Genomic DNA, 56,202 nt, shown 5'->3' with positions numbered 1-56,202 from the left:
CAGCTTGAATCATCTGCGCCGGAATCGAGCCCGCCGCGCCCGGTGCTCCATGCGTGCAACGTCCCGGTCCGCGTGGCACAGTCCTGACCGTTGACCTCCGCGACACCAAACTTGGGTGATTCGTTTTCTTGAATCATTAGTGTTTGTGCCGGTAGGTTGGCGCCATGACCGCATCCCAGCCTCCGACCACCGCAGACGAGCTGCGCGGTGCCGGCCTGCGGGTGACGGCCGCTCGCGTCGCGCTGCTCGAGACCGTCCGGGGCGGTGATCACCTCGGGGTCGAGGCGATCGCGTCCGGGGTGCGCGAGCGCGTGGGCCACATTTCCGTACAAGCCGTGTACGACGCACTCCACGCGCTCACCTCGGCGGGACTCATACGCCGTATCGAACCGGCCGGCAGCCCCGCCCGGTTCGAGGGACGCGTGGGAGACAACCACCACCACGTGCTGTGCCGGTCCTGCGGCGCCGTCGCCGATGTCGACTGCGCCGTCGGCGACGCCCCCTGCCTGACCGCCTCCGACGACCACGGCTTCTCGATCGACGAGGCCGAGGTCATCTACTGGGGCCTGTGCCCCGCCTGTAGCAACGCCCCCAGCTCCTGAGCAACGTGATTCACCCAGTTCGGAAGGATTCCCATGTCTGAGAACCACGACGCAATCGTCACGGACGCGAAGTCGGAGGACGCCGGGGGCTGCCCCGTCGCGCACGGGCGCGCCCCGCACCCGACCCAGGGCGGCGGCAACCGTCAGTGGTGGCCGGAGCGGCTCAACCTGAAGATCCTTGCCAAGGACCCGGTGGTCGCGAACCCGCTCGGTGCGGAGTTCGACTACGCCGCGGCGTTCCAGGGTCTCGACCTCGCGGCCGTCAAACAGGACATCGCCGAGGTACTGACCACCTCGCAGGACTGGTGGCCGGCGGACTTCGGCAACTACGGCCCGCTGATGATCCGGATGGCCTGGCACAGCGCCGGCACCTACCGCATCAGCGACGGCCGTGGCGGTGGCGGCCGCGGTCAGCAGCGCTTCGCGCCGCTGAACAGCTGGCCGGACAACGGCAACCTGGACAAGGCCCGCCGACTGCTGTGGCCGGTCAAGAAGAAGTACGGCCAGTCCATCTCCTGGGCCGACCTGCTGATCCTCACGGGCAACGTGGCGCTGGAGACGATGGGCTTCGAGACCTTCGGCTTCGGCGGCGGCCGTGCCGACGTCTGGGAGGCCGACGAGGACGTCTACTGGGGTCCCGAGACCACCTGGCTCGACGACCAGCGCTACACCGGCGACCGCGAGCTGGAGAACCCGCTCGGCGCCGTCCAGATGGGCCTCATCTACGTCAACCCCGAGGGCCCCAACGGCAACCCGGACCCGCTGGCCGCGGCCCGCGACATCCGTGAGACCTTCCGCCGCATGGCGATGAACGACGAGGAGACCGTCGCCCTCATCGCCGGTGGCCACACCTTCGGCAAGACCCACGGCGCCGGTCCGGCCGAGTCGGTCGGCGACGACCCCGAGGCCGCCTCCATCGAGCAGCAGGGCCTGGGCTGGAAGTCCACCTACGGCACCGGCAAGGGCGGCGACGCCATCACCTCCGGTCTCGAGGTCACCTGGACCACCAAGCCCACCCAGTGGAGCAACGACTTCTTCGACATCCTCTTCGGCTACGAGTGGGAGCTGACCCAGAGCCCCGCCGGCGCCAACCAGTGGGTGGCCAAGGACGCTCAGGCGATCATCCCGGACGCCCACAGCGACGCCAAGAAGCTCCCCACGATGCTCACCACCGACCTCTCGCTGCGCTTCGACCCGATCTACGGTGAGATCTCCAAGCGCTTCCACGAGAACCCGGCCGAGTTCGCGGACGCCTTCGCCCGCGCCTGGTACAAGCTGACCCACCGCGACCTGGGCCCGAAGTCCCTGTACCTCGGCCCGGAGGTCCCCTCCGAGACCCTGCTGTGGCAGGACCCGCTGCCGCAGGCCGAGGGCGAGACCATCGACGCGGCCGACGTCACGGCCCTCAAGGCGAAGCTCCTCGCCTCCGGCCTGACCGTCTCGCAGCTGGTGTCCACCGCGTGGGCGTCCGCCTCCACCCACCGGGGCAGCGACAAGCGCGGCGGCGCCAACGGTGCCCGCATCCGCCTGGAGCCGCAGCGCGGCTGGGAGGCCAACGACCCCGACCAGCTCGCCCAGGTGCTGCGGGTCCTCGAAGGCATCCAGACGGAGTTCAACTCCGGCGCCAAGAAGGTCTCCCTGGCCGACCTGATCGTCCTCGGCGGTGCCGCCGCGGTCGAGAAGGCCGCCAAGGACGGCGGCGTCGACGTGGAGGTCCCCTTCACGCCGGGCCGTGTCGACGCGACCGAGGAGCACACGGACGTCGAGTCGTTCGCCGCGCTGGAGCCGACCTCCGACGGCTTCCGCAACTACCTCGGCAAGGGCAACCGCCTCCCCGCCGAGTACCTGCTGCTCGACCGGGCGAACCTGCTCACGCTGACCGCCCCCGAGCTGACCGTCCTCGTCGGCGGCCTGCGTGTCCTGGGCGCCAACCAGGGCCAGTCCACGCACGGTGTCCTCACCGACAAGGTCGGCACGCTGACGAACGACTTCTTCGTCAACCTGCTCGACCTGGGCACCACGTGGTCGTCGACGTCCTCGGACCAGCAGACCTTCGAGGGCCGCGACGCCTCCGGTGCCGTCAAGTGGACCGGCACCCGTGCCGACCTGGTCTTCGGCTCGAACTCCGAACTCCGCGCGCTCGCCGAGGTCTACGCGAGCGACGACGCGAAGGAGAAGTTCGTGAAGGACTTCGTCGCCGCCTGGGCCAAGGTCTCCGACCTGGACCGGTTCGACCTCGTCTGATCCATCGCGTCCGATCGCTGCGGCGGTCATGACGAACGACGTCCGGGCCGGCTCCCGTGAGCCGGCCCGGACGTTCGCGTTGCGGAGGTTCCGACGGAGAGCCTGCTACGCCGTCAGCGGTCCAGGACCGACTTCAGCGCCCGCGTCAACTCCGCGCCCGCGTCGGCCGCGTCCGCCGGCGGGGACGTACGCCGCCATGCGATGTACCCGTCCGGGCGCACCAGCAGACAGCCGTCCTCCTCGATCTCGCTGAGCCGGTACCAGTCGCCGTACGCGTCCCGGGCGCCCTCGGCGCCGATGCGGACCAGGCGCAGCGGTACGCCCAGTTCGGCCACGGCCCTGCGCACGGCGTCCTGCCAGATGCCACCGGAGACTCCGGTGACCAGGGAGAAGGCGCCCTTGCCGACCAGGTCGAGGGTGGAGACGCGGTGGCCGGCGGCGTCGATCAGCCAGCTGTGCGGGATCTTCGCCCCGGGCCGGGTGGTGGGCCGGTGGTACAACTCCCGGTCGTGCGGCCAGAGTTCGTCAGGGCCTCCGTCGTCCAGGACGGCGGTGGAGGAGTAGCGCTGGTTGAGTTCGACGCCGTGCGCGTTGAACTCGTAGTTCTTCAGCTCCACCGCCCGCTCCAGCTCGCGTCGGCGTTTCGCGCCCGCCGCGTCCTGGGTGCGGCAGGCCTCCAGTGCGCGCTCGATGCCGTCGGCGTCGCTGCCGCCGCCGATGCCCAACGCCTCGAAGATCGGCCCGAACTGGTCGCGGCTGAGGTTGGCGCGGTCGACGATCTGCTTGCCGATCGGGGCCCGTTCAGCGCTGTAGGTGTCCAGCAGCGCGGGTCCCGCCTCGCCGCGGATCACCATGGCGAGCTTCCAGGCCAGGTTGAAGGAGTCCTGGATCGAGGTGTTGGAGCCGAGACCGTTGGACGGCGGGTGGCGGTGCACGGCGTCCCCGGCGCAGAAGACCCGGCCGGCCGAATAGGCGGTGGCGTAGCTGTGGTTGACCGTCCACAGGGACGTCGACGTGATCTCCACGTCCAGGTCGGGGGCGCCCACGAGGTCGCGCACGATCCGGCGGGCCTCGGCCTCGTCGACCTCCGGCGGCGGCTTCTCGATGTCGTACCCCCACACCAGCAGCCACTCGTCCCACGGGCGGACCATGCGCACCAGGCCCATGCCGATGCCGCCGGTCTCGGCGCCGGGCTGCATCACCCAGTACAGAACGCTGGGGCGGTGCGCGACATGGGCGGAGAGGTCGGCGCGGAACAGGATGTTCATGCTGCCGGCCTTGCCTTCCTGGCCGGCGATCGGCAGCCCGATCTGCTCGGCGACGAGACTGCGGCCGCCGTCCGCGCCGATCAGATAGCGGGCCCGCAGGGTGAACTCGTCGCCGCGCACGCGGTCGCGGAGATACGCGGTGACGCCGTCCTCGTCCTGCTTCAGGCGCAGGAACTCGGTGTCGAAGCGGGCCTTGGCGCCGCGCGCCGCCGCGTTCGAGACCAGGAGCGGCTCCATGTAGGTCTGGGGCAGGTCGATCATGGGGGAGGGGCTGGCGGCCGTGTACTCGCTGAGCCGGTCGTCGCCGGTGCCCCAGGTGCGGATCCGGGCGATCTCCTCGCCCGCGATCGAGGTGCAGAAGACCGTGTCGCCCATGAGGTGCTGGGGAGTTCCGGCGGCCAGCGCCTCCTCCTCGACGCCCTGGTCGCGCAGCACCTCCAGGGTGCGCTGGTTGGTGATGTGGGCGCGGGGGGTGTTGGCCACCCACCCGTACTTGTTGATCATCGTGACGCGTATGCCGTAACTGGCGAGCAGCAGCGCGGCCGTCCCGCCGGCCGGGCCGCTGCCGACGACCAGGACGTCGGTGTCGTAGCTGGTTGCGCGGCTCATGGTGTCTGTCGTCTCCTGCGAGGTCGAGTCCTGCGGGGTCGATACGGGGCTCACGCGCCCGGGGCCAGGCGGAAGGTGTAGGTGAGGCGGTGCCAAGGGCCGTCCACGGCACGGCCGTCGGGGGTCGGGCCCTTCTGCTCGGGGTAGTCCACGACGAGCGCGTCCTTCACGCCGAACACCGTGTCGTCGTCGATGTACCGGCCGCCCGCGACGAAGAGTTGGGTGATCAGGGTCTTGCGGCCGGGGGCGCCGATCATGAAGTGGACGTGCGGTGCGCGGAAGGGGTGCCGGGCCGTGGCGTCCAGGAGCTGACCCACCGGACCGTCGTCGGGGATGGGGTACGGCACCGGCACGAGCGACCAGAAGACGAGCCCGCCGTCGGCGTCGGTGTGGAACCGGGCGCGCAGCACCGGCCCGTCCTGGTCCGGGAGTTGGACGTCGTAGAAACCGTCGGCGTTGGCCTGCCAGACGTCCACGACCGCGTCCGCGATCGGGGCGCCCTCGATGTCCGTGACCCGCACGTCCACGTACAGCGGGGCTCCGTCCAGGCCTGCGGCGATGTCGTCCCCGTGCGCCCGCGGCGGCGGGCCCTCGACGTAGAACGGGCCGAGCACGGCGGACGGAGTGGCCTCGGCGGTACGGGAGTTGGTGAGCACGTCCACCGCGCTGGACACGCCGAGGGTGTCGGAGAGCAGGATGAACTCCTGCCGTGTGGGGCCGCTCAACTGGCCGGTGCGGGTGAGGAATTCGATCGCCAGGTTCCACTCGGCCTGGGTCAGGTCGTTGTCGGCGGCGAAGCCGTGCAGATGGCGGACCAGGTCGGTGAGCAGCTGCCGGGTGCGGGCGTCGGGCGCGCGGTCGAAGCTGCTGGTGACCTCGTCGAGCAGGGTGTGCAGTTGGGCGGCGAGCGGGTCGCCGGGCGGCGGGCGGTGACCGGACCAGGCGTCCTGGAGGAGGGCGGCGATCCCGTCCGCGGTCACCGGGCGCGGGTTGGGGTACGGGGTGGCGGTGGCGAGTTCGACCGCGCGCGGGAGATCCTCGGCCGCCATGCCCAGGTCGCGCAGCGAGGTCGGACCGTTCAGCGCGGCGACGAGGTCGTACACGGCGGTGGGCGCGTCCGGTGCCGGACCCGCGGCAGGGCCTGACAGCGCGCGGGCGATCCGGCGCATCGCGTCCCCGGCGGCGGGCGCGTTGTACGCCATCGCGTGCGGCAGCACCACGGTGTGGGTGTCGGCGTGCGGCAGGCCGAAGGAGCCGCCGAGCGTGTGGCACAGCTTGTGGTGCAGGCCCATGCCGACGGTGCCCAGGCAGGTGCCGGCCAGCCAGGCCGCCTCCAGCGCGTCGGCCCGCGCCTCGCCGTCGGCGGGATCGGCGGCGATCCGGGGCAGCGCCGAGGAGAGCAGCCGGATCGCCCGCAGCGCCAGCTCGTCCGTGACCGGGTCCGGCTGCGGGGCGTACAGCGCCTCCACGGCGTGCGCCATGGCGTTGACGCCGCTGGTCACCGAGGTGCGGACGGGCAGGCCGAGGGTGAGGGAGACGTCGTAGAGGATCGTCCGGGGGCGGATCTCGGGGGCCGAGCGGGTGGTCTTCACGCCGTCGCGTGTCTCGCCCAGGACCGGGGTGGCCTCGGAGCCCGCGTACGTGGTCGGTACGACCACCTGGGGGAGTCCCGTGCGGACGGCGAGGGCCTTGGAGAGGCCGACGGCCGAGCCGCCGCCGAGGGCCACCAGGCAGTCGGCGCCCGTCTGCCGTACGGCTTCCAGGGCGCGTTCGGTGACGTCCACCGGCGTGTGCATCCTGGCCTCGGTGAACTCCCCGGCGGACAGGGAGCCGAGGGCCCGCCTCGCCCGTTCGACCAGGTCCGTGCGCGTCGGTGTGGTCAGGATCAGGGCCCGGGTGCGGCCCAGTGCCTCGACCTCCTCGCGCAGTCGTCCCAGGGTTCCGGTCCCGAAGACGACCTTCACCAAATGGCCGGAGTGGACGAACTCCCGCATGCGGCTCTCCGATGTGCGTGGCTCCGGGTGCGGCGCTGCACCCCTGTTCAGGAGTATGGCCACGCGACGCCGGGCGCGCCTGCACGAAACGTGCCGGGCGCTGCACGAAAGACGCGCCGACCGTCAGCCTTCTCGGCGCAGGGCCGCCGGAGTGGTGCCCAGCTGTGCGCGCAGCACCCGGGTGAGGTGCTCCTGGTGGGAGAAGCCGCAGACGGCCGCGATCTCGGCGATGGGCTGGGTCCCGGTGCGCAGCAGTCGAGCGGCCCGCTCGACGCGCAGCCGCATCAGATAGCGGTGCGGCGGCCGTCCTGCCCGGTCCTTGAAGGCACGCGCGAACCGGCTGACGCCAAGACCGGCCGCCGCGGCCAGCTCCGTGAGTGGCAGGGGCTCCGCGAGCCGCGCCTCCATCAGGTCGCGTACGGCCGAGAACTGACGGTCCGTCAATCCTGTTGCCCTGTCATGTGGTTCACTTCCCGCACGGCGTACGTTGCTGTGTCGCCACGCCAGTTGACCGGCGAGCGTGAGAACCAGTTGGTCCGCGTAGGTGCGGCCGGCCGGGGCGCCCTCGCGGACCACGCCGTCCAGGGCCAGGACCAGCTGCTCCAACAGCGGGTCGGTGACGCCGAGTTCCTCGTTGAGGCGCACCGGACCGTGGTCCTCGCCGACGGCCGCGCGCAGGATGTCGTCCGCGACGTACACGTGCACGGTCTTGAGCGGGCCTCCGAGTTCGACGTCCAGGGTGGTCTCGGCGGGGTGCAGGAACATGCCGCCCGGCGGGACGCGGCTGACCTCGGTGAGGCCGCGGCGCCCGCGGCGGACCGTGACGGGGCCGTCCAGGTGCAGGATCAGCAGGTGGCTCGGCGCTCCGTCGAAGGCCTTGCGGTAGGGGAGCTCGTCCTGGGTGGAGAGGTACAGCCCCTGCCAGCCGAGCCCCGCGCTGGTCCGACGCGGACGCACCCACGGCAGTCCGAGGATGCCCAGGGTGTCGTCCACGCCCAGTTCCCGCATCGGCATCAAGGCCGCTCCCACCTGCCCCTCGGATCCGCCGCCTGGAGCGGACCGGTACATCAATGGTCGCGCAGGCGGGCGGCCGGAGAAAGCGTGAGGAGGGAGGTGGTCACTTCAGGCCGATGTGCGCCCCCGGTCCCAGCGGCAGGTCGAAGCCGTAGAAGATGCCCAGGATCACCAGCCAGACCGCGAGGAACGGCACGACGAACACCGACAGGCGGGCGATGAGTGTGCCGAGGCGGGCGTCCGGTTCGTAGCGGCGCAGCAGGGCCAGGAGCAGGAAGACGTACGGGTTCATCGGCGTGATGATGCCGGTGGCGGAGTCGCCGATGCGGAACGCGGCCTGGGAGAGCGCCGGGCTCATGCCGAGCAGCATGAACGCGGGCACGAAGACCGGTCCGACCAGCGACCACAGGGCCGAGCCGGAGACGATGAAGAGGTTGAGGCAGGACGCCAGGAGTACGAAGGCCACCAGGACCCAGAAGCCGGTCAGGCCGATGGAGTTCAGCCCGGCGGCGGCCTTCACGGCGAGCAGCACGCCCAGGTTGGACCAGTTGAACAGGGCGATGACCTGCGCGGCGACGAACATCAGGACGATGTAGCCCGACATGTTCTTCACCGACTCGGACATGGCGGTGACCACGCCCTCCGCGCCCGACACCGTCTTCACCGTGAAGCCGTAGGTGAGTCCGGCCAGCAGGAACGCGCCGAACAGCACGGGGACGATGCCGGTGAGCAGCGGTGAGGGCACCAGCGCCCCGCCCTCGCCGCGCAGCGGTGCCCCCTCGGGCAGCCACAGGGACAGCACGGCACTCGCGTACAGGACCACGACCAGGCCGGTCACCAGCAGGCCGCGGCGCTGGACCGGGGTGAGGGTCAGGTCCTGCTCCTCGGGCTCGTCGTCCCCGGGCACGTAGGCCGGCAGCCGCGGTTCCAGGACGCGGCTGATGAGGAAGCCGCCGAGCAGGCCGAGGACGATGCTGCTGGACGCGGTGAAGTAGTAGTTGACCAGGATGTTCAGGTCCAGGCCCTTGGCCGCGGGCAGGACCGAGGCCGCCTGCTGGGTGATGCCGATGTACAGGGCGTCCAGCGAGCCGATGGTGAACCCGGCCGCGTAGCCCGCGCCGACACAGGCGAAGCCGCCGATCAGACCCGCCACGGGGTGGCGCCCCGCGGCCTTGAAGACCACGGCCGCCAGCGGCGGGAGCACGATGGCGGCCACGTCGCTCATCATGTGCGCCTGACAGGCGACCAGCGCCACCAGGTACGGCAGCACCCTGCGCGGGGCGCGGGCCAGGGTGGCCCGCATGACCGTCTCCAGGAGCCCGGTCCGCTCCGCGAGGCCTACCGCCATGATCATGATGAGCACGGCGCCGACCGGCGGGAAGGTGGCGAAGTTGATGACCAGGTTCTGCGTCAGCCAGCTGATCCCCGTGCCGGTGAACAGCCCGGTGACCGGCTTGGTCTCGTCGGTGCCGGGGACCGTGACGGTGACGTCCGCCAGCGAGAGGGCGGTCGAGACGAGGGCCAGGACCAGGAAGAGACAGGTGAACAGGACGATCGGGTTGGGCAGCGCGTTGCCGACCCGCTCGATCAGCCCCAGCACCCGGTCGATGCCGCGTCGGCTTCCGGTCTCCGGGGACTTGCTGTCCGGAGCGGGCAGTTCGGTCAGTGAGGACATCGGCGCTACCGCCTTCCGGTGGTGCCCGCGGCGGGCAGCAGATCTTTGCGTACGACGCCGTCCTGGACGACGCAGACCACGTTCGCCGGATCGCCCAGGACGCCGATGTCCCGCAAGGGGTCGCCGTCGCAGAGGATCAGGTCGGCGGTGCGGCCGGCGGTCAGCGTGCCCAACCGGTCGGCGACACCGAGGAGCTCGGCGGAGGTGCGGGTCCCGGCGACGATGGCCGCCATCGGATCCATGCCGAGATCGACGAGGTAGCTGAGTTCCATCAGGTTCACGCCGTGCGGGCCGACGGCGGCGTCGGTGCCGAGCGCGATCCGGGCACCGTACTCGATGGCCCGGGCGATGTTCTCCTTCGTGATGCCCGACCAGCGGGTCTTCTTCTGGTAATGGAAGTCGGGCATCGTGTCCTTGTCGATCCCCGCGTACACGGTGGACAGCGTCGGGACGACGAACACCTCCCGCTCGCCCGCCAGGTCCAGGGCCCGCTCGTCGAGCCCGTAGCCGTGCTCGATGCTGGTGACACCGCCGCGCAGGGCGTTGAGGATGCCCGCGTTGCCCTGGGCGTGCGCGGCGACGGGCTTGCCGCCGTGGCGTCGGGCCTCGTCGACCACGGCCCGGATCTCCTCCTCCAGGAGGCCCTCGTCGTCGGGCTGGTCGTATGGGCTGCCCATGCCGCCGGTGGCGCAGATCTTCACCAGGTCCGCGCCCTCGCGCAGCACCCGGCGCACCGCGAGCCGGGCCTCGTCGGCGGTGTCGGCGATCTCCGACATCCCGGCGCTGAGGTCGGTGCCGTCGGGCAGGCGTACGTCGGCGTGTCCGCCGGTGTGGCTGATGATCCGTACCGCCGTGTGCAGGCGAGGGCCCACCACCCGGCCGCTCTCCACGGCCGTGCGGAACCCCGCCGACAGGCCGCCCAGGTCGCGGGCGCTGGTGACGCCGGCGTCCAGGGTCTGCCGCAGCCGGGTGACGGTGTCCAGGGTGACCAGGACGGGATCGAGTTCGGCCCGGCGTCCGGGCGCCGAGCCGTGCGCGTAGGCGAGGTGCACGTGGCAGTCGAAGAAGCCGGGCAGGACGGTCAGGCCGGCGGCGTCGATCACACGCGCGTCCGCGGGCCGGTCGGCCGTCGTAGGCTCGGTCGCGGCGGGGCCGGCGTAGGTGATCGTGCCCTGGGCATCGACGGTGATGACGGCGTCGTCGACCGGCGGCGAACCGGTCCCGTCGACGAGCCTGGCGCCGTGTATCCGCAGAGCGGTCCGGGCTTCCCGAATGGTGGGGTGGGTCATGGGGCGCGGTCACTCCTCCGTGGTCGTGGACAGGGAACGGAGTGTGGAGTGCACGGGTCAACCGGATGTCACCATGCAGAATTCGCGCCGGATCCGTGCGACGCGTGCAGAGAAGTGCCGCCCCTGGACGTGCAGGATCGTGCCGCGTTCGAGCTGGACGAACTCGACCGCGCCGTCGTGCACGCGTTGCAGATCCACCCCCGGGCGCCGTGGACGCTGGTCGGCGAGGTGCTCGGGGTGAATTCGGTGACGGTCGCCCGGCGCTGGCAGCGACTGCGGGAGGCGGGCCTGGCCTGGGTGACCGCGTACCCCCGGCTCTCCGACGCGCGGTTCGTCGTGACCGCGGTGGTCGAGGTGGACACCGAGCCGGGGCGCGCCGAGGACGTGGCCGGCATCCTCGCCCGCGAGCCCGCGGTGGCGAACATCAAGCTCACGGCCGGCGGACGCGATCTCGTCCTGTCCGTGCAGACCACAGGCCTGACCGAGCTGGCCCGACTGACCACGCGGCTGTTCCAGAGCACACCGGGCGTACGGGCGAGCCGTACGAACGTGTCGACCGGACTGCCCGCAGAGGGCAGCCGATGGCGGCTGCGGAGCCTGGACGACGTGCAGTGCGCGCGCCTCGAGGCGGCGATCCCGCCGGCCGTCGTCCCCACACCGGCCGCCGAGGCGCGCTGGGACGACCTGGACGCGCACCTGCTTCAGCTGCTCAGCCAGGACGGGCGGATGTCGCTGCGCGACCTGTCGGCGGCGGCCGACACGAGCATCACCACCGTGCGCCGCAGGGTGCAGTCGCTGCTTGCGGCCCGGCTGTCCCTGCGCTGCGACCTGGCCCGGCCGCTGTCGGGGTGGCCGCTGTCCGCCGTGTACTTCGCCTCCGTGCCCGGGCAGCACGTGGAGGAGACCTGCCGGGTCCTGGCCGGGATGCGGGAGGTGCGGGCGTGTGCGATCACCGCCGGGCCGCACAACCTGGTGATCGACGTCTGGCTGCGCGACCTGCGGGACGTGCACTCCTTCGAGGCCCATCTGGCACGCCGGATTCCCCGCCTCGCGGTCGACGACCGCTCGGTGGTGCTGCGCACGGTCAAGCACATGGGGCGGCTGCTGGACGAGGACGGCCGCTGTGTGGGCGTCGTACCGCTGCGGCACCCGCAAGGCCCCCGGGCGGTCGCCGCCGGGGAGGAGAGGATCCCGGCGCTGTAGCCCTCAGGGCTCGCGGTGCGCGTGCGCGGACCGCTCCAGTTCCTCGGCCTCCGCCTCCGCCAGCCGGGTCTCGGCGGCCACGTCGATCGACCGGGTCAGGAACCAGTACAGGATCGCGGAGACGGGCAGCCCGACGAACAGGGAGATGTCGGCGCCGTCGAGCGCGTCGGCGATCGGCCCGGTGTAGAGCGTGCCCACGGAGAAGAACGGGATCATGACCACGAAGCCCACCAGGTACGAGATGATCCCGTGCCAGCCCCAACGCCCGTAGATCCCACGGGGGTTGAAGATCTCGGCGATGGCGTAGTGGCCGCGCCGCACGATGTAGTAGTCCATGAGGTTCACCGCGGTCCAGGGGATGAAGAGGTAGAGGACCAGCAGCAGGAAGTTGTTGAAGTTGGTCAGGAAGTCGGAGGTCGCGGCCATGGCTCCGATCAGCGAGAGGCCCGCGGTGAGGCCGATGGTGAGCAGGCGGACGCCGACGGTCGGGCGGACCCGCTTGAAGGAGTCGATGGCGCTGATCAGGGTCAGCGAACCGCCGTACATGTTGAGCGCGGTGACGGAGATCAGGCCGAGGGCCGCAAACAGCAGCACGATCGCGCCGAAGCCGCTGAACACCTTGTCGCCGGCCGCGTTGATCGAGGCGACCGTGTCGAAGTCCTTGCCCGCCCAGGCGGCGAGCAGGGTGCCCAGGACCATCAGCCAGATGCCGCCGAGGGCCGAGCCGAAGTAGGTCCAGTAGAAGGTCTTGCGGACCGTCACACCCGGCGGGAGGTAGCGCGAGTAGTCGGACACGTAGATCGCCCAGCTGATCTGGTAGCCGGCGACCACGCCGAACTGGGCCAGGAACGGCGTCCACTGGAAGCCGCCGAGGTCGAAGGAGCCCGCCGGGTAGTGCAGGGTGACCAGGACGCCCACGGTGAAGACGCCGAAGACGACGAGGAAGGTGTACGTCAGGAACTGCTCGGCCTTGTGGATGACGTCGTAGCCGACCAGCGCAATGACCAGGGCGACGACGGTCACCACGGCCACCCACGGCTTCACGCCGCCGTGCACCGTGGTGTGCAGGGCCTCGCCCGCCAGGATCGTGTTGAAGACGTTGAAGCCCGCGTACTGGACGTAGGCGAACAGCCACACCAACAGCGCGCCGACGTAACCGAATTGGGGCCGCGACTGGATCATCTGCGGCAGGCCCAACTGAGGGCCCTGGGCCGAGTGGAAGGCCATGAAGAAGGTGCCGATCACGGTGCCCGCGACGATCGCGATGAGCGACCAGATCAGGTTGCCGCCTTCGGTGATGCTGATCAGGCCGACGGCGAGGGTGGCGATCTGCGCGTTCGACATGAACCACAGCGGGCCCAGGTGCCACAGCTTGCCGTGGCGTTCGTCGAGCGGGACGTAGTCGATGGAGCGGGTCTCCAGGCCCGACACCCTGGGCTCTGCTGATGTGGTCATGACGCCTCCAGCGTGTGGATCCGCCCCTGAGGCCACATTCATGCCCCGCCCATGTCCGGTCAAGCGGTCATTACCGACCCTTGACCGGACGGGTGCCGAGGGCAGACGCCAAGGTCAGACCGCTGGGCTCGGAAACGTCGGGTACTCGACACCCGAGACGTGCTGGACCACCCGGACGACCTGGCACGAGTAGCCGAACTCGTTGTCGTACCAGAGGTAGAGGATCGCGTTGTCGCCCTCGACCTTGGTGGCGCCGGCGTCCACGATCGAGGCGTGGCGCGAGCCGATGAAGTCGCTGGAGACCGCGTCGGGGGCCGTGGTGAAGTCGATCTGGCGCTTGAGCGGGGAGGTCAGCGAGACCTCGCGGAGATGGTCGAGGACCTCCTCGCGGGACGTCTCGCGGGAGAGCTGGAGATTCAGGATCGCGATCGAGACGTCCGGCACCGGGACCCGGATCGAGCTGCCGGTGATCCGCGCCTTGAGGTCGGGCAGCGCCTTGGTGACCGCGGAGGCGGCGCCGGTCTCGGTGATGACCATGTTGAGCGGCGCGGAGCGGCCCCGGCGGTCGGCCTTGTGGTAATTGTCCAGCAGGTTCTGGTCGTTGGTGAAGGAGTGCACGGTCTCCACATGGCCGCGCTCCACCCCGAACTCGTCGTCCATCGCCTTCAGCGGCGGCACGATCGCGTTGGTGGTGCAGGACGCGCAGGACAGGATCCGCTCGTCCGGCTTGACGGTGTCGTGGTTGACGCCGTGCACGATGTTCGGGACGTCACCCTTGCCGGGCGCGGTCAGCACGACCTTGTCGATGCCGGGGCGCAGATGCTGCGAAAGCCCTTCCCGGTCACGCCACTTGCCGGTGTTGTCGATGAGGATCGCGTTGCTGATCCCGTACGTCGTGTAGTCGACCTCGGACGGGTCGTCGGCGTAGATCACCTTGATCGCGTTGCCGTTGGCGAAGATCGTGCCGCTCGCCTCGTCGACCGTGATCGTGCCCTGGAACTGGCCGTGGATCGAGTCCCGGCGCAGCAGCGAGGCCCGCTTGACGAGATCCTCGCCGGCGCCTCCGCCACTGCCCCGCACCACGATCGCGCGCAGCCGCAGACCGTTGCCGGAGCCGGCCTTCTCGATCAGCAGCCGGGCGACCAGGCGTCCGATGCGGCCGAAGCCGTAGAGGACGACGTCACGCCCCTCGCCGCGCTCGATCTTGTTGGCGCCCGTGGCACCGGCGACGGCCTCGGCGGTGAACTCCTCGACGCTCAGGCCGCGTTCGTCGCCGCGGTAGGTCGCGGCGAGCATGCCGATGTCGATCTGCGAGGGACCGAGGTCGAGTGTGGTCAGGGCGCGCAGGAAGGGCAGCGTCTCGGTGACCGAGAGTTCCGCGCCGGCGATCTGCCGGGCGAAGCGGTGGGTCTTGAGAATGCTCACCACCGACTTGTTCACCAGGGAGCGGCTGTGCAGCAGCACGGTGACGTCCCGCTCGCGGTGCAGCTTCCCGATGATCGGGATCATCGACTCCGCGGTCTCCTCGCGGGTCTTCCAGTTGGTGAACGAGTCGTCGTTGACAGTCACAGGCTTCTCTTTCGAGCTAGGTGGCGCTCATATGCTAAACCCCTGGTCGTCCAGTCGTTCAGGCGGGGGTTCCGGCCGGAATCGAGACGATCCGGCCGCCGCTGCGTACCTGCGGGGGACGGGGCCGCCCGCCCCGAGACCGTCACCGGACCGATCCAAGGGACACAGAGCATGAACGCAAGCGCAGCCATCGGCGTGACCGGCCTCGGTGTGATGGGCCGCAACCTGGCCCGGAACTTCGCCCGCAACGGCTACACCGTCGCCGTCCACAACCGGTCCGCGGGCCGCACGCACGCGCTCATGGAGGAGTTCGGCCACGAGGGCGCCTTCGTCCCCGCCGAGTCGCCCGCGGAGTTCGTGGCCGCCCTGGAGCGCCCCCGGCGACTGGTGATCATGGTGCAGGCGGGCGCCGCCACCGACGCGGTCATCGACGAGTTCGCGCCGCTGCTGGAGGCCGGCGACATGATCATCGACGCCGGCAACGCCCACTTCGCCGACACCCGCCGCCGCGAGGCCGCCCTGCGCGAACGCGGCCTGCACTTCGTCGGCACCGGCGTCTCCGGCGGCGAGGAGGGCGCGCTGCACGGACCGTCGATCATGGTCGGCGGCTCGGCGGAGTCGTACGCCGTCCTCGGGCCGATGTTCGAGAAGATCAGCGCGTACGTCGACGGCGAGCCGTGTGCCGCCTACATCGGCAGCGACGGCGCCGGGCACTTCGTGAAGATGGTCCACAACGGCATCGAGTACGCCGACATGCAGCTCATCGCCGAGGCCTACGATCTGCTGCGCCAGGTCGCCGGGTACACCCCGCGCGAGATCGCGGACGTCTTCCGGCGCTGGAACGAGGGCCGGCTCGGCTCGTACCTGGTCGAGATCACCGCCGAAGTGCTCGCGCACGTGGACGAGGAGACCGGCGCCCCCTTCGTCGACGTGGTCGCCGACGCCGCCGGACAGAAGGGCACCGGCCGCTGGACCGTGCAGACCGCCCTCGACCTGGCCTCACCGGTCACCGCCATCGCCCAGGCCACCTTCGCGCGCGCCGCCTCCGGGCAGAGCGAGCTGCGTGCCGCCTACGCGGGCCTGCCCGGCGGCACCCGTCCCAAGCTCAGCCGCACCGAGGCCGAGCGCTTCGCCTCCCAGGTCGAGCACGCCCTGTACGCGTCGAAGGTCATCGCCTACGACCAGGGCTGGAAGATGATCCAGGACGCCGCCGCCGAGTACGGCTGGAAGATCGACCTCGGCACGGTCGCCCGGATCTGGCGCGGTGGCTGCATCATCCGCGCCTCCTTCCTCGACCGGATCCGGGCCGCGTACGCCGCCGACCGCGACCTGGTCAGCCTGCTGGGCGAGATGGAGTTCGCGATGGAGATCACCGACGCGCAGGTGCCCTGGCGGGAGACCGTCGCCTCGGCCGCCCGGCGCGGGGTCCCGGTCCCGGCCTTCTCCGCCGCGCTCGCCCACTACGACACCCTGCGCGCCGACCGTCTGCCCGCCGCCCTGCTCCAGGGACAGCGCGACTACTTCGGGGCCCACACCTACGGCCGTACCGACCGCCCGGGCGCCTTCCACACCCAGTGGGCCACGCCCGGCCGCCCCGAGACCACGGCCTGAGCGACCTGACCTGACTCCACCTGATCCGACCCGCCCTGCGCGTCGTCATCGGTTCCGGGCGTGACCATCGCCCGGAACCGGTCGTTCTCGCTTGCATGATCCACTTCAAGCGCGGACTCCTCACCGCCGCCCTCGCGCTCGCCGGTCTCGCGGTCCTGACCGCCCCCGCCGCCCACGCCACCGACAACGTCCCCTGTCACAGCCCCACCAAGCGCACCCTCACCGACCCCTCCAGCGGCCGCACTTGGCCGAACACCGAGGTCCGCTACTGCAACCTCACCCGGGGCCACGTGCCCGTGTACGCGACGCGCTCGCCGGGTGCCGCCGTGGTCGGCTACCTCGAACAGGGCGGCGCGGCCAACTGGTTCGTCACCGAGATGAAGGGCCAGACCTTCCGGGACGGGTCCGCCGAGAACTACTGGTGGGGCAGCACCATGGCGGACAACGGCCGTTGGGGCTGGGTGCCCGAGGTCTACTTCGCGGGCGGCGACAACAACGAGGACGACGCGGGGTTGCTCATGCCCGGCTCCTACACCTGCGCCAACGTGTGCCCGCCGCTGCCCTTCTGGGCGCGCTGACGTCCCGCGAGCGGGCGTTCCGGCGCTCGCTCCCGTCTTGACGCCCCCATTCGGCCGACCTAGCCTCGACTCAACACGTCTAGACAGGTAGGTCGACGATGGCCGATTCGCTGGACTCCACCGACAACAGATCCTCCGGCCGACAGCTCCAGGTGGAAACCCACGGGCTCGACGTGATCGGGGACGCCGAGCGCAAAGGCACCCCGAGGACGCTGTTCTGGCCCTGGTTCGGGGCAAATGTCTCCATTCTCGGGTTGAGTTACGGAGCCTTCGCGCTCGGCTTCGGGATCTCCTTCTGGCAGGCGCTGATCGCGGGCGTGATCGGCATCGTCTTCTCCTTCCTGCTCTGCGGGTTCATCGCCGTCTCGGGCAAGCGCGGCTCCGCGCCGACCATGGTGCTCAGCCGCGCCGCCTACGGCGTACGGGGCAACCGGCTGCCGTCGGTCATCTCCTGGGTGCTCACCGTCGGTTGGGAAACCGTCCTGTGCTCGCTGGCCACCATGGCCACCGCCACCGTCTTCGACCGGCTCGGCTGGGGCGGTGGCACCGGGACCAAGGTCGTCGCCCTGATCGTGGTCGGCGCGCTCACCGTCATCGGCGGTGTGATGGGCTTCGACCTCATCATGCGGCTGCAGACCGTGATCACCGTCGTCACGGGTGTGCTCACCGTCGTCTACATCACGCTGGTCGCCGACCACATCCACTGGCACACCGTCAACGCCCTCCCGGCGGGCTCCGCCCAGGAGTTCATCGGCGCGCTCGTCTTCATGATGACCGGCTTCGGGCTCGGCTGGGTCAACGCCGCCGCCGACTACTCCCGCTATCTGCCGAGGAGTTCGTCGAGCCGGGGCGTCATCGGCTGGACCACCTTCGGCGCTTCGGTGGCGCCCCTGTTCCTGCTGGTCTTCGGCCTGCTGCTGGCCGGCTCCTCGACCAAGCTCAACGCGGCCGTCGCCGCCGACCCGATCGGCGCCCTCACGACGATCCTGCCCACCTGGTTCCTGGTCCCCTTCGCCGTGGTCGCCGTCCTCGGCCTGGTCGGCGGAGCGGTCCTCGACATCTACTCCTCCGGGCTCGCGCTGCTCTCCGCGGGCCTGCGGATCCCCCGCTACCTGGCCGCGCTGGTCGACGGCGTCCTGATGATCGCGGGCTCGATCTACATCGTCTTCGTCGCCGACGACTTCCTCGGCCAGTTCATGGGCTTCCTGACGACGCTGGGCGTGCCCATCGCCGCCTGGTGCGGGATCATGCTCGCCGACCTGTTCCTGCGCCGCCGCGACTACGACGAGGGCGACCTCTACCGCCCGGCCGGCCGCTACGGCGACGTGTCCCTCACCGCGCTGCTGCTCACGCTGGTCGCCACGGCGGTCGGCTGGGGCCTGGTCACCAACGCCGCCGCGAGCTGGCTGGACTGGCAGGGCTACCTGCTCGACCCGTTCGGCCTCGGCGGCAAGTCCGGCGCCTGGGCCTACGCCAACCTCGGGGTCCTCGTCGCCCTCGCCGTCGGCTTCCTCGGCACCCTGGCCCTGGGCCGCGCCCGCGTCCACGCACAGGAGGCGCTGGCACCGAGCCCGGCGACGGGGGAAGGGGTGCCGATCGCATGACTGCCGTGGACGGCCTGCTCACCGTCATCGACATGCAACGCGTCTTCGCCGAGCCCGACAGCCCCTGGGCCACCCCGCGTTACACCGAGGCCGCGGCGGGCGTACGACGTCTGCTACCGGCGTTCGGCGACCGCGTGGCCTTCACCCGCTTCGTGGCCCCCGCGAAACCCGAGGGCTCCTGGCGCCCGTACTACGAGCAGTGGCCCTTCGCCCGCCAGCCGCCGGACGCGCGCCTGTGGGATCTGACCGACGACTTCACCGACCGTCCGGGCCACGTCGTCACCGCCACCACCTTCGGCAAGTGGGGTCCCGAACTCGCCCAGCACGTAGGGCAGGACGGCCGCATGGTCCTGGCCGGTGTCAGCACCGACTGCTGCGTCCTGTCCACCGCCCTCGCCGCAGCCGACGCCGGTATCGAGGTGCTGGTCGCCGCCGACGTCTGCGCGGGCGTCGACGACGACTCGCACGCCAAGGCCCTGCACGTGATGGACCTCTACCGCCCCCTGATCCGGGTGACGACCGCCGCTGAACTCCTTGAGGCGGCCGCCCGATGAGCGAAGTCCGCCTCAAGCACCAGCGGATCACCGAGGTCCTGGCCAAGGAGATCCGCAGCGGCCGCCGCCCGCCCGGGGAGCAACTGCCCGGCGAGCACGCCCTGGCCCAGCGGTTCGGGGTCAGCCGTACGACGATCCGCGCGGCCCTCGCCGAACTCAGCGAGGCCGGACTGATCGCCACCCGCACCGGCAAGGGCTCCTACGTCCTCTTCGACGACCGCCCGCTGGACGACCGGCTCGGCTGGGCCCGCGCCCTCGCCACCCAGGGCATCGACACGCGGGTGCGGACGGTGGCGGTGCGGGGCGTGCGCGAGGTGCCGCTCGCCGCCGAACTCGGCCTGCCCGAGCCGGAGTTCGTGTGCGTGGAGCGGACCCGGGAGCTGGTCGCCGATGCCGTGGTGGTGTCGTACGAACGTAGCTTTCTGCCGCCCGTGCCCGGGATCAGGGAACTGCCGGAGCGGGGTCTGGCGGGGGAGACGCTCACCGAGGTGATGGGGCGGGCGGGGCTGCGTCCCGACCACGGGGAGCAGCGGCTGGGCGGGCGGCGGATAGACGCCCGCGAGGCGGAGCTGCTGCGACGGACTCCGGGCGACTGGTTCCTGGACGCGCGTCGCACGAGCCGGGCGGCGGACGACTCCTTCGTGGAACATGTGGTCAGCCTGCTGGATCCCGAACACTTCAGGCTGACCGTCGAGTTCGGCTGAGCACCGCCCTGCGATGCCCGACACCTCTTCCGCTCAGGAGGCGCCTCCGTGGCAACCGTTCCGCCGCACCGCATCGCCCTGCTCGGCGGGGGCTTCACGCTCGACGAGGACGGACTGCTGGACGACTGGCTGCTCGGGCATGCCCGCGGTCCGCACCCCAAGGTGTGTTTCCTGCCCACCGCGAGTGGAGACTCCCCGGGCTACTCGGAGCGGTTCCTCCAGGTGTTCCGGACGCGCGACGACTGCGAGCCGTCCGTACTGCCGCTGTTCGGGAGGGAGTTGGACGACGAGGCGCTGCGGACCTTCGTGCTCGCCCAGGACGTCGTGTACGTGGGCGGCGGCAACACGGCGAACATGCTCGCGGTGTGGCGCGTGCACGGCGTGGACCGGCTCCTGCGCGAGGCCTACGACCGCGGCACCCTGTTGTGCGGCATGAGCGCCGGCGCCAACTGCTGGGCCGAGGCCTCCCACACCGACTCCTTCGGTTCCCTCGCCGCGCTGACGGACGGGCTCGGCCTGCTCCAGGGTTCGGTCTGCCCCCACTACGACAGCGAACCGGGCCGTCGCACCTCCTACCGGGCCGCCGTCGCCGGTCAGGCGCTGCCCGCCGGATGGGCCCTCGACGACGGGGCGGGAGTCCTGTTCACGGAGGGGCGTCCGACGGAGGCGGTGACCCGGGTGGAGAGTGCGCGCGTGTACCGGGTGGAGCCGGACGGGCGCGGAGGTGTGCGGGAGCGCGCGTTGGAGTGTCGGACGGTTCGCTGAGGCGCGTGGGGATTGAGGTGGTCGGGGTCGGGTACGCGTCCAGGACCCTGCCCCGGGCGATCTTGTCCCGGGCAGGCCGTTCGCACGCCCGCTATCAGGGGATCAGCCATGGAGACACCCGCCCACGACCACGCCGAGACACCCGCCCGCAGGGCGCTGGACGCGTTGTCCGTCAACACCGAGGACACGGCGGCGCTGGCCGCGCTCGCGAACAGTGAGGTGCTCGTGCCGGTGCCCGACGACGCGGAACAGGAGGCGGCCGCCGATCCGGCGGCCGTGGCACTGCCCGTGCTGGAGCAGCCCGACGGAGCGCCGGTGGTGCCCGTGTTCACCTCGGAAGGGGAGTTGGCCGAGCTGCTGCCGTACGTCTCGCGCTACCGTCTGGTGCCGCTGGCCGCACTCGCGTCGCAGTGGCCCGCCGAGGATCTTTCGCTCAGCATCGACGCCGGTTCCGCGCACCCGCTGACGCTCACTTCCGAGGGTGTACGGACCCTGCTGGCCCGGCCCTAGGGGTGGTGTTCGGGCCCGGCCACCGTTCGGAGGGGGAGCGGCCGGGCCCCTGGGACGGGCGCGGGCAGTCTCCCGCCCCCACGCCCCGGCTCACGCGCACAGCGGGGATGAACCGCGCCGACACCGTTCATCCCGCCGCCGTCACGGTCGCCGTACGGACGATATGCCGCCGTAGCGGCGCGGTCGCTCCGGAAAACGCGGGGCCTGTCCGTCTCGCGCTGGTTTCGTGTCCTTTCGCGCGAAGCCGGCCTCACATGGTCCGCAGTGTCTGCGACGGCGGCTCCCCGAAACGGCGTCGGTAGCGCTGCGCGAAGCGGCCCAGGTGGGTGAACCCCCACCGATAGGCGACGTCCGCCACGGTGGTCGTGCCCGGCGCGGAGGCCCGTAACTGGTCACGCACGCGTTGGAGGCGTACCTCGGTGACGTACGCCATGGGGGACATGCCCACGTGCTTGCGGAAAGCGTCCTGGAGGGTCCGCAGACCCACCTGGGCGATCGTCGCGAGCCCGGCCGCGTCGTACGGCTCGGCGGGCAGTTCCTGTACGACGTCCATCACCCGTCTGACCGCTGCGGGCCGCATCGGCGGCGGGTAGGCGAGGTGATCGCGGTAGTCGTGGTCCGCGGCCAGCAACAGGCCTTCCAACAGCGTCTGTTCGAAGCGGCCCCGGATCAGCGGGTTCGACAGCAGGCCCTGGGCGACGTCCGCTTCGAGAAGGGTCCAGCGGGCCAGCGCCGCCCAGCTGCGGGCGGGCCCCCGCGTGACGTCGAGGGCGGGCGCGAACTTCGGCGGGCGCCGCAGCGGGGTGCCGAGCAGGGTCTCCAGGCTGCGGTGCAGGGCGAGTTTGTCGACCTTCACGGTCAGCGCGTCGCAGTCGCTCGACCAGGTGTCCATCCGTATGTGGTACTCCGGGTCGAAGAACAGGGCTCGTTGCTCTGTGGCGTACCCGATGGGCCCGCCGCCCTGCTGCACGCTGCACACGCCCTCCAGCGGCACGATCACGTGGTAGCAGCCCGGTTCGCCGAAACCGAACCGCATCTCCGTGCCGAAGGTGATCCGGCCTACGGTGAGCGCGCCGAGGTCGGCCACGTCCAAGCGGTTGGAGAAGTCGGCCCGTTCGCCCATCACGACGAGCCGCGCGTCGTAGTAGTGGGCCGCGATGGAGTCGTGCGTCTCCTCGACGGAGCGCGTCGCGTATCTGCTGAACTCCGCCGCCCGGTGCGCTGTCTCGGTCAACGTGGCCTCTCCCCGGTGCCCTCCTACACGTCCCAGATGAGCATGGCACCAGTGGCGGCCGGATATGCCTCAGAGGCTCTTGCCGGGGTTGAGGATCCCGCGCGGGTCGAACACCTCCTTCAGCCGCCGCTGCAACGCGTGAGCCGCGGGCCCGAGTTCGTCGGCGACCCACTGCCGCTTCAGCACCCCCACCCCGTGCTCGCCGGTGAGCGTGCCGCCGAGCCGCAGGGCCAGCGCGAAGATCTCGCCCGCCGCCTCCCAGGCCGCGTCGGGCAGCCGGTCGAGGGACGGGTCGACCACGATGATCGGGTGCAGGTTGCCGTCCGCCGCGTGCGCGATGGTGAAGACGGGCACGCCGTGCCGGGCGGAGATGTCCCGGATCTCCCGGGCCGCCTCGGCGAGCCGGGACCGCGGCACCGCGATGTCCTCGATCAGCGGCCGGCCAAGCCGCTCAAGGGCGGGCAGCGCGAGCCGCCGGGCGGCCAGCAGCCGCTCGGCCTCGACCGGATCCGCCGTGGCCTCGACCGCCGAGGCCAGCGGCGCCAGGACCCGCTCGACGACCGCCGCCTCGATGGCCGCTCCGGCGCCGTCGCACTGCACCAGCAGCAGCGCCGTGCCCCGCGCCCGAAGCGCCGGGTCGATCGCGTCGAGGACCGGCCCGTCGACCAGCTCGGCCAGCGCGGGCACCACCCCGGCCCGCGCGATGGCGTACGACGCCTCGGCCGCCGCCTCGAACGAGCCGAACCAGGCCGCGAGCGTCGCCGTCGCCACCGGCACCGGACGCAGCCGCAGGGTCGCCGAGGTGATCACGGCGAGGGTGCCCTCGGAGCCGGTGAGCAGCGCGGTGAGGTCGTAGCCGGTGACGCCCTTGACCGTACGGCTGCCGGTGGTGATCACCGTGCCGTCGGCGAGGACGGCCTCCAGGCCGAGCACGCTGTCCCGGGTCACCCCGTACTTCGCGCAGCGCAGCCCGCCCGCGTTGGTGGCGATGTTCCCGCCGATCGTGGAGATCGCCGCGCTCGCCGGATCCGGCGCGTACCGCAGCCCGTGCGCGGCCGCTGCCCGGTCCAACTCGGCCGTGATCACGCCCGGTTCGACGACGGCGAGCTGGTCGTCGGCCGACAGCTCCCGGATCCGGTTCATCCGGGACAGATCCAGGACGAGCGCGCCCTCGCCGGCCGTCGCACCGCCCGACAGCCCGGTGCCCGCGCCGCGCGGCACCACCGGCACGCCCAGCGCGTTCGCGTGCCGCAGGGTGACGGTGACGTCCTCGGTCCGCTCCGCGTGCACGACGGCGACCGGTTCGCCGTGCGGCCGGGTGCCGGAGCGGTCGGTCGCGTGCGCGGCGAGCACGACCGGGTCGGTGGTCAGCCGGTCGGGCGGCAGATCACGGGCGAGGAGGCCCAGGAACTGCGCGGACACGGTCGTTTCCGGTGCTGCTGTCACGGGTTCAGTGCCTTCGTTCCGATCGCGAGCAGGGAGATGTCCTCCTGGGGCGCGTGCACGGGCGCGCACTGGATGTCGCGGAAGTGCCGCTCCAGGGGGTTGCCGCGGGCCAGCCCCGGATTGCCGAGCAGCCGCACGGCCAGTTCCACGGCCCGCACCGCGTGCCGGTCGGCCAACACGCGTGCGCCGAGGGCCTGTTCGGGGGTGTACGAGGTGTAGTCGGCGTCGAGCCGCGCGGCCCCGCCGAACACCAGCTGCTCGGCGCCGGCGAGCAGCACCTCGATCTCACCGGCGGTCCGGCGGAAGCGTTCCGTACGGGCCACCGGATGACCGAGGTTGGCGGGCACGCGCTCGTGGGCGAAGGTGTGGAAGAACGCCTGCGCGGCCCGGGCGACGCCCAAGTAGAGGGCGGCGAGCGGGAGATGGAGAGCCGCGCCCGCCCGGTTGTCCTGCTCGGCGGCCGGTCCGTGCGGGCCGATCCCGATCACGTGCTCGTAGGGGACCGGCACCTCCCGGAACGTCACGTCGTGGCTGCCGCTGGCCCGCAGCCCCAACTGGTCCCAGCGGCCGGTGATCTCGATGCCGGCGGAACCGCCGGGCACCAGGAAGGTGCCCACACGCGGCTCCGGCTCGTCGGTGGTCGCCCACACCAGGAACCAGTCCAGCCCCTCGGCGCCGGTCACGAAGCGTTTCGTCCCGCTCAGCGACCAGCCGTCGGGGGTGCGCCGGGCGAGGGTCGCGGGGAGTCCGCCGCGCGCGGGGGAGCCCAACTCGGGCTCCACGCGTGCGTGGTTGACGAGGACCGGCCGCTCGAAGGACTCCTTGACCATCCGCGCGTACACCTCGTCCGGCCAGTGCGGCTGTACGGCCTGTCGGGCATGCGTGTTGAGGGTCATCGCCGCGATCAGGGCGACGGACGGGTCGCCCCGGCCGAGCGTGTGGAGGATGCGCGCGCTCTCCTCGACCCGGGCGCCCTTGCCGCCGTACCGCTCGCCGATGGTCGCGGTCAGCAGACCCGCCTCGTGGGCGATCCGAAGGGACTCGGCGGGGAACGCGCCCGACCGGTCGTGTCCGGCGGCCAGTTCGGCGATGCGGTCGATCGTGGTCCGGTCGCTCACAGGGCCTTCTTCAGGTCGGTGTTGAGTTCCGTGGTCCAGAACGACTTCACGTCCAAGTGCTCCTTGAGCGCGCCGAGTTCGGTGAAGGCGTCGGCCACCTTCTGCTGGGAGGCGATCGTGTCGTCGCCGACCGTCCTGGCCTGCGTCGGACGCTGCTTCTGCGCGGCCACCAGGTCGGACTTGGCCTGGGTCAGGGGCTGGTGGGTGGCCTTGGCGGTGACCTTCGCGAAGCCGTCCTCGTGGCCGTCGCGGACGTAGGCGTACGCCTTGGTGACCCGGGCGATCAGATCGGCCGCGGCGGCCTTCTGAGCAGGGCTCTTGAGGACGCTGTCGCGCGCGGACCACAGGAAGTTGCCGGACAGGATGTCCGCGCCGGAGCCGACCGTGCGGGCGCCCTGCTGGTGGGCGGTGATGATCGAGGTGCCGTAGGAGGCGAAGGCGTCGATGCTGCCGCCGTTCAGCGCCGCGAGGCCGTCGTTGGGGAGCAGCGGCTTGGCGTCGATGTCCGACCAGGTGAGACCGGCCTGCTTCAGGAGCTCGTAGAGGAAGTAGTGGGCGGTGGTGTTCTGGACGTAGCCGACCTTCTTGCCCTTCAGGCCTGCGATGTCGGTCACCTTCGAGCCCTCGGGGACGACGACCTCCTGGTTGAGCGTGGCACCCCGCTGGACGGCGACGACCTTGAAGTTGGGCTTGCCGTCGGCGGCCGAGAAGATCGGCGGGATCTCGCTGGAGGAGGCGAGGTCCAGGGCTCCGGCGCGCATCGCCTGGAGCTGCTGGTCGCCGCCCTGGAACAGGCTCCACTTCACCTTGTACGGGGTGTCGTCGAGGTGGGCGTACTTCAGGATCGCCTCGTCGACCTTCCAGCCGGTGTCGCCGACCTTCAGGGTGACGGAGGAGACGTCGGACGAGGACTCGGCCTCGGCATCACCTCCGCAGGCGGCCGCGAAGGGCAGCAGCAGGGCGAGCACGGCGGCGGACGTGCGCAGGGAACGGCGGAACAACACGGAGTCTCCATAAGGGGTTCCTGGAAGGGGAGTTGGGGCGGGTGGTTCAGGCGGCCCGGGACGTGGCCGCGCGGTGGGCGAGCTCCTGGCGGACCAGCGGCAGGACGTGCCGGCCGTAGTCGATCGCGTCGTTGAGCGGGTCGTAGCCGCGGATCGACAGCAGGTCGCAGCCGATGTCGACGTAGTCGAGCAGCGCCTGGGCGACGGTCTCGGGCGTGCCGACGAGGGCGGTCGAGGCGCCGGCGGCGTTGGTGGCGACGGCGGGCGCCGTCCACAGGCAGCGGTCCTGGACCTCGCCGCGCTCGGCGATGTCGAGGAGACGCTGGGAGCCGACGTTGGCCGGGCGGCCGGTCGTGCGGTAGTGGCGCAGCAACTCGGTGTTCCTCGCCTGGTCCTTGAGTACGCCGAGGGTGCGGTGGGCCTTCTCCCAGGCCAGTTCCTCGGTGGGCGCGATGATCGGTCGGAACGACACCCAGATACGGGGGTTCGGGCGCCCGGCGGCCTCCGCGACCGCGTTGACGGCGGCGATCTGCTCCGCCGTCTCCTTCAGCGGCTCGCCCCACAGTCCGAAGATGTCGCCCTGCTGGCCGCCCACCCGGTACGCGTCCTGGGAGGAGCCGCCGACCGAGATCGGGACCAGCCCGTTCACCGGCTTCACGTCGGAGTAGTAGCCCTCGAACTTGAAGTACTTGCCTTCGTGCGAGACGGGTCCTTCGGCCTGCCACACCTTCCGCAGGATCTGGATGTACTCGTCCGAACGCTCGTACCGCTCCTCCTTGTTGAGGTAGTCGCCCTCTCTGCGCTGCTCCTCGTCGCTGCCGCCGGAAATGATGTGCAGCGTCAGCCGGCCGTCACTGATCTGATCCAGCGTGGCCAGGGCACGCGCCGCGTGCGTCGGGAAGATCACGCCGGGGCGGTGGGCGAGGATCGGGCGGACGCGCTCGGTGTGGGTGGCGACGTACTGGGCGACCTGGAAAGCGTCCGGCGAGGCCGAGTGGTAGGCGACCAAAGTGTGGTCGAAGCCGCCGTCGTCCAGAGCGCGGGCGTACTTGCGCAGGTGGTCGCGGTCGAAGCCGGTCCGGCTGGAGGCCGCCGGGCCCGAGGCTCCGGAGTCGGTGTGGACGGCGCTGATGAACTCGACAGGCATGAAGGTCTCCGGTCGCTGGGTGAGGGGTGCTGCTTGACGGGCGCCGTTCGGGAGGCGCCTGTCGAGGGCGCTACTTGAGGACGGAGGTGTCGGCCGACTTCGCCACGTCGACGTTCGGGTCCAGGACGCCGATGCCGTTCATGAGGTCGGCCACGCCCTGCACGGTCGTGTCGATGTCCGGGGTGATCGGCAGGACCTGGCTGTACGCGGCCGAGGCAAGGGTCTTGGCCACCGAGGCGTCGGCGCCATTGCGCTCCTCGATCGCCTTGGCGTAGGCGTCCTGGTGGGTGCTGGTCCACTTCAGGGCCGTACCGAGCCGCTTGAGGAAGTCGCCGAGCGCGGCCTTCTTCTTCGCGTCGCCGAGGGCCTTGTCGGAGGCGTTGATGAAGCCGATGCCGCTGACCCGGCCGTCCGCGCCGTCGACGAGCAGCTTGCCGCCCTGCTCCAGGCCGACGGCCTGGTAGACGCCGAAGGTCGACCAGATCTTGACCTTCCCGGAGGCGAACGCGGCCTGCGCGTCGGTCGGCAGCAGGTACTGCACCTTGACGTCCTTGTAGCTCAGGCCGTTCTGCTTGAGCACGTTGGCCAGCAGGTACTCGGAGATGCTGCCCTTGGCCGAGGACACCACGACCTTCTGGCCCTTGAGGTCCTTGACGCTGTCGATGCCGGAGTTCTTGCGGACGACGATGCCGACGTGCGTGCCGTCGTTCTTGAGGGCGGCGACGTTCTTGACCTTCACCCCGCCGCTCAGCGCCTGGAGCGCCGGCAGGTCCGCGGAGTACCCGGTGTCGGCGGCTCCCGCCTGCACGGCCTGGTAGAGCGGGGCCGCGCCCTCGAACTCGGCCCACTTCACCTTGTATCCGGCGCCCTTGAGGGCGTCCGAGGCGGCGACGATCGTCTGGAGGGTCTTGGCCTGGTCGCCGATGGTCAGGGTGACCTGCTTGGCGGAGGCGTCCGCCGAGGAGTCCGCACCGCAGGCGGTCAGCGCCAGCAGGGCGGTGAAGCTCGTCGCGGCGATGGCGAGTCTGCGTGTCACGAGGGGGTTCCTTCCAGGGTGTGGGTCACGCCGAGCCAGTTCAGGAGGCGGGCGCGCAGGGTCACGAACTCGGGGGCGGTCAGATCGCGCGGGCGGGGCAGGTCGACGGTCACCTCGTGGGCGATCCGGCCCTCGTCCATCACCAGCAGGCGGTCGGCGAGCAGCAGCGCCTCCTCCACGTCATGGGTGACCAGGAGGATCGCGCAGCCGTGCAACCGCCACAGCTCGGCGACCAGTTGCTGCACCTTGCCCCGCGTCAGGGCGTCCAGGGCGCCGAACGGCTCGTCCAGGAGCAGCAGTTCGGGCTCGCGCACCAGGGCCCGGGCGAGCGAGACGCGCTGCGCCTGACCGCCGGAGAGGGTCTTGGGCCAGACGGAGGCGCGCTCCGCGATGCCGACCTCGTCCAGAGCCTTCTCGGCGAGGGCCCGGTCCGGGCGCCCCGGCAGACCGAGGACGACGTTGCGCCACACCTTCAACCAGGGCAGCAGGCGCGGCGACTGGAAGGCGGCGCTGCGCCGGGCCGGCACGGTCACCTCGCCGCCGATCTCGTCGTCGAGCCCGGCGAGGATCCGCAGCAACGTCGACTTGCCGCAACCGCTGTGCCCGAGAAGGGCCACGAACTCGCCCTCACGGATGTCCAGATCGAGTTCGTGCAGGACGGTGTTGCCGTCGAAGGCTCGCGAAAGCCCTCGTATTTCAACGGAGTTGGCCATGTCTACGCCTCGCCCTCGAAGTTGGCCCGCCAGGTCAGCAGCCGCCGCGACAGGATCCGGACGGCGAAGTCGCAGGCGAGACCGAGCAGCGCGTACACGACCAGGCACAGCACGATGACGTCCGTGCGGAAGTACTGCTGGGCGTTGCTCATCAGATAACCGAGCCCCGCGTCCGCGTTGATCTGCTCGGCGAAGACCAGCGCGAGCCAGGCGGTGGACAGGGCGTACCGCAGGCCCACAAGGGCACCGGGCAGCGCGCTCGGCAGGATGACGTACTTGATCAGACCGAGCCGGCCGAGCCCCATCATCCGTGCGGCCTCGACGAGTTGGGAGTCGGTGGAGCGGATGCCGCCGTAGATGTTGAAGTACAGCGGGTAGGTCACGCCGAGCGCGACCAGCGCGATCTTCGGTGTCTCCTCGATGCCGAACCAGACGATGAACAGCGGGATCAGGCCCACCCAGGGGATGGCCCGGAACATGCCCATCGAGGAGTCGATGACGTCCTCGCCGAGCCGGAACAGGCCGGCCAGCAGAGACAGGCCGAGTGCGACGGTCGCGCCGATCAGGAAGCCGATGGCGGCCCGGCGGCCCGACGCGGCGATGGCGCTGGGCAGTTCGCCGTTCTTCGTCAGCTCGACGGCCTGGCGTACGACGTCGACGGGTGAGGCCAGGACCGACTCGGGGAGCACTCCGGTGGCCGAGGTCAGGAACCACAGGAGGATCAGGCCCACGGGACCCGCGGCCCGGCGCACCGAGCGGGGAACGGTGAAGCGGCGGCTGGACTTGGTGGTGCCGCGGATGGTGACGCGGGCGGCGGGCGAGGGAGCCTCCGGTCGGTCCTGGTCGGGCAGGATCCCCACGTCCAGCGGTTTCGTCGTCATGGCGGGGTTTCTCCTCAGTCCGGCAGCGGGCCGGTGGCGGCCAGGCGGGCGGGATCGGTGGACCAGGCGGACCAGGAGCCGGGGAAGAGGACGGCCTCGAATCCTGCGATCTCCAGTGCGGCGATCTGATGGGCGGCGGTCACGCCGGAGCCGCAGTAGACGCCGATCCGGTCGGCCGTCCCGGCACCCCGCTTCTCGAAGCGTTCGCGCAGCGCGTCGGCTGGCAGGAAGGTCCCGTCGGCGGCCAGGTTCTCGCCCGTGGGAGCGGAGACGGCGCCCGGGATGTGGCCCGCGCGTGGATCCACCGGCTCCACCTCGCCGCGGTACCGCTCGGCGGCCCGCGCGTCCAACAGCAGTCCGGTGGCGGCGAGTTCGGCGGCGCCGTCGGCGTCGGTGATCGGCAGGCCGCCCGCCGTCAGGACGACGTCCCCGGGCGGCGGGTCGGCCGCGATCCCCGACTCCAGCGGCAGCCCGGCCGACCGCCAGGCGCCCAATGCCCCGTCCAGGAGGGTCACTTGCTCGACGCCCGCGTACCGCAGCAGCCACCAGGCTCGCGCCGCGGCCGTGTTGCCCAGGTCGTCGTGCACGACGACGGCCTGCCCCTGACGCAGGCCCCAACGCCGGGCCGCCGCCTGCAGCTCGGCGAGGTCGGGCAGCGGATGCCGTCCGCCCTCCGGGGTGGCCGGCGCTGCCAGTTCGCGGTCGAGGTCGACGTAGACCGCGCCCGGGATGTGGGCGTCGGCGTAGTGGTCGCGGCCGTGCGGATCGCCCAGCGCCCAGCGGACGTCGAGCACGACCGGCGGGGTGTCGGAGGCCAGCAGGTCGCGCAGTTCGGTGACGGTGGTCGTGACGCTCATGCCTGGTCCTCCGCGATCACGGGCAGCTCGGGGGAGAGCCGCAGTCGCTCCAGGAAGAGCACGACGGTGGCGGCGGAGGTGCGGTGCAGGGCGTCGTTGAGGACGTCGTGCCGACCGGCGTTGAAGGTCACCGCGTGGACGCCGGGGTGCCCCGCGTACGCGCTCAGCGCCTCCTCGACCGGGCTCACCTCGTCGTCCTTGCCGTGCAGGGCGAGGACCGGGACCTGGACGCGGTCCAGCCGGAGTTCGGGCAGGTCAGGGGTCTCGGTCAGGGCTCCGCGCCGGAAGTCCGGGTCGTTCGTGAGCCGGCCCTGGTGCGTGGGGCAGGCGGTCCGGGCGGCTGCCTCCTCCTCCCAACTCCCCTTGTTCCAGGGCGTGGTGGGCAGGCCGACCAGGATCAGCGCGTCCAGGCCCGGGATCTGCTCGGCGGCGAGGTGGGCGGCGTGGCGGGCGCCGGTGTCCGAGCCGACCAGCACCTTCGGGCCCGGCAGAGACTCGTCGGCCAGCAGCTTCGCGGCCTCGTCGAGCACGGACGGATCGGCGGTCGGGTCGCCGAGGGCGCGCACCCGGTAGGCGTCGAAGGCGAGCCGACGGCCGAACCGCTCGTACACACCGCCGTGTTCACCCCGTCCCGCGAGCACGATCAACGTGCCGCGCGCGGCGAGGCCTTCGGGTTCGTCCCAGGAGAAGGATGCGGACATGAGGGGGCAACTCCCGTTGCGTCGGGGGACAGGGTGGGGGTGGGCAGAGAGGCGGGCCGGCAGACGGCGAGGGAAGAGGGCGCGCGAAAGCGGCTGTCACGTGTCAGCGAGGGCTGATGCCTGGGTACGCGGAAGTGATCAGCTCGGACGGTGGCGGGCCACCGAAGGGAAGGTCAGCGACAGAGCGCGCTGCACGCCACGCCGAAGTCAATGACTCGGCGCTGCGTCAGAAGGGCAGCGGAAGCGGTCGCGGGCAACATGTGTTCATCATGACCGGACATGACCGATCGCGTCCAACGATGATTCCGCATCGAAACCGATCAGGAATCGCGATCGATCGCCGAGAGCGGTTACTGTCGCGGGATGTCCCCACCTGTCCTCGACATCGTGGCCCTGCGCAGCCTGTCCGCGATCGCCGACTGCGGCGGCTTCCACCGGGCCGCCCGGACGCTCGCCCTCAGCCAGTCCGCGGTCAGTCAGCACGTGCGCAGACTGGAGAAGGCGCTGGGCAGCCCGGTCGTCGAGCGCGACGGCCGCGGCACCCGGTTCACCCCGGAGGGGCGACGGCTGCTGGAACAGGCCCGGCGGATCCTCGCCGTGCACGACGAAGCCGTACGGACCCTGCTCGGTTCGGAGGGGGACACGGTCACCGTCGGCACCACCGAGCACGCGGCCGACCAGTTCCTGCCCCGGCTGACCGCGGCCGTCCAGGAGGTGCGGCCAGGGTGTCGGGTGCGGTTCCGCATCGACCGGTCGGCCCGGCTTGTGGAGGCCGTGGAGCGGGGGAGCGTGGATGTCGCGGTGTACGTCACCGAGGCCGCCGCGACCGAGGGCACCCGGGTCGGCGGCCTGCCGCTCGGCTGGCACGCCGTCCCCGGCTGGGCACCGCCGCCGACGCCCGCGCCCGTGCCGCTGGTCGCCATCGAGGACCCGTGCGCGATCCGCCGCCGGGCCATCGCCACCCTCGCCGCGCACGGCGTGCCGGCCACGGTCGTGGGTGACGCGGGATATCTCGCGGGCGTCCTCGACATCGCCCGCACCGGCGAGGGCGTGGCCCTGCTCGCCGCCGTGGGACCAGCCCCCGACGGGCTCACCCTCTACGAGGGCCTGCCGGCGGTCACCCCGATCCCGATGAGCGCCCTGGCCCGCCCGGGCGCGGACCCGGCGACGACGGAGGCGGCCTTCGCGGCCGTACGGGATCTGCTGCGTCCGGAGTGACGTTCGGAGCCGCCAGGACCTGCTGAACCGCCCGTTCACGGAGGAGGATCGTCCTCGGGACCCTGCACATCATGCGAAGGGGAGACCGATGACGGACCGTACGTATCTCAAGCCGCCGTGGATGCAGCGGCACGTGGGCAACCGGCTGGCACCGCTGTTCGGGCGCTCGATGGTGTCCAAGCTGTCGGTGCGCGGGCGGAAGAGCGGGCGGTGGCTGACGGTGCCGGTCGCCGTGCTGGAGCACGAGGGCGAGCGCTACCTCGTGTCGTACCGGGGCCTCAGCGACTGGGCGCTGAACCTGCGGGCCGCGCCCGAGTGCCGGGTGACCTCGCGCGGCCGGACCGAGGAGCTCGTCGCCGAGGAGGTCCCCGAGGCGGAGCGGCCGCCGCTGATGGTGGCCTACCGGGAGAAGTACGGCAGCATGCCGACGGTCTCCCAGGTGCTCACGGCGCTGCCCGACCCGGCGGACCATCCGGTGTTCCGGCTGCGGGCGCGGGCCTGACGGCCGTCACGCGGTGGCGGTCGCGGCGGCCGGCTGCGGGAACGTGACGCCGGTCAGTTCCTCGGAAGCGGTCCACAGGCGGCGGGCCGTCGCCGGGTCGCTGGCGGCGGAGGAGCGGCCGACCAGGGCCGGGGCGCCACGCATCTCGGCGAGCCCGTCCGGGCCCAGGTAACTCGCGCCGGGCAGGTCCTGCGTGGCGGCGTACAGGGTCGGCAGCGCGCCGGCCTTGTTGTCCTGGGCCACGAAGCGGTTTCCGATCCGCATGAAGACGCGGCGCAGCACACTGCCGTCATGGCTCTGGAGGTTGGTGGCGGCCCACCCGGGGTGTGCGCTCAGGGCACGTACGGACGAGCCCGACTCGGTGAGGCGGCGCTGGAGTTCGAGGGTGAACAGCAGGTTGGCCAGCTTGGACTGGCTGTAGGCCTTCATCGGCGCGTACTCGCCGGTGAGGTCGAGGTTGTCGAAGTGGATGTACGGGCTGCCCGGCATCCGGTGCGCGCCGGACGCCACCGTCACCACGCGGTCGGTGATGTGCGGCAGCAGCAGATTCGTCAGGGCGAAGTGGCCCAGGTGATTGGTGCCGAACTGCGTCTCGAAGCCGTCCTTGGTGCGCGACTCCGGGATGTTCATGACGCCGGCGTTGTTCACGAGCAGGTCCAGGTCGCCCTGCCAGCCGGCGGCGAACTCGCGTACGGAGGAGAGGTCGGCCAGGTCGAGCCGACGCACCTCCACGCTGCCGCGCAGGCCCGCGGCGGCGGCCTCGCCGCGCTTCGGGTCCCGTACCGCGAGCACCACGTGGGCGCCCGCTTCGGCCAGCGCCGTGACGGTGGCGATGCCGAGACCGCTGTTGGCCCCGGTGACGACGGCCGTGCGGCCGGTCTGGTCGGGGATGTCGGAGACGTTCCACTTGCTGGGTGCAGTAGTCATGCCAGCCAATGTAGGCGCCGCCAACAATGCTGTCAACGACAACAATGGTGACGTCGCCAACAATGATGGCACCGGCAACAATGTAGGCAGCGCGTACGTGGTCGATACACTGGCGCTCATGCAGACCAGTCCTCGCCGTTACCACCACGGAGACCTGCGCGCCGCCCTGCTGGCGCGCGCCGAAGAGACCCTCCGGGAGAAGGGGACCGCCGCGCTGTCGCTGCGCGAGCTGGCCCGGGACATCGGTGTCAGTCATGCCGCGCCGAGCCGCCACTTCAAGGACAAGCAGGCGCTCCTGGACGCGCTCGCGCTGGTCGGCTACGAGCGGATGACCTCGGCGATGGCGGAGTCACAGGCCGACGCCGGGGGGGCGTTCCCGAAGAGGCTGGACGCGATCGTCCGTACATACGTGGGCTTCTGTCTGGACAACGCCGTACTGCTGGACCTGATGTACTCGATCAAGCACGATCCGGAAGCGTCCGCCGCCCTGCGGGAGGCCACCCGGAAATGGTCCGAGATCATCGAGCGGCTGGTGGTCGACGGGCAGCGCGACGGTGAGGTGCGGGAGGGATCCGTCGAGCGCGTCGGCATCCCGATCTTCGCGGCGCTGCACGGCTATGCCGACCTGGCGGCGAACGGCATGCTCCCCCCCGAGGTCACGGAGCACGGGCTGGACGAGGTGATCGCGTTCATGCTGCGGGGCTGCGCGCCGGACGGGCGCGCCTGAACGGACGCGGCGGCGCAATGCCGGGCGGTCCGCCCCGGACTCAGTCCCGCGCCGCGGATCCCTCGTCCAACATGCGGGCCAGCGCGGCCCGTTGGACCGGCAGCACCTGTGCGTGCAGATCGCGACCCTTGCCGGTCAGGGTGACGAACACCCCACGCCGGTCCTCCGCGCAGACGGAACGCTCCAGCAGGCCGTCCTTCTCCAGCCGGCCGATGAGCCGGGACAGTGCGCTCTGGCTGAGATGGACCCGGCCGACGAGGTTCTGCACCCGGCACTGGTCGCCCTCGCGGGGCGCCTCCGACGCGAGGATGTCGAGCACCTCGAAGTCGCTCGCGCCCAGGCCGTGCGGGTGCAGGACCCGGTCGATCTCGCACATCGTGCGGGCGTGCACGGACAGGATGTCCCGCCATCTCTCTTCGAGCCGGGTGTCGACGGTGTTCGCTGCCATACCCGCACGGTAACACCGAATCGGCCATTCGTTGAGTGTGCAACTAGTGCGGGTGCATGCAGTTTTGGATGCGTGCAGTGCGGACGCACGTGGCGCGGGCCCGGCTTCGGACCTCAGGCGGCCGGGTCCTGGAGCAGTCCCACGAGGTTGCCGTCCGCGTCCTTGAGGAAGGCGATCAGCCGGCCGTTGCCCACGTCCTGGGCGTCCTGAAGCACCTCCGCGCCCGCCTCCACGAGCGCCGCGAGCCGCCCCCGGATGTCGGAGACGTGCCAGTACGGCACCGGTCCGGTCATGCCCTTCGCGTGGCCGTTGGGGTCGAGCCCGATGTCCTGCCCGCCGTCCTTGAAGCCGACGTAGTAGGGCTCGTCGGCGTACGGCTCCACTTCGAGCAGGGCGCTGAACAGGGCCTTCGCCTGGGCGATGTCCTTGACGGGGTAGATGATCGTCTGCACTCCGGCAGTCATGGCGTACTCCTTCGCGTGGGTGGTCCGACGTTCCGCGTCGGTGGTTTCACGCTAAGGCGGGGGAGGGGAGGGCCGCTTCTCGGAAACTGACCGGTTGCCCGCGCTTCGTCCGTCAGGTCGACTCGCGCCGGATCAGCTCCGTCGGCAGGATCACCGCCGCCGGGTCCTCGCCGCCGATCTGGGCGAGGAGCACCCGGACCATCTCGGCGCTGATGCGGTCCCAGGGCTGGCGGATGGTGGTGAGTTCCGGCCGGGCCGCCACCGCGGCGGGGGAGTCGTCGAAGCCGCCGACCGAGACGTCCTGCGGGACCCGCCGGCCCGCGTGCTCCAGCGCCGTCAGGACGCCCTGGGCCATCAGGTCGGACGCGACGAAGACCGCGTCCAGGTCCGGTACTTGGGCGAGCAGCCGCTCGGCGCCCGCCTCGCCGCTGGCCCGGCTGTAGTCCCCGGACACGACGAGCCGTTCGTCGAACTCGATGCCCGCCTCGGCGAGCACCTCCTTGTAGCCGGCGAGGCGCTCCACACCGCCGGGGGTGTCGAGCGGGCCGGTGACCACACCCACCCGGCGGCGCCCCAGCGAGAGCAGGTGGTGGACCATGTCCCGGGCGCCGTCCCGGTCGTCGGCGGCCACGTAACTCACCTTCGAGCCGAGCCCGATCGGCTTTCCGCAGGCCACCAGCGGTACGCCCGCCTCCCGCAGTTCCTCGGCGACCGGATTCCCGGAGTGGCTGGAGACCAGCAGCACTCCGTCGACATGACCCGCCGTGATGTACCGCGTGATGCGCCGCCGTTCGTCCTCGGTGCCCGCCAGCATCAGCAGCAGCGGGATGTCGTGGGCGGCCAGTGCCTGGGTGCAGCCGCGCAGCAGGACGTTGAAGTTCGGGTCCTCGAAGAACCGCTCCTGGGGCTCCGTCAGCAGAAAGCCCACCGAGTCCGAACGCCCGGTGATCAGCGACCGCGCGTGCCGGTTCACGACGTACCCGGTCCTGCGGATCGCGGCGTTGACCGCCTCCTGGGCGGCCGGGCTGACGTAGTGCCCGCCGTTGAGCACCCGTGACACGGTCCCGCGCGAGACCCCCGCCTCGCGGGCCACGTCATGGATCGTCGGCGGTCTGCGTCGGCCCCCCGTGTTGCTCATGGTCATGACTTTACGGCCCCGGGGCGCGGATCGAGATGCCGGAACCGCTGGATCGGCGAGGGCTGTGTCCTGTGGCTGGGAACGTGCACAGAACCGAACCCCTCCGGACCCTTGTCAGTGGTCGAGGTGGTGCGGTTATTGTGTGCTCACACCGCCGCCACTCTGTGTGCACGTTCCCAAATTCTTGACCCATCAGGAGAGCCCCATGCCGGAGACCACCCCCAAGGGCCTCACCAGGCTGGCCTTCGGCGGGGACTACAACCCCGAGCAGTGGCCGGAGCGCGTCTGGCCGGAGGACGTGCGGCTGATGCGGGAGGCCGGCGTGACGATGGTGAGCGTCGGGATCTTCTCCTGGGCGCTGCTCGAACCCGCGCCGGGGGAGTACGACTTCGGCTGGCTGGACCGCCTGCTCGACCTGCTGCACGACAACGGCATAGGCGTCGACCTCGGCACCCCGACCGTGGCCCCGCCCGCCTGGTTCTACCGCGCCCACCCCGAGGCGCTGCCGGTCACCCCGGAGGGCGTGCGCCTGGAGTTCGGCTCGCGCGGCGCCATCTGCCACAGCAACGCCGACTACCGCACCGCCGCCGCGACCGTCACCACCCGCCTCGCCGAGCGCTACGCCGCCCACCCGGCCCTGGCGCTGTGGCACGTGCACAACGAGTACGGCGTCCCCGTCTCGGCCTGTTACTGCGACTCCTGCGCGGCCCACTTCCGCCGCTGGCTGGCGACGACGTACGGGACGGTCGAGGCCCTCAACGAGGCCTGGGGGACCGCGTTCTGGGGTCAGCGCTACGCCGGCTTCGACCAGATCAACCCGCCCCGCGCCACCCCGACCGTCGGCAATCCTGGTCAGGCGCTCGACTACAAGCGCTTCGCCGACGCCACCATGCGCGAGAACTTCGTGATGGAGCGGGACATCCTGCACCGCCTGTCGCCTGGCGTCCCGGTGACGACGAACTTCATGGCCGCCCTCAGCCAGTGCGACTCCGTCGACTACTGGGCCTGGGGCCGCGAGGTCGACCTCGTCACCAACGACCACTACCTGATCACCGACGGCCGCCGCACGCACGTCAACCTCGCGATGGCCGCCGACCTCACCCGCTCGGTCGCCGGCGGCGCCCCCTGGCTCCTGCTGGAGCACTCCACCTCGGGCGTCAACTGGCAGCCGCGCAACCCCGCCAAGGCCCCCGGCCAGATGGCCCGCAACTCCCTCGCCCACGTGGCCCGCGGCTCCGACGGCGCCATGTTCTTCCAGTGGCGCCAGTCCCGGCGCGGCGCCGAGAAGTTCCACTCGGCAATGCTGCCGCACGGCGGCACCGAGACCCGCGTCTGGCGCGAGGTCGTCGAACTCGGCGCCACCGTCGACTCGTTGACCCCGGTCCGCGGCACCCGCACCGAGGCCGACGTGGCCGTCCTGTGGGACTGGCACTCCTGGTGGGCGCAGAAACTCCAGTGGCGGCCCAGCGAGGACCACGACGCACGCGAGCGTGCCGACGCCTTCTACGCGGCCCTCTACGACCGGCACCTCACCGTCGACTTCGCCCACCCGGAAGCCGACTTGTCGAGGTATCCCCTTGTCGTCGTGCCCGCCCTGTACCTGATGACGGAGGCGGCCGGGAACAACCTCAAGGAGTACGTCGAGCACGGCGGCACCCTCGTCGTCTCGTACTTCTCCGGCATCGTCGACCAACACGACGCCGTCCACGAGGGTCCCGTCCCGGGCGCGCTCAGGGACGTGCTCGGCCTCACCGTCGAGGAGTTCGCGCCGCTGCCGGCGGGCGAGTCGACGCGCATCACCGGCCCGGACGGCTCCGAACTCAGCGGCGACGTGTGGACCGAGTTCGTCGTCCCGCACGGCGCCGACACGGTCTGGACGTACGCCGACGGACCGGCCGCGGACCACCCCGCCGTCACCCGGCACCGGCTCGGCGAGGGCACCGCGTGGTACGTCTCCACCCGGCTCGGCGCAGAGGGCCTGGACGCCCTGCTCGGCTGGGCGAGCGAGGACGCGCGCCTCGCCCCGCCCGCCGATCTGCCCCCGGACGTCGAAGTGGTGCGCCGCACGGGCGAGTCGGGCCGCTTCGTGTTCGCGATCAACCACACCGTGTCGGACGTCAAGGTGCCGCTGGACGCGTCCGGCACCGAGCTGCTGACCGGTGAACGCGCCGCGGGCCGCCTCGCGGTCCCCGCGGGAGCCGTGCGGGTTCTGCGACTCGACGGCTGAGCCGACTCCCTCCGCCCGCGCGAGCCGCGTGCCACGGGCGGAGGGGATCTCGCACACCGGTTCCTCCCCGAACCCGGGCCGGGCGTGCGGGCACCCCCATCCCCATGCATGTCGAAGGGACGACGGACGACGATGTTCCATCCCAGACGCACTCTCAGGGCCCTGCTGCTGCCGCTCGTGGCCGGGCTCGCCCTCACCGCTCTGCCCGCCCAGACCGCGACGGCGGCGAGCACGCTGACCAACGGCGGGTTCGAGTCCGACGAGGCGGCCACGGCCGCGCCGGCCGGCTGGTCCGAGTACGGCGACACCGGCGCCTCCTACACCGAGTCCGGCGGCCACGGCGGGAGTTACCGCCTGTCCCAGTACTCGGCCGCCGCCTACAAGGTGGAGACGTACCAGTACCTGTCGGGCCTGACCAACGGCAGCTACACACTCACCGCCTGGGTCCGCTCCGGCGGCGGGCAGAACTCCGCCTACATAGCCCTGAAGAACTGCGGCAGTGCGGACCAGCGCACCGATCTGCCGGTGTCCACCAGCAGTTGGGTCCGGATCGTCGCGTCGATCAACGTGACGAACAACCAGTGCACCATCAGCATCAACAGTGACGGGAACGCGGGCAACTGGATCAATGTTGACGACCTGACCTTCGCGTCCGGTTCGACCGGACTGTCGATCAAGGGTTCCGACATCTCCTCCCTCGCCAAGAGCGAGGCCAAGGGCGGTGTCTACAAGACCAGTTCGGGCGCCACCGGCGACGCGGTCACGATCCTCAAGAACGCCGGCATGAACTACGCGCGCCTCAAGGTGTGGGTCAACCCGGCCGACGGATACAACGACAAGGCGCACGTGCTCGCCGTCGCCAAGCGCGTCAAGGCGGCCGGCATGAAACTGCTGGTCGACTTCCACTACTCGGACACCTGGGCCGACCCGGGCAAGCAGACCAAGCCGGCCGCCTGGGCCACGCATTCGTACAGCCAGTTGAAGACCGACGTCTACAACCACACCTACGACGTGCTCAACGCCCTGAAGGCGCAGGGCACCACGGCCGACATGGTGCAGGTCGGCAACGAGATCAACGGCGGCATGCTGTGGTCCGACGGGTCCACCGGCAACTGGTCGCAGCTCGCCGGGCTGATCAACTCCGGCTACAGCGCGGTCAAGGCGGTCTCGTCGAGCACGCAGGTCGCGCTGCATCTCGCCAACGCGGGCGACGACGCGACCGTGCGCTGGTGGTTCGACAGCGCCAAGACGTACGGGATCAACTACGACGTGATCGGGCTGTCCTACTACGGGTACTGGCACGGCTCGCTCGCCGCCGCGCAGACCACCCTCGACGACGTGGCGTCCCGCTATGCCAAGCCGGTGTTCGTCGCCGAGACGGCCTACCCCTTCCGGCTCGACAACGACGACTCGCTCGCCAACCAGATCGACACCACCGGTGAACTGGTCACCGGCTATCCGGCCACCACGGCAGGCCAGTTGGCGTGGATGAACGCGGTGGCCAACATCGTGGAGGCGGTCCCGAACGGCCGTGGCCTCGGCGTCTTCTACTGGGAGGCGACCTGGACCGCGGTCACCGGCAACGGCTGGGACCCGGCTGACTCCACCTCAGGCAACGGCTGGGAGAACCAGGCCCTGTTCGGCTACGACGACAGGGCGCTCCCGGCGATGGCGTGGTTCAGCCACCGCTGAACCACGAGGAGGGGGTCCGGTCGCAGGGGAGCGGCCGGGCCCCCGCCCGCATTTCCGGCGCCGGGAGCGGACGGCTCAGGGCGGTCCCGGCCGCCCGGTCCCGGACAAGGCTCGCCGAGTCCCGGACACGACGGCCTCGACTGCGGGAGAGTGGGAAGAGGCGCGGTACGCGGCGGTCCGTCCGGGAGGAGGACGAGATGTTGAGGACTCCGGTCAGTGAGCAGCGTCTGGGCATCCTGGAGTGGCTGAAGGACCCGGTCGCCAACTTCCCGCCGCAGCCGCACGGCGACCGTGCCGAGGACGGCGTGACCGCACAGGCCGTCGCCGCGAAGCTGGGCGTGCCCCGCAAGGTCGCCGACACCCACCTGGGTCTGCTCGCGGCCCTCGGCCTGGTGCGCACCCGCAGGATCCGCCGGCGCACCTACTACCGGCGCGACGAGATGCGGATCGCCGAGGTCGCGCGCATGTTTGAGAAAGGCTGGTAGCCGCGAACGGGCGCGAAGGCGGAGGCCGTTCGCGAGCCGGCCGGCGAACTCTCCGAAGGGCAGACGCACATGGACCGTCCCACGCCACTCGTCCCGCTCCGCTACGTCGACATCGGCGGCCGGGGCCCCGAGGACGTGGTCGCCGACTCCCGCGGCCGTGTCATCACGGGCGTCGAGGACGGCCGTATTCTGCGCGTCGACGGCCTGGCCGACTCCGCAGGCGCCCGTGTCGAGGTCCTCGCGGAGACCGGCGGCAGACCGCTCGGCCTCGAACTCCTCCCGGACGGCGCGCTGTTGGTGTGCGACGCCGAACTCGGCCTGCTGCGCGTCGACCTGACCGACGGGGTCGTGCGCATCCTCGCCGACTCGGTGCTGGGGGAGCCGCTGCGGTTCTGCAGCAACGTCGTCGCGCTGTCCGACGGGAGCGTCTGCTTCACCGTCTCCAGCCGCCGCTACCCCCTCGACCAGTGGATCGGCGACCTCGTCGAACACACCGGAACCGGCCGCCTGTTGCGCCTGGCGCCGGGCACCGAGACACCCGAAGTGCTGCTGGAGGGGCTGCAGTTCGCCAACGGCCTCGCACTGAGCGCCGACGAGTCCTTCCTGGTCGTCGCCGAGACCGGCGACTGCCGGCTGACCCGCTACTGGCTCACCGGCGCGAAGGCGGGACACGCCGAACCGTTCGTCGAGAACCTCCCGGGCATGCCCGACAACCTCTGGCGCGGCGGCCCCGACGGCCCGATCTGGGTGTCCCTGGCCGGCCCCCGCATCCCGCCCCTCGACCTGCTGCACCGCGCGAACCCCGCCGTGCGTGCCCGGGCCGCCCGCATCGCCGTCCGCGCCCCCTTCCGCCCCACCGGCACGATCGGCGCCCTCGCGGTCGACGACACCGGCGTCACCGTCCACCACCTGGCCCGCCGCCGCTCCGGCTTCCGCATGGTGACCAGCGTGTGCGAGGCCGCCGGGTTCCTGGTCCTGGGCAGCCTCTGGGAGCGCGGTATCGCGGTGTGCGAGCCGCCGGTCCCGAAGTGACCCCGGTCCCGCCCTGGCGTTAACCTGATGCCCGGTCGCGGGCACGTCCCGCGGCGCGGCGGTGGGGCCCGCCGTACCCGAACCGCGGCAGCGCTGCCGCCAACGGTCCCTACTTGCGAACGAGCGGTGCCCGCATGCCCGGGCCCAGGCGAGTAGGAGACGTACGACCATGACAGCCCCCGAAGCCGAGAGCCTCCGCACCCGCCCCGAGACCCGTCGCCGGGCCGACTGGCGGGGCCAGACCCCGATCGTCGCGATGGTCGCCCTCGGCGGCGCGATCGGTGCCACGGCCCGTTACGCACTGGCCCTGTGGTGGCCCGCCCAGCCCGGCGGATTCCCCTGGGCGACCTTCTGGACGAACGTCGTCGGCTGCGCCGTCATAGGCGTGTTCATGGTGCTCGTCACCGAGGTCTGGACCACCCGTCGTCTGCTCCGCCCGTTCTTCGGGACCGGTGTGCTCGGCGGCTTCACCACCTTCTCGACGTACGCCGTCGACATCCAGAAACTCGTCGACGCCGGCCACCCCCGCACGGGTCTGGCCTACCTCGCCGCGACCCTGCTCGCGGCGCTCACGGCGGTGTGGCTCGCCGCGACGGCGGCCCGCCGCGCCCTGAAGTGGAGGCACCGATGACGAGGCTGACCGGCGGCGCCCTGCGCCTGACCGTCTTCGTCGGCGAGAACGACACCTGGCACCGCAAGCCCCTCTACTCGGAGATCGTGCACCGCGCGCACGCGGCCGGACTCGCCGGTGCCAGCGTCTTCCGCGGTATCGAGGGCTTCGGCGCCTCGTCCCGGATCCACACCTCGCGGCTGCTGTCCCTGAGCGAGGACCTGCCCGTCGCGATCATCGTGGTCGACACCGAGGAACGGGTACGGGCCTTCCTTCCGCAGCTCGACGAACTCGTCGACGAAGGGCTCGTCATCCTCGACGACTGCGAGGTCATCAGGTACGTCGGCCGCGACCGCGGGCCCGGCGAATCGGACACGAAGGGTAAGAAGTCGTTGTGAACTGGCTGCTCGTCGTGCTGGGAGCCGTGGTCGGCGCGCCCCTGCGCTATCTCACCGACCGCGCGGTGCAGACCCGGCACGACTCGGTCTTCCCCTGGGGCACCTTCGCGGTGAACGTGTGCGGCTGCCTGATCCTCGGCACGCTCACCGGCGCGGCGACCGCCGGGGTAGCGGGCGCCCACCTCCAACTGCTCCTCGGCACCGGGCTGTGCGGGGCCCTGACGACGTACTCGACCTTCTCCTACGAGACCCTGAGGCTCACCGAGACCGGTGCGGGGCTCTACGCTGCCGCCAACGTCGTGGGCAGTGTGATGGCAGGCCTCGGCGCGGCATTTGTCGGGGTTTCGGTCGCCCAGGCCCTCTGGGGTTAGGTCACCGGCCTCACTCGGGCGTAGTAAGACTGTCTACAGCACTGTCGACCAACACCTCAGAACTGGATTCCATGAGCGTCATCAATGTCGGTCAGGCCGTCGTCCTCGGAGTGGTCGAGGGGGTGACCGAGTTCCTCCCCGTCTCCTCGACCGGGCATCTGAAGATCACCGAGGGGCTGATGAACATCCCCGTCGACGACGACGCCGTCGTCGGGTTCTCGGCCGTCATCCAGGTCGGCGCGATCGCCGCCGTGCTCGTGTACTTCTTCAAGGACATCGTGCGGATCGTCTCCGCGTGGGGCCGTGGACTGGTCAACAAGGAGGAGCGGTACCACCACGACTACAAGTTCGCGTGGTGGGTCATCGCCGCGACGATCCCGATCGTGATCGTGGGTCTCGCCGCGAAGCCGCTGATCGAGGGACCGCTCGCGTCTCTGTGGGTGGTCGCGGGCTCGCTGATCGTCGGCAGTGGCGTGATGTGGGCGGCGGACCAGATGGGCCGGCACAAGCGCGGTGAGGACGACGTCACGTTCAAGGACGCGATGCTGGTGGGCGGTTCGCAGATCCTCGCCCTGCTCTTCCCCGGCTTCTCCCGCTCCGGCGCCACCATGTCCACGGCCCTGATCCTCGACCTGGACCGCGTCGCCGCCACCCGGCTCTCCTTCTTCCTCGGCATCCCCGCCCTGACCGGCGCCGGCATCTACGAGCTCAAGGACGCCCTGGGCGCGGGAGTGGGCGCCGCGCCGCTGATCGTCGGCACGGTCGTCTCCTTCGTCGTCGCCTACGGATCCATCGCCTGGCTGCTCAAGTTCGTCGCCAAGCACTCCTTCAACGCCTTCGTGATCTACCGGATCATCGTCGGCGTCCTGCTGCTGGGGCTGCTGAGCGCGGGCGCGATCAACAGTTGATCCGCGAGGGTTGACCCTCAACAGTTGACCGGCCGCACTTGAGCGGTCGTTCGGTCGGCACTGGGCGTGACGCCGCTTCAAGGCGTCACGCCCCGCGCATGTCACGTCCCGCTTCCCTTGACAGCCCGCACCCGTCACCCGCAGGATCACACCCGTGAACCTGTCAGACAGCCAGACAGCCAGTCAGGGCGGCCCCCGGCGCATCAGCGCCATGGAGGCGGTGCTCGGACACCTGCGCGCGGCCATCGAGCGCGGCGAGTACGGGGTGGGGGACAAGCTGCCCTCCGAGGCGGAGCTGTGTCGCACCCTCGAGGTCAGCAGGCCCGTGCTGCGCGAGGCCCTGCGGGCCCTGCAGACGATGGGCCTGACCGTCTCCAAGACGGGCAAGGGCACCTTCGTCGTCGCCAGCACGGTCGAGGACCCCACCTTCGGCGACTACGCGGCCAGCGACCTGCTGGAGGTGCGCCGGCACGTCGAGATCCCGGTCGCGGGCTACGCGGCCAGGCGCCGCACGCACGAGGACCTCGATCACCTCGCGCACCTGCTGGAGCGGATGGAGCGGGAGACCGACACCACCTCGTGGGTCGCCCTCGACACGCTCTTCCACCTCGCCGTCGCCCAGGCCGCCCAGAACCCGGTCTTCCGCCGGGTGATCGAGGAGATCCGGGACGCGCTGGCCCGCCAGTCGGCCTTCCTGAACGAGCTGGGCGGGCGCCGCGAGCAGTCCAACCGCGAGCACCGGGCCATCGTCGAGGCGCTGGTCGACGGTTCCGAACTCGACGCCGTGGAGGCCATGGCCCACCACCTGGACCGCGTCGAGACGACCCTCACCGACATCGTGCGCGCCACGCGCGCGGACACCCCCACGGAAGGCGGACCCGAGGCGTGAGCGAGCAGTCCTTGAGCGAGCAGTCCCTGCACGACGGCACGCAGAAACGTTCCGGCCATGTCGACGCCGGAGACGAGGGCTACAGCAAGACCCTCAAGTCACGGCACATCAACATGATCGCCATCGGCGGCGCGATCGGCACCGGCCTCTTCCTCGGTGCCGGCGGCCGCCTCGCCGACGCGGGCCCCTCCCTGTTCGTCGCCTACGCGGTGTGCGGCCTCTTCGCCTTCCTGGTGGTGCGCGCACTGGGCGAACTCGTCCTGTACCGCCCCTCGTCCGGCGCCTTCGTGTCGTACGCCCGGGAGTTCCTCGGCGAGAAGGGCGCCTACGTCGCCGGCTGGATGTACTTCCTGAACTGGGCCACCACCGGCATCGCCGACATCACCGCGGTCGCCGTCTACACCCACTACTGGGGCATGTTCTCCGACATCCCGCAGTGGGTGATCGCACTGATCGCGCTCGCCGTCGTCCTCACCGTGAACCTCGTCTCGGTGCGGATGTTCGGCGAGATGGAGTTCTGGTTCGCCATCGTCAAGGTGGGCGCGCTCGTGGCGTTCATGTTGATCGGCATCTTCCTGCTGGTCACCCAGCACCAGGTCGACGGCCACAGCCCGGGCCCGTCGCTGATCACCGACAACGGCGGTGTCTTCCCCAGCGGCGTCCTGCCGATGCTTCTGGTCATCCAGGGCGTCGTCTTCGCCTACGCCTCCGTGGAACTGGTCGGCGTCGCCGCGGGCGAGACCGAGAACCCCGAGGAGATCATGCCGAAGGCGATCAACTCGATCATGTGGCGCGTCGGCCTCTTCTACGTCGGCTCGGTCGTCCTGCTCTCGATGCTGCTGCCGTGGAACAAGTACAGCGCCGGCCAGAGCCCCTTCGTGACCGTGCTCTCCAACATCGGTGTCCCGGCGGCCGGCGGCGTGATGAACCTCGTCGTCCTCACCGCGGCCATGTCCTCGCTCAACTCCGGCCTGTACTCCACGGGTCGCATCCTGCGCTCCATGGCGGTCAACGGCTCAGCCCCCAAGTTCACCGCCCGGATGAGCCGGACCCAGGTCCCGTACGGCGGAATCCTGCTGACCAGCGGTATGTGCGTCCTCGGTGTGGCCCTCAACTTCGTGGTCCCCGCCGACGCGTTCGAGATCGTGCTCAACTTCGCCGCGATCGGCATCCTCTCCACCTGGGGCATGATCATGCTCTGTCACCTGCTCTTCTGGCAGAAGACCGAGAAGGGCGAACTGACCCGCCCCGACTACCGACTTCCGGGCTCCCCCTGGACCGAACTCGTGACGCTGGCCTTCCTCGCCTCCGTCCTGGTCCTCATGTACGCCGACGGAGGCGTGGGCCGCACCACCGTGCTGTGCCTGCCGCTGATCGCTGCCGCGCTGGTCGCCGGATGGTTCGCCGTCCGCCGTCGGCTCGCGCGCATGTCCACCACCGCACCCGACGCGTGAGGCCCACGCCGTCCGAACCCCGACAGGCAGTCATGTACAGCAGTTCCCTCGCGGACCCACCCCTTCTCCGTGAACCCCTCCACGCACCCGTCGCCCACCTCATACGCGGCGGGATCGTGGAGGGCATCCACTACGGCTCCGTCGTCGTCCTCGACACCGACGGCAAGGTCCAGTTCCAGCTCGGCGACATCGAGGCCGCCTGCTATCCGCGTTCGGCGCTCAAGCCCGTCCAGGCGGTCGCCCTGGTCCGGGCCGGGCTGCCGCTCGACGGCGACCTCCTCGCGCTCACCGCGGCGAGCCACTCCGGCGAGGAACGGCATCTCGACGGTGCCCGGCGGATCCTCGAACTCGCCGGGCTCACCGAGGATCACCTGCGCAACGTGCCGGATCTGCCCTACGACCCCGCGGTCCGGGACGCCTGGATCCGTGCGGGTCGGCCGGCCTCCCGGCTCGCCCAGAACTGCTCCGGCAAGCACGCGGCCATGCTCTATGCCTGCCGGCTCAATGGCTGGTCCCTGGACGACTATCTCGACCCGGGGCATCCGCTGCAGCAGGCGATCGCCGAGATCGTCGAGGACCTCACCGGGCAGCGGATCGCTCGGGTGACCGTGGACGGGTGCGGTGCGCCCTTGTTCTCCGTCTCGCTGCACGGGCTCGCCCGTGCGGTCGCCCGGATCACCACGGCGGTGCCGGGTACGCCCGAGGCGCGGGTCGCGGATGCGATGCGCTCGCACGCCGAGATGGTGTCCGGGGAGGGGCGGGACGTGGCTCGGTTGATGCGGGCCGTGCCGGGGCTTGTCGCCAAGGACGGGTTCGAGGGCGTTCAGGTTGCCGCGCTTCCGGATGGGCGGGCCGTTGCGGTGAAGATCGCCGACGGGGCGAATCGGGCGCGGGTGCCTGTCGCGGCAGCGGCGCTTTCCGTGGCCGGGGTTGATCCGGCGCTGCTCACCGAGTTCGCGGGGGAGCCGTTGCTCGGGGGCGGGGAGCCGGTGGGGTGCGTGCGGGTCGTGCGTTCTATGGACCCGGTGTCGCCGTTGTCCGCGTGTGCCTAGATCGGTTGTGGGGATCTGCGGGTTCGTTGTGGCTGGTCGCGCAGTTCCCCGCGCCCCTGAAGACAGGGGCGCTCACACTCACCTCGTCAGAAGGAGGGCCTGCACGCCCATGAACGTCGTCACCCGTCGCGAACACGATCTGCTCGGGGATCGGGACGTTCCCGTCGATGCCTACTGGGGTGTTCATACCTTGCGTGCGACGGAGAATTTCCCTATCACCGGTACGCCCATCTCCGCCTACCCCCATCTCATCGACGCCCTCGCCGCCGTCAAGGAAGCCGCTGCTCTCGCCAATGAGGAGCTCGGGCTGCTGGCGCCCGCGAAGGCCGCCGCGATCGTCGCCGCCTGTCGGGAGATCCGGGACGGGAAACTGCATGAGCAGTTCGTCGTGGACGTCGTCCAGGGTGGGGCCGGGACCTCGACCAACATGAACGCCAACGAGGTGGTCGCGAACCGGGCGTTGGAGTTGCTGGGTCATGCCAAGGGCGAGTATCGGCACCTGCACCCCAACGAGGACGTCAACCTTGGTCAGTCGACCAATGACGTGTATCCGACCGCGGTCAAGATAGCGACGGTCTTCGCTGTGCATGGACTGCTCCAGTCCATGTCTGTACTGCAGGACTCCTTCGCCCGTAAGGCCGTCGAGTTCCGTGACGTGCTCAAGATGGGCCGTACACAGTTGCAGGACGCGGTGCCCATGACGCTCGGTCAAGAGTTCTCGGCGTATGCCGTCATGATTGACGAGGATCGTCAACGTCTTGACGAGGCCGTCCAGTTGATCCATGAAATCAACCTGGGTGCCACGGCCATCGGGACAGGGCTCAACGCTCCGGCCGGATACGCGGAGTCCGCGCGTCGGCATCTCGCCGAGATCACCGGGCTGCCGCTCGTCACCGCGGCCAACCTCGTCGAAGCCACCCAGGACTGCGGCGCGTTCGTGCAGATGTCGGGCGTGCTGAAGCGGGTCGCCGTCAAGCTCTCGAAGAGCTGCAACGACCTGCGGCTGCTGTCGTCCGGGCCGCGTGCCGGGCTCGGGGAGATCAACCTGCCGCCGGTGCAGGCCGGTTCGAGCATCATGCCCGGCAAGGTGAATCCGGTGATCCCCGAGGTCGTCAACCAGGTCGCCTTCGAGGTGATCGGCAACGACGTCACCATCACCATGGCCGCCGAGGCCGGACAGCTCCAGCTCAACGCCTTCGAGCCGATCATCCTGCACTCGCTGTCGGAGAGCATCACGCATCTGCGGGCCGCCTGTCTGACGCTGGCCGAGCGGTGCGTCGACGGGATCACGGCGAACACCGAGGCACTGCGGGCTAGCGTGGAGAACTCGATCGGGCTGGTCACCGCTCTCAACCCGCACATCGGGTACACGGCCGCCACCGACATCGCCAAGGAGGCCCTCGTCACCGGCCGGGGAGTCGCCGAACTGGTCCTGGAGAAGGGGCTGTTGCCCGCCGAGACCCTCGCCGATCTGCTGCGGCCCGAGGTCGTCGCGGGCAGCGGCAGCGGTTCCTCTCCGGCCTGACCTGCGGATGCGCGCCCCGACCGGTACGGAGGCACAATGGTGATCATGACGTCGTCGCTGACCTTCGCGCCGGTCCTGGAGCGCATCGCCGAGGAGATGGAGCGGACGCCCGGCCGCGGCCGGCCCGCCGACTACATCCCGGCGCTCGCGGCCTGCGACCCGCGCCGCTTCGGCATGGCGGTCGCGGAGCTGGACGGCACGGTGTACGGCGTGGGGGACTGGCGCGAGCCGTTCTCCACGCAGTCCATCACCAAGGTCTTCACCCTCGCCCTCGACCTGGCCCGCGAGGGCGACGAACTCTGGGAGCACGTGGGCCGCGAGCCCTCCGGCAACCCCTTCAACTCCCTGATCCAGCTGGAGTACGAGAACGGCATCCCGCGCAACCCGTTCATCAACGCGGGCGCGCTCGTCGTCACCGACCGCCTCCAGACCCGTACCGGAGACGCGTCGGGCGAACTGCTGACCTTCCTGCGCACCGAGAGCGGCAACCCGGATCTCGACTTCGACCTGGACGTCGCCGCCTCCGAGTCCGCGAACGGGGACCGCAACGCCGCGCTCGCCCACTTCATGGCGTCGTACGGCAACATCGACAACCCTGTGCCGGTGCTGCTGGAGGAGTACTTCCGGCAGTGCTCGGTGCGGGCCTCGTGCGCCGACCTCGCCCTCGCCGCCGGCTTCCTGGCCCGGCACGGCAGCCGCGCCGACGGCACCCGGCTGCTCACCCTCACCCAGGCCAAGCAGGTCAACGCGGTGATGCTGACCTGCGGGACGTACGACGCGGCGGGCGAGTTCGCCTACCGGGTCGGACTGCCCGGCAAGAGCGGTGTCGGTGGCGGCATCATCGCCATCGTGCCCGGGCGGTGCACGTTGTGCGTGTGGAGTCCGGGACTCGACGAACGCGGCAACTCGGTGGCGGGCGTGGCGGCCCTGGATCGCTTCACGACGCTGACCGGGGTTTCCGTGTTCTGACCGTTCGGAGCGGCAGGCGAGGCCGCCTTCGTGCTACTTGACGTCTCCGTCGAGGAACGCGTCCAACATCGGCAGCAGCAGGGGCGCTTGGCGCATCAGGCTCATGTGCGTGGTGGACGGGAGGACGGCCAGGTCCGCGCGGGGGATCAGGCGTTGCATCTCCGCCGCGTGCTCGACCCGGACGAAATCGGTGTCCCCGATGACGAGCAGTGTCGGCGCTGTCACCGTGCGCAGATCGTCGGCGGTCCAGGGCAACGGGGCGTGCGCCGCGGTCGAGGTCTTGGCGAGGAAGTCCTGGAAGTGCTCGGGGTGCGGCGCGACAGCGGCGTACGCGTCGGCCATCTCCTGGAAGTCCGCCTCGCTGGGCAGCCGCGGCGAGCTGTAGTCGGGGATGCGGACGTCCTCGTAATAACCGTCCTGGGCGAAGTGGGTGGCGGCCAGGACGAGCCGGCCGACGCGCTCGGGATGGTCGACGGCGAGTTGCAGCGCGGTCAGGCCGCCGAGGCTGAAGCCCACGAAGTCGGCCTGGGCGATGCCGAGTTCGTCGAGGAGGGCCACGACGTCGGAGGCCAGGTTCGGCAGCGTGATCGGCCGGTCGGTGTCCGCCGTGTGGCCGTGTCCCTGGAGTTCGGGGGCCACGATCCGGCGCCCCTCGGCGAGCGTGGGCAGCAGGGCGCCGAAGGACAGGTCGACGGTGAGGATGCCGCCGTGCAGCAGCACCAGCGGGCGGCGCGTACCGTCGTCGTCGCCATGGGTCTCGTAGTACATCTCCAGGCCGTTGACCTTGGCGTATGCGGAGCTGCTGGGCATTGTCGTCACGTCCGTTCTGTGAGTGTCGGATACCAGGGAGACCGGTCGGGCCGACGGAACTCATCGGTTCCGGGGCCGGATCACACGCCGGACACACACAGGCCCCCGCCAGGAGAGCGGCGTGTCGCCTTCCGGCCATGCGGCATTGACACGCTTTCCGAGTGTTGGCCATGGCTTTCCCCGTCGATCTCCGTCGCTGTCAGGTCCTCGGCCTGGCCGGAACCGCCTTCCTCGCGCTGGGAGGCGAGACGGCCGGTGCCCTGCCGGTCCAGGAACTGCTGACCCCCGCCAATGTCCGTGTCGCGATCGGCCTGGTGGGCGTCTATTTCGGCGTCGTCCTGCTGATAGCCGCCTGGGTGCTGCTCGGTCGGCTGGTCCGCAGTGCCGAACCGCCGTCCCCGCGCGCCCTGTTGCTCGTCCTGGCGGTCTGGGCGGCCCCGCTGCTGCTCGCGCCGCCCCTGTTCAGCCGGGACGTGTACAGCTACCTCGCCCAGGGCGCCATGGTCGACGCCCACATGGACGTGTACGCGCACGGACCCGCCCAGCTCGGCGGCCCGCTCGCCGACGAGGTCGCTCCGCTGTGGCAGCAGACCGGCGCCCCCTACGGCCCGGTCTTCCTCGGCCTCGCCTCCGTGCTGTCCGGATTGACCCGCGGCGAGATCCCCGCGGGCCTCTTCGGGATGCGGTGCGTGGCCCTGCTCGGCGTGGCCCTGATGGCCGCCGCGCTGCCTCGCCTGGCCCGGCACAGCGGCGCCGACCCGTCCGCCGCTCTCTGGCTCGGCTGCCTCAACCCGCTCGTGCTGCTGCACCTGATCGCGGGCGCCCACAACGACGCCATCATGCTCGGTCTCCTCGGTGTCGGCCTGGTCGCCGCGCTCGGCCGCTGGCCCGTGCTGGGCGCCGTGTTCGTGACGCTCGCCGCGCTGGTGAAGGCGCCCGCCGCGCTCGGTCTCGCCGCGGTCGTCCTGCTCCAGATACGGGCCGGACACAGCCCCGCGAAGGCCACCGTGACCACGGTCCTGGCCGCCGCGGCCACCACGGTCGCCATGACGGCCGCGGCGGGCACCGGATACGGCTGGATAGGCGCCCTCGACACACCGGTCTCCTCGCACAACTGGGCCCTCACCAGCCTCCTGGGCCGCGCCACCCGCGCCCTCCTGGAACACCTCGGCAGCGACCTGGCACCGCTCGCCGTGCCCGCCTGGCACCTGCTCGGCCTCGCGATCACCGGGGTCCTGATCGCGGCCATATGGTGGCGGCTGCGCCCGCGTCCGGTGTACGCGCTCGGCCTCAGCCTCGCCACGGTCGCCGCCTTCGGCCCCGCGATCCGCCCCTGGTACGCGCTCTGGGGCCTGTTCCTGATAGCCGCGGCCGCGCCCACCACCTCCGTACGGCACCGGGTGGCCGCCGTCACCGGGGTGCTCGCGCTCGCCACCCTGCCGAGCGGCAGCGCCGCCGACACCGGACAGCTGGTCCTCGCCGTCTCCGGCGGGGTGCTGGCGGTCGTCGTCCTGTGGCAGGCCCACCAGGCGGCACAGGCCCCGACCCTGGGACGTACCGCATGAGACCACCCCGCACCGACCGCGGCCGGGTCCTGCTGGTCCTCGTCCTCGCCGCCGCGGTCGCGGCCTTCACCGCGACCGTCCCGCTGCTGCGCGACTGGTTCGACCTGCGGGTCTACTACGGTGCCGTCAACGGCTGGGTGCACCACGGCGGACGGATCTACGACTACCGGGTGCCCGGCACGGACTACGGCTTCACCTACCCGCCGTTCGCCGCCGTCGGCATGCTCCCCATGGCCCTCGTCGGCCTGCGCACCGCGATCCTGCTCTCGCTGCTGCTCAACCTGGCCGCCCTGGCACTGGTCGTGCACATCGTGACCGAGGGCGCGTGGCGGCGCTACGGGTGGTACGGCTGTGCCCTGGGCGCCTGTCTGCTGGCGCTGTTCGAGCCGATCCGGGACACCTTCAGCTTCGGGCAGGTCAATCTGCTGCTGCTGGGGCTCGTCCTCTGGGACGCGTGGCTGCTGCGCACCGGGCGGGGCAACCGGGCCGGCGTCGGCATCGGCCTCGCCGCCGCGATCAAGCTGACGCCCGCGCTCTTCATCGGCCTGCTGCTGCTCGCCCGGCGCTGGCGCGCCGCCGCCGTCGCCACGGCGGTCGCGGGGGCGGCCACCGCGCTCGCCGCCTGGGTGGACCCGGGCGCCTCCCGGTTCTACTGGACCGTGGCGCTGTGGGACACCAGCCGGGTGGGCCGCCTCGACTACGTCTCCAACCAGTCGCTGCAAGGCATCCTCGCCCGCCTCGGCATCGAGGGCCGCCCGGTCTGGGCGCTGGCGGTCCTGCTGGTCCTCGGCGTCTGGGCAGTGCGCACGCGGCGGGCGGTCGCGGCCGGCGACTGGACGGCCGCGTTCGCGCTCACCGGCCTGGCCGCGTGTCTGGTCAGCCCGATCACCTGGGTGCACCACCTGGTATGGCTGCTGCCGTCCTTCGCGGTACTCATCCGTACAGGGCACCCACGGATCGCGGGCGCCCTGTACGCCGTGCTGTGCACCAGTGTGGTGTGGCTGTGGTTCCACGACGCGTCCGGCATCGACGGATTCCTCGGCAGCAACACCTACACCTGGATCACCCTCGGCCTGCTCCTGTGGCTGCCGGCCGGTCAGCTCCGCCCCGACCGGACTCCCTTGACCCGGCCGCCCCTGATCTGGCCGCCCTTGGCGCGCAGTACGAGCGCCACCGCGACCGCGCCCAGGGCGGCGGCCCCGGAGACGGCCCAGGTCTCGGCCCAGCCGGGCCCCTCGTCCGGCGCGACCGCGGCCGCCACCGGCCGGGCCTCGGGACCCGGCCTCGGCCGGACGCGCAGCGCGTCCAGTGAACCCACCGGATCCACCCGCCCGGCCGCGGCGAACCCCCAGTCGAGCAGTTCGCGGGCCTCTTCGTAGACCGCGAAACCACCGCCCGACTGGGGGTTCATCACCGTGGCGACCAGCGTGCGCCCGCCGTGCCGGGCCGCAGCGACAAGGGTGTTGCCCGCGTTGCTGGTGTAGCCGTTCTTGACGCCGATCAGCCCCGGATACGCCTCCACACCGTCGGCGCCGGTCAGCAGCCGGTTGGTGTTCTGGATCCCGTACGACCAGCCGCCCCCGCCCGGGAACTTCGCCTCGGCCGTGCCGCAGTACCGCGCGAAGTCCGCGTTGCGCAGCCCCGCCCGCCCGAAGACGGCCAGGTCGTACGCCGACGACACCTGGCCCGGGGTGTCGTAGCCGTCGGGCGAGCGGACGTGGGTGTCCCGGGCGCCGAGGGCACGAGCTTTCGCCTGCATCCGCACGGCCGTCGTACGCCAGCCGCCGTTGAGCGCGGCGAGGACGTGCACGGCGTCGTTCCCGGAGTTGAGGAAGACCCCGCGCCACAGGTCGGCGATCCGGTACGTACGGCCCTCGGCGACGCCGACCAGGCTGCTGCCCGCGCCGATGCCCGCCAACTCCTCCTCCTTGACCTTGTGCTGGATGCCGCCGGGCAGGGCGGGCAGCACGGTGAGGGCGAAGAGGGTCTTGAGGGTGCTGGCGGGCGGCAGCCTGCGGTGCGCGTCGTGCGCGGCGAGCACCTCCCCGGTGCCGGCGTCGGCCACCAGCCACGAGAGGGCGGAGAGGTCAGGGGGACCGGGGGTGCCACGGTGGGGCCTGGCCTGGATGCCGGGGCGGTAGAGCAGGGAGGGCTGTACGGCCGTCGGCCCGGGGCCACCGGGTGGCGTGGGTGCCGGGCCCGCGGCTGACGCGAGGGGCGCGAACGCCAGGACGCCCGCCACACAGAGCGCGCAGGTCGTGACCCCGGCCCGGGAAGAGAATCCGATAGTCATACCGGCCACCGTAGGAACGGACTCTCCGTCCACCGTGCTGCCCCGGCCGATGAGCACCTGCGTGCAACCCGGATGCCGCACGTCAGGGCCGGCGATGCCGAGCTGGTCCCAAGACGGCCGCTGTGTCAGCCGGTGGGCAGTGTCGGCTGGATGCGACGCAGGAAGGTTGCGTTGTCCGGGGTGTCCCGCAGCCGCTCCAGGAGGGTCTCCAGGCTGCCCTGGCCGTCCCGCGTCTGGAGCGCGCGGCGCAGTCCGTGCATGGTGTTCAACTCGGCCGGGGACAGGAGGAGTTCCTCGCGGCGGGTGCCGGACGGGTTGATGTCGACGGCCGGGAAGACGCGCCGGGAGGCGAGCTCGCGGCTCAGCCGCAGCTCCATGTTGCCGGTGCTCTTGAGCTCCTCGAAGAAGTAGTCGTCGGCGCGGGAGCCGGTCTCCACCAGCGCGGTGGCGAGGATGGTGAGCGAACCGCCCTCCGCGGCCAGCCGGGCGGCGCCGAAGAACCGCTTGGGGCCGAGCAGCGCGGTCGCGTCGACACCGCCGCTGAGGGTACGGCCACCGGAGGCGGCCGCGTTGTTGTGCGCCCGGCACAGCCGGGTCAGGGAGTCGAGCAGGATGACGACGTCCTCGCCGGCCTCGACGAGCCGCTTGGCCCGCTCGATCACCAGCTCGGCGAGCGCGATGTGCTGCTTGGCGGGCCGGTCGAAGGTCGAGGCGTACACCTCGCCGCGCACGGAGCGCCGCATGTCGGTGACTTCCTCGGGGCGTTCGTCGAGCAGCACGACCATCAGCCGGGCCTCGGGGTGGTTGCCGGCGACGGCGGCCGCGATCTGCTGGAGCAGCACGGTCTTGCCGGTCTTGGGCGGGGCCACGATCAGCCCGCGCTGGCCCTTGCCGACGGGGGCGATCAGGTCGGCGACCCGACCGGTGAGGCCGGACGCCGGGTGTTCGAGACGCAGCCGCTCCTGCGGGTGCAGGGGGGTGAGGTCGCGGAAGCTGCGGCGACCGCGCAGTTCGGCGGGTGTGCGCCCGTCGATCCGTACGACCTCGGTGAGGGCGCGGCGGTCGCGTACGCCTTCGAGGAGGTCGCCCTTGCGCAGGCCGTGACGGCGGATC

51 protein-coding genes and 1 pseudogene (1 of these 52 running past the window's edge) are annotated in these 56,202 nt (G+C 71.1%); 28 read left to right on the top strand and 24 right to left on the bottom strand.

The window, feature by feature from the left end; translation table 11 throughout:
• Window positions 1-164: 164 nt before the first annotated feature.
• Both ACWD5F_RS03850 and katG read left to right on the top strand, forming a co-directional pair.
• Window positions 165-602: a Fur family transcriptional regulator gene (locus ACWD5F_RS03850; RefSeq protein WP_124001165.1), complete on the top strand. Its 438-nt coding sequence runs from the start codon at window positions 165-167 to the stop codon at window positions 600-602.
• A gap of 33 nt (window positions 603-635) precedes the next feature.
• The gene (katG, locus tag ACWD5F_RS03845) at window positions 636-2,846 is read left to right on the top strand and encodes a catalase/peroxidase HPI (protein WP_451250724.1); all 2,211 of its coding nucleotides are present in this window, start codon (window positions 636-638) and stop codon (window positions 2,844-2,846) included.
• A 113-nt stretch (window positions 2,847-2,959) separates the two neighbouring features.
• Here the strand turns inward: katG and ACWD5F_RS03840 are convergent, their stop codons facing one another.
• The 5 genes from ACWD5F_RS03840 to ACWD5F_RS03820 form a co-directional block, all read right to left on the bottom strand.
• Window positions 2,960-4,723: an FAD-dependent oxidoreductase gene (locus ACWD5F_RS03840; protein WP_451250722.1), complete on the bottom strand. Its 1,764-nt coding sequence runs from the start codon at window positions 4,721-4,723 to the stop codon at window positions 2,960-2,962.
• A 50-nt stretch (window positions 4,724-4,773) separates the two neighbouring features.
• Window positions 4,774-6,717, bottom strand: coding sequence for a maleylacetate reductase and hydroxyquinol 1,2-dioxygenase domain-containing protein (locus ACWD5F_RS03835; RefSeq protein WP_451250720.1), 1,944 nt, complete (start codon window positions 6,715-6,717; stop codon window positions 4,774-4,776).
• 123 nt (window positions 6,718-6,840) lie between these two features.
• Window positions 6,841-7,731 (bottom strand): helix-turn-helix domain-containing protein, encoded by an 891-nt coding sequence (locus ACWD5F_RS03830; protein ID WP_451250719.1) that lies wholly within the window; start codon window positions 7,729-7,731, stop codon window positions 6,841-6,843.
• Window positions 7,732-7,834: 103 nt separating this feature from the next.
• On the bottom strand, window positions 7,835-9,406 hold the full coding sequence (locus ACWD5F_RS03825; RefSeq protein WP_451250717.1) for an AbgT family transporter: 1,572 nt from the start codon (window positions 9,404-9,406) through the stop codon (window positions 7,835-7,837).
• 5 nt (window positions 9,407-9,411) lie between these two features.
• Window positions 9,412-10,695 carry an amidohydrolase family protein gene (locus tag ACWD5F_RS03820; protein ID WP_451250715.1) on the bottom strand — a complete coding sequence of 428 codons (1,284 nt, stop codon included), beginning with the start codon at window positions 10,693-10,695 and terminating at the stop codon, window positions 9,412-9,414.
• A 129-nt stretch (window positions 10,696-10,824) separates the two neighbouring features.
• Here ACWD5F_RS03820 and ACWD5F_RS03815 point away from each other — a divergent pair, with 129 nt between their 5' ends.
• Entirely contained in the window at window positions 10,825-11,898 is a 1,074-nt protein-coding gene (locus ACWD5F_RS03815; RefSeq protein ID WP_451250713.1) for an Lrp/AsnC family transcriptional regulator, read from the top strand.
• Window positions 11,899-11,901: 3 nt separating this feature from the next.
• Here the strand turns inward: ACWD5F_RS03815 and ACWD5F_RS03810 are convergent, their stop codons facing one another.
• Together ACWD5F_RS03810 and ACWD5F_RS03805 are read right to left on the bottom strand one after the other, a co-directional pair.
• On the bottom strand, window positions 11,902-13,353 hold the full coding sequence (locus ACWD5F_RS03810) for a purine-cytosine permease family protein (protein ID WP_451250711.1): 1,452 nt from the start codon (window positions 13,351-13,353) through the stop codon (window positions 11,902-11,904).
• A 114-nt stretch (window positions 13,354-13,467) separates the two neighbouring features.
• Window positions 13,468-14,922 carry a glyceraldehyde-3-phosphate dehydrogenase gene (locus tag ACWD5F_RS03805; RefSeq protein WP_451250709.1) on the bottom strand — a complete coding sequence of 485 codons (1,455 nt, stop codon included), beginning with the start codon at window positions 14,920-14,922 and terminating at the stop codon, window positions 13,468-13,470.
• 171 nt (window positions 14,923-15,093) lie between these two features.
• Here ACWD5F_RS03805 and gndA point away from each other — a divergent pair, with 171 nt between their 5' ends.
• From gndA to ACWD5F_RS03770, 7 genes are all read left to right on the top strand, one after another.
• Entirely contained in the window at window positions 15,094-16,533 is a 1,440-nt protein-coding gene (gndA, locus tag ACWD5F_RS03800; protein WP_451250707.1) for an NADP-dependent phosphogluconate dehydrogenase, read from the top strand.
• A 95-nt stretch (window positions 16,534-16,628) separates the two neighbouring features.
• A complete protein-coding gene (locus ACWD5F_RS03795; protein WP_451250705.1) occupies window positions 16,629-17,111 on the top strand; it encodes a hypothetical protein in 483 nt (160 codons plus the stop codon).
• Between the two features lie 98 nt (window positions 17,112-17,209).
• On the top strand, window positions 17,210-18,715 hold the full coding sequence (locus tag ACWD5F_RS03790) for a purine-cytosine permease family protein (protein ID WP_451250703.1): 1,506 nt from the start codon (window positions 17,210-17,212) through the stop codon (window positions 18,713-18,715).
• On the top strand, window positions 18,712-19,269 hold the full coding sequence (locus ACWD5F_RS03785; protein WP_451250701.1) for a cysteine hydrolase family protein: 558 nt from the start codon (window positions 18,712-18,714) through the stop codon (window positions 19,267-19,269). The genes ACWD5F_RS03790 and ACWD5F_RS03785 overlap by 4 nt, the downstream gene beginning before the upstream one ends.
• A complete protein-coding gene (locus ACWD5F_RS03780; RefSeq protein ID WP_451250700.1) occupies window positions 19,266-19,973 on the top strand; it encodes a GntR family transcriptional regulator in 708 nt (235 codons plus the stop codon). Before ACWD5F_RS03785 ends, ACWD5F_RS03780 begins: the two co-directional genes overlap by 4 nt.
• A gap of 48 nt (window positions 19,974-20,021) precedes the next feature.
• On the top strand, window positions 20,022-20,738 hold the full coding sequence (locus ACWD5F_RS03775) for a Type 1 glutamine amidotransferase-like domain-containing protein (protein WP_451250698.1): 717 nt from the start codon (window positions 20,022-20,024) through the stop codon (window positions 20,736-20,738).
• 108 nt (window positions 20,739-20,846) lie between these two features.
• On the top strand, window positions 20,847-21,248 hold the full coding sequence (locus tag ACWD5F_RS03770) for an SseB family protein (protein WP_451250696.1): 402 nt from the start codon (window positions 20,847-20,849) through the stop codon (window positions 21,246-21,248).
• A gap of 250 nt (window positions 21,249-21,498) precedes the next feature.
• Here the strand turns inward: ACWD5F_RS03770 and ACWD5F_RS03765 are convergent, their stop codons facing one another.
• The 10 genes from ACWD5F_RS03765 to ACWD5F_RS03720 form a co-directional block, all read right to left on the bottom strand.
• The gene (locus tag ACWD5F_RS03765) at window positions 21,499-22,482 is read right to left on the bottom strand and encodes an AraC family transcriptional regulator (RefSeq protein ID WP_451250694.1); all 984 of its coding nucleotides are present in this window, start codon (window positions 22,480-22,482) and stop codon (window positions 21,499-21,501) included.
• A gap of 69 nt (window positions 22,483-22,551) precedes the next feature.
• Window positions 22,552-23,928, bottom strand: coding sequence for an FAD-binding oxidoreductase (locus ACWD5F_RS03760; protein WP_451250692.1), 1,377 nt, complete (start codon window positions 23,926-23,928; stop codon window positions 22,552-22,554).
• Entirely contained in the window at window positions 23,925-25,046 is a 1,122-nt protein-coding gene (locus tag ACWD5F_RS03755) for an acyl-CoA dehydrogenase family protein (RefSeq protein WP_451250690.1), read from the bottom strand. Before ACWD5F_RS03755 ends, ACWD5F_RS03760 begins: the two co-directional genes overlap by 4 nt.
• Window positions 25,043-26,050, bottom strand: coding sequence for a PhnD/SsuA/transferrin family substrate-binding protein (locus tag ACWD5F_RS03750; protein WP_451250688.1), 1,008 nt, complete (start codon window positions 26,048-26,050; stop codon window positions 25,043-25,045). The genes ACWD5F_RS03755 and ACWD5F_RS03750 overlap by 4 nt, the downstream gene beginning before the upstream one ends.
• A gap of 46 nt (window positions 26,051-26,096) precedes the next feature.
• A complete protein-coding gene (locus ACWD5F_RS03745; RefSeq protein WP_451250686.1) occupies window positions 26,097-27,197 on the bottom strand; it encodes an LLM class flavin-dependent oxidoreductase in 1,101 nt (366 codons plus the stop codon).
• A 70-nt stretch (window positions 27,198-27,267) separates the two neighbouring features.
• A complete protein-coding gene (locus ACWD5F_RS03740; protein ID WP_451250685.1) occupies window positions 27,268-28,233 on the bottom strand; it encodes an ABC transporter substrate-binding protein in 966 nt (321 codons plus the stop codon).
• A complete protein-coding gene (locus ACWD5F_RS03735) occupies window positions 28,230-28,946 on the bottom strand; it encodes an ABC transporter ATP-binding protein (protein ID WP_451250683.1) in 717 nt (238 codons plus the stop codon). Before ACWD5F_RS03735 ends, ACWD5F_RS03740 begins: the two co-directional genes overlap by 4 nt.
• 2 nt (window positions 28,947-28,948) lie before the next feature.
• A complete protein-coding gene (locus ACWD5F_RS03730) occupies window positions 28,949-29,827 on the bottom strand; it encodes an ABC transporter permease (protein ID WP_451250681.1) in 879 nt (292 codons plus the stop codon).
• 14 nt (window positions 29,828-29,841) lie between these two features.
• Entirely contained in the window at window positions 29,842-30,684 is an 843-nt protein-coding gene (locus tag ACWD5F_RS03725) for a sulfurtransferase (RefSeq protein WP_451250679.1), read from the bottom strand.
• On the bottom strand, window positions 30,681-31,385 hold the full coding sequence (locus ACWD5F_RS03720) for an alpha/beta hydrolase (RefSeq protein ID WP_451250677.1): 705 nt from the start codon (window positions 31,383-31,385) through the stop codon (window positions 30,681-30,683). Before ACWD5F_RS03720 ends, ACWD5F_RS03725 begins: the two co-directional genes overlap by 4 nt.
• 363 nt (window positions 31,386-31,748) lie before the next feature.
• Here ACWD5F_RS03720 and ACWD5F_RS03715 point away from each other — a divergent pair, with 363 nt between their 5' ends.
• Window positions 31,749-32,603, top strand: a complete 855-nt coding sequence (locus ACWD5F_RS03715) for a LysR family transcriptional regulator (RefSeq protein WP_451250676.1) — start codon at window positions 31,749-31,751, stop codon at window positions 32,601-32,603.
• Between the two features lie 88 nt (window positions 32,604-32,691).
• On the top strand, window positions 32,692-33,105 hold the full coding sequence (locus ACWD5F_RS03710) for a nitroreductase family deazaflavin-dependent oxidoreductase (RefSeq protein ID WP_451250674.1): 414 nt from the start codon (window positions 32,692-32,694) through the stop codon (window positions 33,103-33,105).
• A 6-nt stretch (window positions 33,106-33,111) separates the two neighbouring features.
• On the opposite strand, the gene ACWD5F_RS03705 is transcribed toward ACWD5F_RS03710, so the two are convergent.
• Window positions 33,112-34,032: an oxidoreductase gene (locus ACWD5F_RS03705; RefSeq protein ID WP_451250672.1), complete on the bottom strand. Its 921-nt coding sequence runs from the start codon at window positions 34,030-34,032 to the stop codon at window positions 33,112-33,114.
• Between the two features lie 118 nt (window positions 34,033-34,150).
• Between ACWD5F_RS03705 and ACWD5F_RS03700 the strand changes: the two genes are divergently transcribed.
• Window positions 34,151-34,759 carry a TetR/AcrR family transcriptional regulator gene (locus tag ACWD5F_RS03700; protein WP_451250671.1) on the top strand — a complete coding sequence of 203 codons (609 nt, stop codon included), beginning with the start codon at window positions 34,151-34,153 and terminating at the stop codon, window positions 34,757-34,759.
• A gap of 40 nt (window positions 34,760-34,799) precedes the next feature.
• Here the strand turns inward: ACWD5F_RS03700 and ACWD5F_RS03695 are convergent, their stop codons facing one another.
• The 3 genes from ACWD5F_RS03695 to ACWD5F_RS03685 form a co-directional block, all read right to left on the bottom strand.
• Window positions 34,800-35,207: a MarR family transcriptional regulator gene (locus ACWD5F_RS03695; protein WP_451250669.1), complete on the bottom strand. Its 408-nt coding sequence runs from the start codon at window positions 35,205-35,207 to the stop codon at window positions 34,800-34,802.
• A gap of 113 nt (window positions 35,208-35,320) precedes the next feature.
• Entirely contained in the window at window positions 35,321-35,671 is a 351-nt protein-coding gene (locus tag ACWD5F_RS03690) for a VOC family protein (protein ID WP_451250667.1), read from the bottom strand.
• A gap of 112 nt (window positions 35,672-35,783) precedes the next feature.
• On the bottom strand, window positions 35,784-36,815 hold the full coding sequence (locus ACWD5F_RS03685) for a LacI family DNA-binding transcriptional regulator (RefSeq protein ID WP_451250665.1): 1,032 nt from the start codon (window positions 36,813-36,815) through the stop codon (window positions 35,784-35,786).
• A gap of 199 nt (window positions 36,816-37,014) precedes the next feature.
• On the opposite strand from ACWD5F_RS03685, the gene ACWD5F_RS03680 reads away from it, so the two are divergent.
• The 13 genes from ACWD5F_RS03680 (at window position 37,015) to ACWD5F_RS03620 (ending at window position 50,421) form a co-directional block, all read left to right on the top strand.
• Window positions 37,015-39,036 carry a beta-galactosidase gene (locus tag ACWD5F_RS03680; RefSeq protein WP_451250663.1) on the top strand — a complete coding sequence of 674 codons (2,022 nt, stop codon included), beginning with the start codon at window positions 37,015-37,017 and terminating at the stop codon, window positions 39,034-39,036.
• Between the two features lie 132 nt (window positions 39,037-39,168).
• A complete protein-coding gene (locus ACWD5F_RS03675; protein ID WP_451250661.1) occupies window positions 39,169-40,728 on the top strand; it encodes a glycosyl hydrolase 53 family protein in 1,560 nt (519 codons plus the stop codon).
• 197 nt (window positions 40,729-40,925) lie between these two features.
• The gene (locus ACWD5F_RS03670) at window positions 40,926-41,213 is read left to right on the top strand and encodes an ArsR family transcriptional regulator (RefSeq protein WP_401723268.1); all 288 of its coding nucleotides are present in this window, start codon (window positions 40,926-40,928) and stop codon (window positions 41,211-41,213) included.
• A 69-nt stretch (window positions 41,214-41,282) separates the two neighbouring features.
• Window positions 41,283-42,245 (top strand): SMP-30/gluconolactonase/LRE family protein, encoded by a 963-nt coding sequence (locus ACWD5F_RS03665; protein ID WP_451250659.1) that lies wholly within the window; start codon window positions 41,283-41,285, stop codon window positions 42,243-42,245.
• Between the two features lie 169 nt (window positions 42,246-42,414).
• Window positions 42,415-42,876: a fluoride efflux transporter CrcB gene (gene crcB / locus ACWD5F_RS03660; RefSeq protein ID WP_451250657.1), complete on the top strand. Its 462-nt coding sequence runs from the start codon at window positions 42,415-42,417 to the stop codon at window positions 42,874-42,876.
• Window positions 42,873-43,253: a DUF190 domain-containing protein gene (locus tag ACWD5F_RS03655; protein WP_450356108.1), complete on the top strand. Its 381-nt coding sequence runs from the start codon at window positions 42,873-42,875 to the stop codon at window positions 43,251-43,253. Before crcB (ACWD5F_RS03660) ends, ACWD5F_RS03655 begins: the two co-directional genes overlap by 4 nt.
• The gene (gene crcB / locus ACWD5F_RS03650) at window positions 43,250-43,624 is read left to right on the top strand and encodes a fluoride efflux transporter CrcB (RefSeq protein WP_451250655.1); all 375 of its coding nucleotides are present in this window, start codon (window positions 43,250-43,252) and stop codon (window positions 43,622-43,624) included. The genes ACWD5F_RS03655 and crcB (ACWD5F_RS03650) overlap by 4 nt, the downstream gene beginning before the upstream one ends.
• A 71-nt stretch (window positions 43,625-43,695) precedes the next feature.
• Window positions 43,696-44,532, top strand: a complete 837-nt coding sequence (locus tag ACWD5F_RS03645) for an undecaprenyl-diphosphate phosphatase (protein WP_401723280.1) — start codon at window positions 43,696-43,698, stop codon at window positions 44,530-44,532.
• Window positions 44,533-44,743: 211 nt separating this feature from the next.
• Entirely contained in the window at window positions 44,744-45,421 is a 678-nt protein-coding gene (locus tag ACWD5F_RS03640) for a FadR/GntR family transcriptional regulator (protein WP_401723874.1), read from the top strand.
• 11 nt (window positions 45,422-45,432) lie between these two features.
• On the top strand, window positions 45,433-46,875 hold the full coding sequence (locus tag ACWD5F_RS03635) for an amino acid permease (RefSeq protein WP_401723875.1): 1,443 nt from the start codon (window positions 45,433-45,435) through the stop codon (window positions 46,873-46,875).
• A gap of 32 nt (window positions 46,876-46,907) precedes the next feature.
• Complete coding sequence (locus ACWD5F_RS03630; protein WP_451250653.1) at window positions 46,908-47,927, top strand: asparaginase; 1,020 nt, start codon at window positions 46,908-46,910, stop codon at window positions 47,925-47,927.
• Between the two features lie 109 nt (window positions 47,928-48,036).
• Window positions 48,037-49,452, top strand: a complete 1,416-nt coding sequence (aspA, locus tag ACWD5F_RS03625; protein ID WP_451250651.1) for an aspartate ammonia-lyase — start codon at window positions 48,037-48,039, stop codon at window positions 49,450-49,452.
• Between the two features lie 36 nt (window positions 49,453-49,488).
• Window positions 49,489-50,421, top strand: coding sequence for a glutaminase (locus ACWD5F_RS03620; protein WP_451250649.1), 933 nt, complete (start codon window positions 49,489-49,491; stop codon window positions 50,419-50,421).
• Between the two features lie 33 nt (window positions 50,422-50,454).
• Here the strand turns inward: ACWD5F_RS03620 and ACWD5F_RS03615 are convergent, their stop codons facing one another.
• Window positions 50,455-51,231 carry an alpha/beta fold hydrolase gene (locus ACWD5F_RS03615; protein WP_451251036.1) on the bottom strand — a complete coding sequence of 259 codons (777 nt, stop codon included), beginning with the start codon at window positions 51,229-51,231 and terminating at the stop codon, window positions 50,455-50,457.
• 170 nt (window positions 51,232-51,401) lie between these two features.
• On the opposite strand from ACWD5F_RS03615, the gene mptB reads away from it, so the two are divergent.
• A complete protein-coding gene (mptB, locus tag ACWD5F_RS03610) occupies window positions 51,402-52,796 on the top strand; it encodes a polyprenol phosphomannose-dependent alpha 1,6 mannosyltransferase MptB (RefSeq protein ID WP_451250647.1) in 1,395 nt (464 codons plus the stop codon).
• Entirely contained in the window at window positions 52,793-54,175 is a 1,383-nt protein-coding gene (locus ACWD5F_RS03605) for a glycosyltransferase 87 family protein (protein WP_451250645.1), read from the top strand. Before mptB ends, ACWD5F_RS03605 begins: the two co-directional genes overlap by 4 nt.
• Before the next feature lie 83 nt (window positions 54,176-54,258).
• Here ACWD5F_RS03605 and ACWD5F_RS03600 read toward each other — a convergent pair.
• A pseudogene (locus tag ACWD5F_RS03600) lies at window positions 54,259-55,089 on the bottom strand (D-alanyl-D-alanine carboxypeptidase family protein); the annotation flags it as partial.
• Window positions 55,090-55,214: 125 nt separating this feature from the next.
• Window positions 55,215-56,202, bottom strand: the 3' portion of a protein-coding gene (gene rho / locus ACWD5F_RS03595) for a transcription termination factor Rho (protein ID WP_451250643.1). The gene runs 152 nt beyond the window's last position; only the last 988 of its 1,140 coding nucleotides appear in the window; the start codon falls outside the window, past its right edge; it ends in the stop codon at window positions 55,215-55,217.

The organism is Streptomyces sp. NPDC002499 (genome assembly GCF_053595415.1).
Note: the sequence above shows the minus strand (reverse complement) of the source record. Positions and strands in the feature narration are given on the sequence as shown.

Bases quoted from the DNA above. Each gene is read 5' to 3' on its own strand.
- ACWD5F_RS03850 (WP_124001165.1), top strand. From the start codon at position 165: ATGACCGCATCCCAGCCTCCGACCACCGCAGACGAGCTGCGCGGTGCC.
- katG (WP_451250724.1), top strand. From the start codon at position 636: ATGTCTGAGAACCACGACGCAATCGTCACGGACGCGAAGTCGGAGGAC.
- ACWD5F_RS03840 (WP_451250722.1), bottom strand. From the start codon at position 4,723: ATGAGCCGCGCAACCAGCTACGACACCGACGTCCTGGTCGTCGGCAGC.
- ACWD5F_RS03835 (WP_451250720.1), bottom strand. From the start codon at position 6,717: ATGCGGGAGTTCGTCCACTCCGGCCATTTGGTGAAGGTCGTCTTCGGG.
- ACWD5F_RS03830 (WP_451250719.1), bottom strand. From the start codon at position 7,731: ATGCCGATGCGGGAACTGGGCGTGGACGACACCCTGGGCATCCTCGGA.
- ACWD5F_RS03825 (WP_451250717.1), bottom strand. From the start codon at position 9,406: ATGTCCTCACTGACCGAACTGCCCGCTCCGGACAGCAAGTCCCCGGAG.
- ACWD5F_RS03820 (WP_451250715.1), bottom strand. From the start codon at position 10,695: ATGACCCACCCCACCATTCGGGAAGCCCGGACCGCTCTGCGGATACAC.
- ACWD5F_RS03810 (WP_451250711.1), bottom strand. From the start codon at position 13,353: ATGACCACATCAGCAGAGCCCAGGGTGTCGGGCCTGGAGACCCGCTCC.
- gndA (WP_451250707.1), top strand. From the start codon at position 15,094: ATGAACGCAAGCGCAGCCATCGGCGTGACCGGCCTCGGTGTGATGGGC.
- ACWD5F_RS03795 (WP_451250705.1), top strand. From the start codon at position 16,629: ATGATCCACTTCAAGCGCGGACTCCTCACCGCCGCCCTCGCGCTCGCC.
- ACWD5F_RS03790 (WP_451250703.1), top strand. From the start codon at position 17,210: ATGGCCGATTCGCTGGACTCCACCGACAACAGATCCTCCGGCCGACAG.
- ACWD5F_RS03785 (WP_451250701.1), top strand. From the start codon at position 18,712: ATGACTGCCGTGGACGGCCTGCTCACCGTCATCGACATGCAACGCGTC.
- ACWD5F_RS03780 (WP_451250700.1), top strand. From the start codon at position 19,266: ATGAGCGAAGTCCGCCTCAAGCACCAGCGGATCACCGAGGTCCTGGCC.
- ACWD5F_RS03770 (WP_451250696.1), top strand. From the start codon at position 20,847: ATGGAGACACCCGCCCACGACCACGCCGAGACACCCGCCCGCAGGGCG.
- ACWD5F_RS03745 (WP_451250686.1), bottom strand. From the start codon at position 27,197: ATGCCTGTCGAGTTCATCAGCGCCGTCCACACCGACTCCGGAGCCTCG.
- ACWD5F_RS03735 (WP_451250683.1), bottom strand. From the start codon at position 28,946: ATGGCCAACTCCGTTGAAATACGAGGGCTTTCGCGAGCCTTCGACGGC.
- ACWD5F_RS03730 (WP_451250681.1), bottom strand. From the start codon at position 29,827: ATGACGACGAAACCGCTGGACGTGGGGATCCTGCCCGACCAGGACCGA.
- ACWD5F_RS03725 (WP_451250679.1), bottom strand. From the start codon at position 30,684: ATGAGCGTCACGACCACCGTCACCGAACTGCGCGACCTGCTGGCCTCC.
- ACWD5F_RS03720 (WP_451250677.1), bottom strand. From the start codon at position 31,385: ATGTCCGCATCCTTCTCCTGGGACGAACCCGAAGGCCTCGCCGCGCGC.
- ACWD5F_RS03715 (WP_451250676.1), top strand. From the start codon at position 31,749: ATGTCCCCACCTGTCCTCGACATCGTGGCCCTGCGCAGCCTGTCCGCG.
- ACWD5F_RS03710 (WP_451250674.1), top strand. From the start codon at position 32,692: ATGACGGACCGTACGTATCTCAAGCCGCCGTGGATGCAGCGGCACGTG.
- ACWD5F_RS03705 (WP_451250672.1), bottom strand. From the start codon at position 34,032: ATGACTACTGCACCCAGCAAGTGGAACGTCTCCGACATCCCCGACCAG.
- ACWD5F_RS03700 (WP_451250671.1), top strand. From the start codon at position 34,151: ATGCAGACCAGTCCTCGCCGTTACCACCACGGAGACCTGCGCGCCGCC.
- ACWD5F_RS03695 (WP_451250669.1), bottom strand. From the start codon at position 35,207: ATGGCAGCGAACACCGTCGACACCCGGCTCGAAGAGAGATGGCGGGAC.
- ACWD5F_RS03690 (WP_451250667.1), bottom strand. From the start codon at position 35,671: ATGACTGCCGGAGTGCAGACGATCATCTACCCCGTCAAGGACATCGCC.
- ACWD5F_RS03685 (WP_451250665.1), bottom strand. From the start codon at position 36,815: ATGACCATGAGCAACACGGGGGGCCGACGCAGACCGCCGACGATCCAT.
- ACWD5F_RS03680 (WP_451250663.1), top strand. From the start codon at position 37,015: ATGCCGGAGACCACCCCCAAGGGCCTCACCAGGCTGGCCTTCGGCGGG.
- ACWD5F_RS03675 (WP_451250661.1), top strand. From the start codon at position 39,169: ATGTTCCATCCCAGACGCACTCTCAGGGCCCTGCTGCTGCCGCTCGTG.
- ACWD5F_RS03670 (WP_401723268.1), top strand. From the start codon at position 40,926: ATGTTGAGGACTCCGGTCAGTGAGCAGCGTCTGGGCATCCTGGAGTGG.
- ACWD5F_RS03665 (WP_451250659.1), top strand. From the start codon at position 41,283: ATGGACCGTCCCACGCCACTCGTCCCGCTCCGCTACGTCGACATCGGC.
- crcB (WP_451250657.1), top strand. From the start codon at position 42,415: ATGACAGCCCCCGAAGCCGAGAGCCTCCGCACCCGCCCCGAGACCCGT.
- ACWD5F_RS03655 (WP_450356108.1), top strand. From the start codon at position 42,873: ATGACGAGGCTGACCGGCGGCGCCCTGCGCCTGACCGTCTTCGTCGGC.
- ACWD5F_RS03645 (WP_401723280.1), top strand. From the start codon at position 43,696: ATGAGCGTCATCAATGTCGGTCAGGCCGTCGTCCTCGGAGTGGTCGAG.
- ACWD5F_RS03640 (WP_401723874.1), top strand. From the start codon at position 44,744: ATGGAGGCGGTGCTCGGACACCTGCGCGCGGCCATCGAGCGCGGCGAG.
- ACWD5F_RS03630 (WP_451250653.1), top strand. From the start codon at position 46,908: ATGTACAGCAGTTCCCTCGCGGACCCACCCCTTCTCCGTGAACCCCTC.
- aspA (WP_451250651.1), top strand. From the start codon at position 48,037: ATGAACGTCGTCACCCGTCGCGAACACGATCTGCTCGGGGATCGGGAC.
- ACWD5F_RS03620 (WP_451250649.1), top strand. From the start codon at position 49,489: ATGGTGATCATGACGTCGTCGCTGACCTTCGCGCCGGTCCTGGAGCGC.
- ACWD5F_RS03615 (WP_451251036.1), bottom strand. From the start codon at position 51,231: ATGCCCAGCAGCTCCGCATACGCCAAGGTCAACGGCCTGGAGATGTAC.
- mptB (WP_451250647.1), top strand. From the start codon at position 51,402: ATGGCTTTCCCCGTCGATCTCCGTCGCTGTCAGGTCCTCGGCCTGGCC.
- ACWD5F_RS03605 (WP_451250645.1), top strand. From the start codon at position 52,793: ATGAGACCACCCCGCACCGACCGCGGCCGGGTCCTGCTGGTCCTCGTC.